Origin of the sequence: Vibrio sp. V04_P4A5T148, from assembly GCF_963875605.1 — a bacterium.
GTDB classification, from domain to species: Bacteria; Pseudomonadota; Gammaproteobacteria; order Enterobacterales; family Vibrionaceae; genus Vibrio; species Vibrio anguillarum.
The window spans coordinates 1-49,849 of record NZ_CAWNMS010000033.1 but is presented as its reverse complement, the minus strand read 5'-3'; the positions used below and the strand labels follow the sequence as shown (position 1 = coordinate 49,849).

Here is a 49,849-nt window from a genome sequence, read left to right as displayed (position 1 = left end):
ATGAGCGATTTGGAGATTTGAAGTTCAAGTACAGGAATCGAGAATTTTGGTGTCGAGGGTATTATGTAGATACGGTAGGAAAAAATACCGAGAAGATACAAAGTTACATAAAGCACCAACTAGAGCAGGATAAAATGGGAGAGCAATTATCGCTCCCGTACTCAGGTAGCCCGTTTACGGGCCGCAGGAAATAGTCATATGCAAATGTCAGATCACTATGCGCCTGCTAGGGCGCTGCCAGTAGGAAAGCCTTATAGGCGCATATGAAAAACCACCGGCTATGCCGGTGGATACTTTTTTTTTGATCTCAGCCATTCACCGATGGCGAGTATCAACCCGACCAACATGCCTGCTAAATGCGCTTCGATAGCCACGCGTGCATTAATAAGCTCACTGGTGTTACTTGAAGCGCCGAAAATTTGCTCCCAGACAACTTTGACAATAACACCAACCACCAACAGCCAACTGCTGCGACGCCCTTGCAGTGCTTCTTGTAGAGCCAAATAGGCAAACATTCCATGGAGCGCGCCTGAAAGGCCGACATAGACTTGCATACGGCTCAAAAAAAGGCTGACGCCTACCATCAGGCTGGTTGCCAGAAGGCTGATTAACCATTTTTTACTGCTCGGCTGAAACACAAAATGGATAATCCACAGCCCTGCGAGGTTCATACCAAGGTGTGTAAAGTTGGTGTGTGTGAAATTTCCTGTTAGGATCCGCCACCATTGGCCCGCTTCAATGGCAGGCCGATTCCACGCACTGAGGGCGGCCAGTGGCGGCCATTGCAACCCCAAGCAGACCAAGCTGATAGCAAGTAGTGCAAAATAACGATTTTTTTGATGGTTTATGTTTAGTAAGCAAAGGCGAAAGTAATTCACGTTATGTCTCGATACTGTTCTCAATGTGGTAAAGCGCGAAAAGCCTGCATCTGTTCTTTGATCGTACCGCTTTCCTCGTCGGTCGAGCTTATCATTCTTCAACATCCGACAGAAGAACATCGCCCAATGGGCACAGCCCGAATTCTCGATTTATCTTTAGCGAATTGCAGGCGCTTTGTTGCCGAAGATTTTAGCCAGCACACTCAGCTGAATGAGTGCTTAGCTGAGCCGGATGTGCTCAACTATGTACTTTACCCGCATGAGACTGCGCAGCCCGTGTCGGCTATGAATATCAATGCTGATACCAGAAAAGTACGAGTTATTTTACTCGATGGTACTTGGAAGAAAGCGTATAAAATGTGGCAACTCTCGAGCAATTTACATTCGCTACCGTGTTTGCACTTGCCGACCGATCTCAAAGGCAATTATCGCATTCGTAAAGCACCGAGTGAAAACAGCTTATCGACCGTTGAAGCTGGTTTTCATATCTTGTCATTGCTTGAGCCTCGGCAAAATTTTCAACCGCTCCTTGATGCTTTTGATGCGATGGTTGCCTTTCAAATTAGCCAAATGCCAGATGGGGTTTTTAAGCAAAACTATATCAGTGAGTAACCGCTATATCAGTGAGTAACGGTGGCAGAAGCTACCACTCAACCAGCCATTAATAGTGATTATGAGCTGAGAACAGTTGTTGATGGAGCCTTTGCGCATAGCCATCGGTCATAGCCGAAATATAGTCACAGATGACGCGCATACCATCGTCTTCATTAGTTTGGGCTTGCCACTTACCGCGCGTTGTTTCTGGCAGTAAGCGTTCAGGATCGGCGCTCAGTGCTTCAAACAGATCCATGATGATCTGCTGGCCTTTGTATTCAAAACGCTGCACTTGTGGAATTTGAATCACATATTGGCTCACAAATGATTTCAGTACTTCCAGTGCGGCGGCCATATTGGGTTCTAAATAGGCGTTAAAGGCGAGTAGTTCATTCTTAAAATGCGCATCAACGGCTTGAATATGAATGCTAGTCAGTAGCGCATTAACCATCCCACCAATCGCATCTTTACGACGATAATGTTTGCCAGCAAACAGCATTTCACTGATGGATGCGATGTGTTCTTCAAACCACGCATCGCCACATTCGGCCAGTTTCGAGGCTGCGGCCTCTTGCCACTGTTGGCGAGTTACCATGCCAAGCACGATGGCATCTTCTAAATCGTGCACGCCGTAGGCAATGTCATCGGCCAGCTCCATGATTGAGCAATCGAGTGATTTAAAGCGAGTCTTGTGATGTTGATAAGGCGTTGTGGGCTGACCACGCATTTGACTGAGTAGAGCTTTATCTTGCGCAGAGAGCGGCTCCGTTACCCAAGAAAAAATCGCGTGATCGCAATCGTATATTCCCTTAGCAGGCGACCACTCTTTAGCTTTCAACTGACGCTGGTGAGCGACTGCATTGGGTTGCTGTACGGCGCGAGTTTGGCTCAGCAGCGCAGGGTATTTTAATAACCCCAGCACAGTGCGGCGTGACAGGTTCATACCATTGTGTTCGGTGTAAGGCTCTAAGCTGGTCACAATTCGGAAGGTTTGCGCGTTGCCTTCAAAGCCGCCGTGATCGCGCATCATATAATTGAGCGCCACTTCACCGCCATGACCATAAGGAGGGTGACCGATATCATGCGCTAGGCATAAGGAATCGATCAAACTATCCGAAGGCAGCAAATCACGAAACTCTGGTTGCTTGAGTTTAATTTGCGCCACTATACCAGTGCCGAGTTGCGCGGCTTCTAAGGAATGAGTGAGGCGAGTGCGATGGAAATCATTCAAGCTAGTGCCATGTACTTGAGTTTTGGCTTGCAAGCGACGAAATGCTGCCGAGTGAAGAATACGTGCCCGATCGCGTTGGAAAGGGCTGCGGTGATCATCGCGGCGGATTTTATGCTCATCATCTTGGCGTTCAAGCCATTTGGGGTCAATGGATATATCCATGCCATCTCCTGCAGTACATTTATGTTTTTCAAACACTTAACAAGTAACTTAGCGTGAGTTAGCTGATCTCGTCCAGCGTTAATTCGAAACTAGGGGCAAAGGTATTGAGAAAATACTCCATCTCAGGTGTATGGCGATCTCGCAAGGTGACGTCTAAACGTTTTTTGGCCAGCGCATATTCATGGTTGCCCGCGCTGAGTTCTTCTAAGCATTTGAGATAGGCGCAGAGTGAATCTGCCTGTTTGACTATCGCCACATCTTCAGGGTGCGCGGCGTCTGAAACGAGATATGGAGCAAAATCCTCACGCAGCTCTTCAGGCAACATCGAGAGCAGTTTTTGTTCGGCGGCGGCTTCTATCTTTTTGTATTCTTTCGCAATATCGGGGTTGTAGTATTTAACTGGTGTCGGAAGATCGCCCGTCAACACTTCACTGGTATCGTGGTACATACCTAAAATCGCAATCCGTTCAGGGTTGACCTTGCCGCCAAATTTTTTGTTTTTGATTACGGCTAAAGCGTGAGCGACAAATGCCACTTGTAGGCTGTGTTCAGAGATATTTTCACTGGAGATGGATCGCATTAAAGGCCAGCGTTGAATTAACTTCATTCGGGCTAAGTGAGCAAAAAAGTGACTCTCTTTCATTGCAATAAACATCCTTGCTGTGTCGGGGGCCAAGAGAAAAATTGGCGATTAAAAGAAAACGGGCGCACTTTTAGTATCGAAAAGTGCGCCCGTTTAGCATATGGAAGTTTACGTCAGAATGCTACTGACTGTAGGTCGATAAGAAACGTTCGAAGCGGCCAATGGCAATTTCCAAATCTTCAATATGCGGTAAGGTGACAATGCGGAAGTGGTCCGGTTTTGGCCAGTTAAAGCCCGTTCCTTGAACCAATAGCACTTTCTCTTGTTTTAAGAAGTCGAGCACCATTTTTTGGTCATCTTTAATGCTGTACATTTTCGTGTCGATTTTCGGGAACAGGTACATGGCTCCTTTAGGTTTGACACATGAGACGCCGGGGATCTGGTTGATCAATTCCCACGCGCGATCGCGCTGTTCGAGCAGTCGGCCGCCGGGCAAAATCAGCTCATTGATACTTTGATAGCCACCTAATGCGGTTTGAATCGCATGCTGCATGGGCACGTTGGCACACAAACGCATTGAGGCAAGCATTTCCAAACCAGCCACATAACCTTTGGCAATGTGTTTTGGCCCGGTAAGGAACATCCAACCACCACGGAACCCGCATACACGGTACGCTTTTGACAGGCCGTTAAAAGTGACCATTAAAACGTCATCAGCCAGTGTTGAAATGGGCGTATGGGTTGCACCATCGTATAAGATTTTGTCGTAGATTTCGTCGGCGAAAATGATCAATTTATGCTTTCGGGCAATCTCAACAATTTCCAGCAGGAAATCACGGCTATAGACAGCACCTGTTGGGTTGTTGGGGTTGATCAACACAATACCGCGTGTTTTGGGCGTGATTTTACTGTTGATGTCGTTGAGATCAGGATACCAATCGGCTTCTTCATCACACAAGTAATGCACAGCAGTGCCACCGGAGAGGGCGACCGAAGCGGTCCATAATGGATAATCAGGAGCAGGGACAAGCATTTCATCGCCATTATTAAGCAGCGCTTGCATCGCCATCACGATAAGCTCTGAAGCACCATTACCGATGTAAACATCTTCTACATCTAGGCTACGCAGCCCTTTTTTCTGGTAGTGCTGCACCACGGCTTTGCGCGCGGAATAGATCCCCTTTGAGTCGCAATAGCCTTGTGAAGTAGGCAGATTACGGATCACATCAACTAGGATTTCATCTGGGGCGTCAAAGCCAAATGGGGCGGGGTTACCAATGTTTAACTTCAGTATTTTATGCCCCTCTTCCTCCATGCGTTTAGCATGTTTGAGTACAGGACCCCTAATGTCATAGCAGACATTGTCGAGTTTTGACGACATCCCGATATTTTGCATTGTATAATTCCTGAAAAATAAATAATTTCTTTATTAAACTACACTAAATTGATGTTTGATAGAATAAAAATCTGCCACTGTCCGCTTTTAGGATACAGATGAGGATGCCCGTTATCACAGGAATCTGCAAAAGATAACTCGTAACCTTGATTTCGTTTCCCTCTCTAAATAGAGTAGCCGTCAGTAGAGCCCGTGTCTCAATGTTTTCGAGGTCGATTTGTCGCATTTTCATCAAGCTATTGCTCGGTTAATCGAGCAAATAAACGACGCGAAGGATGATGACGTTCGTTTTGTACAAATACTGCAAGAAGCTCCCCCTTTCGCGCCAATTGATTGGCTTGAAGCGCAACCCATTTTCCCTAAATTTTATTGGCAGTCACGTGATACGCGCGAAGAAGTAGTGGCATTAGGTCAACTGTATACTTTTTCTGAGGCTGAACCTGCCTACGCTATTCTTGGTCAGGAACAGCGAGTTTGGGGTGGACGTTCTTTTGATGGGCATACGGACAAAAATCGCCGTTGTCTATCCTCATTTTTCTTTTTACCGCAAATTGAGCTGATTTGCTGTGATGGTCAGTGGTCATTGGCGGCGAATATTACCGCTGAACGCCAACGAACCTTGGTCGCACTGCATAAACTGCAACTTGAAGTTAGTCCGTTACGTGGTATGACGTCACATATAAAACAGGTCACCCATCAACCTAATGAGGTGAAGTGGCAGCAGTTGGTCAATCAAGTGCTTGAGGGAATTGATCATCAAGCGTTTAAGAAAGTGGTGCTCGCGCGGCAAACGACACTCAGTTTAGATAAGCCGTTAAGCGCGGCGCAGTTGCTTAAGGCAAGTGCGGCGCACAATCATCACAGTTTTCATTTTTTATTAGCATTTGATCAAAAACACAGCTTTATGGGGTCGACACCTGAGCGTTTGTACGCTCGTCAAGGGCAGACTTTGTATACCGAAGCGCTGGCGGGAACTATAGGTAGGGGAGAAAATGCGAGCCAAGACATGGAGTTATCTCATTGGCTTACTCAAGACAGTAAAAATCTTAATGAAAATCAATATGTAGTGGATGACATTATTGAACGGTTAACGCCTCATTCTGAAAGGGTTGATGTTGAACAGGACGTCCGTTTAGTGCGTTTGCGCAAAGTGCAACATTTAAAACGGGGTATCCATGCGCAGCTGAAAAAGGGTGTGAATGGTGTACAACTGCTGAACGCGTTACAACCGACCGCAGCCGTGGCTGGCCTGCCGCGTAAAGCGGCGATGGATTTTATTCAGGCTAATGAGCCTTTTGCACGTGGTTGGTATGCCGGCTCAGTCGGTTATTTTAGCCATCAACAAGCGGAGTTTTGTGTGGCGATTCGCAGCGCTTTGCTGGTGGACAATCAGGTCCAACTGTTTGCCGGAGCGGGCATTGTTCCAGGTTCAGTTGCTGAGCATGAATGGCAAGAGTTAGACAAAAAAATGGCAACCTTACTGAGTTTGATCAGCGACCATTTTCCTCTAGGAGTGGCGTCATGAAGCATGACCAAGCAGTGCTGAACCGAATTTGGAGCCAAACGCTACTTGAGGAGCTTACTCGACTTGGGGTGCAAGAGATCTGTATTGCACCAGGTTCACGCTCGACACCTTTGACCTTAGAGGCGGCCGCCAATCACAAGCTCTCAATCCATACTCACTTTGATGAGCGTGGGCTGGGCTTTCTTGCTTTAGGTCTTGCTAAGGCGAGCCAAAAGCCAGTTGCGGTGATTGTCACTTCTGGCACGGCGGCGGCTAATTTACTGCCAGCGATTGCTGAGTCACACCTCACGGGTGAAAAACTCGTTGTACTCACGGCTGACCGGCCCGTTGAGCTCGTGGGATGCGGTGCGAATCAAGCAATCAATCAAGTAGGTATTTACTCATCACATGTCACGCAGGCGGTGAATCTACCCAGTCCATCGACGACTATTCCATTGACTTGGTTGTTAACCACAGTGGATGAGGCTATGGCCAACCAAGATTATATGGGTGGTGCAATACATATTAACTGTCCCTTTCCCGAACCACTTTATGCCGAACATGATGTAGATCTTTACGCGGACTATTTGGCTGTGATTGAAGCGTGGCGTCAGCGTGAGCAAGCATTCAGCTCTCGCCAGTACCAAACCGAAACCAAAACGTTAGATGATGGTGCATGGCTGAGTAAAAAAGGGCTGGTGATTCTTGGGTCGTTGACGTTAGCTGAAGCGAAGAAGGCCAAGCATTTTGCCAACAAACTTGGCTGGCCAGTCTTATGTGATCCACAATCAGGCGTGAGCAGCGAATGGGCGCATTTTGATTTATGGTTGCAAAATGCGCGAGCACGTGAGCTGCTTAGTGAAAGTGAGGTGGTGATCCAATTCGGTTCACGGCTGGTCTCAAAACGGCTTACTCAATGGCTAGCTAGCCATGCTCACACGGGTAACGTGCAGTATCTTTACGTTTCGCCCCAAATGGCACGTAATAATCAAAGCCATCTGATGCAACAGCAGTTTGTCACTGATATTGCGTGCTGGGTCGATCGGCATATTGGCAAATTAACGGCTTTAGGTGCGGCGCAAGCGGGTTGGTCGGATCGGATAAAAAGTGTGGCGCAAGAGATTGCCCAACTGGCTAAATTGCATTTGAACGGTGACTCTTCTATTACAGAGATTGGTTTAGCGCTCGATATGGCCGAGCGTAGCGAAGGGGCCGACCTATTTATCGGCAACAGTTTGTTCGTCCGTTTAGCCGATATGTTTGCTCAAATTGAGGGACGTTCGGTTTACTCCAATCGAGGCGCTTCGGGCATTGATGGCTTAGTGGCAACCGCCGCAGGAGTACAGCGAGCCAATCATAATCCAATGTTGGTATTTATTGGTGACACGTCATTGCTGTATGATCTGAATTCTCTAGCTCTGCTTAGCCAAGTCAGCACGCCTCTGGTGCTGGTGGTGGTGAATAATGATGGTGGCGCTATTTTTGATCTATTACCTGTTCCCAAAGCGCACAAAACCGCCTTGTACCAAATGCCCCATGGCTACCAATTTGAACACGCCGCACGGCAGTTTCGTTTAGGTTATGCTTGTCCGCAAACCTTATCTGCTTATCAAAGCTTGGTCCGTGAACATTTACAGCAGGGTACTGGCACCTTATTGGTTGAAGTGACCACGCCGTCTGGGCAAGCCGGTGAGCAAATCACACAATTTACCCAGCAAGTCTATGCTTTGTAGTCGTTTTTATTGCAGCACCAACACAGGTTCGACGTCGGTCGAGCCAGTGTTGGTTTTTCTACATGGTTTACTAGGCAGTGGGCGAGATTGGTCGAAAACGGCGCTTTTCCTTGCGCCATACTCGCAATTATGGATTGATCTTCCCGGTCATGGCGGTAGTCAGTCTCTCTTATGTGATGACTTTGATGAGTGCTGCGCTCACATTTCTGCAACCGTGCTTAAGCAGCTTGGCGAAAAAACACCTATCGTATTGGTGGGCTATTCACTTGGTGGAAGGCTGGCAATGTATGGCGTGGCGATGCAGCGTTTTTCGGCGTTGAATATTCAAGGTTTGATCGTTGAGGGTGGCAACTTCGGCTTGCAGAGTTCTTTTGAACGTGAGCAACGATTGAAAAATGATCACCATTGGGCACATCGTTTCCAAACTGAGCAGATTGAGCGAGTTTTGGTCGATTGGTATCATCAACCCGTTTTTTCTTCATTAAATCATGAGCAAAGACAAACTTTAGTCACTCAACGCAGTGCTAATCTTGGGGCTGCAGTGGCTCATATGCTACTTTCGACTTCATTGGCAAAGCAGCCTTATCTGCTCGCACAACTTGAGCAAGTCGCATTGCCAATGGTCTATGTTTGTGGGGAGAAGGACAGTAAGTTTGTTCATCTGGCACAACAAAGCGGTTTCGAATATCGCCAAGTGCAGGCTGCAGGGCATAATGTCCATTATGAGCAGCCCGAAGTATTTGCTCATCTTATTCAAGAATTTATCAGCCAATGCTAACGCGTTGGTTCAAAAACTATAATTAATAGAACAATGGAAAGCACCATGGCTAAAACAGTCGGTATTACTGAACAAGAATTGTATGCACCAGTCATCTGGAGTGACTGCAGCGCCGAATATGAAGATATTCACTATCACAAATCGCAAGATGGCATTGCCAAAATTACGATTGCCCGTCCTCAGGTGCGTAATGCCTTTCGCCCACAAACGGTTAAAGAGATGATCAGTGCGCTGGCTGATGCGCGTTATGATGAGCAAGTTGGCGTGATCATTCTAACTGGTCTTGGTGAAGCGGCATTTTGCTCTGGTGGCGATCAAAAAATTCGTGGCGACTACGGCGGCTATCGTGATGAGTCCGGTACGCATCATCTCAATGTGCTCGATTTCCAACGCCAAATTCGTACCTGTCCGAAACCTGTAATTGCGGCGGTTGCTGGTTGGGCTGTCGGTGGTGGCCATGTGCTGCATATGATGTGCGATTTAACTATAGCGGCAGAAAATGCCCAGTTTGGTCAAACAGGGCCCAAAGTGGGTTCATTCGATGGTGGATGGGGTGCGTCTTACATGGCCCGTATCGTTGGGCAGAAAAAAGCGCGTGAAATTTGGTTCCTTTGCCGTTTTTATGATGCTCAAGAAGCGTTGGACATGGGGCTGGTCAACACGGTTGTGCCAGTAGCTGATTTAGAAAAAGAGACGGTTCGCTGGTGTCGTGAAGTATTGCAGCATAGCCCTATGGCGCTGCGCTGTTTGAAAGCAGCGCTCAACGCAGATTGTGACGGCCAAGCAGGTTTGCAAGAACTAGCGGGTAACGCAACCATGATGTTCTATATGACAGAAGAGGGGCAAGAAGGGCGCAATGCCTTCAATGAAAAACGCCGCCCTGATTTCAATAAATTCCCTCGTAATCCTTAAGCGTAAAATCGGCTCAAATCATCCAATTCTCCGTGATGATTTGGGCTAGTGGTCTCAATGAACAAAGTCGAATATCGAACAAAAGGTTGAAATTATGCGCAGCGCAACACTGTATCGCTACTGTTTACCGATGGATAGCGGCGTTATTCTCCGCAATCAGAAGCTGGTAGAACGTGAAGGTCTGATTATTGAATTACAAGATGATCACGGTTCAGCGTTGGGTGAAGTTGCCCCATTACCCGGTTTTAGTTTAGAGTCACTTGAGCAAGCACAGCAGCAGTTAATAGCGCAGCTTCAGCTTTGGGTTAGTGGTGAGCTTATTACCTATGATGATCTTTTTCCTTCTGTTGCCTTTGGTTTGTCGATGGCGGAGTTAGAGCTGGATGGTGGGTTGCCTCAAGCCGGACACTATCACGCAGCACCTTTGTGCTCGGGAGACCCTGATGAACTGATCCCGCTTCTGAACGCGCTACCGGGCGATCATAGAGTTGCGAAGATTAAAGTTGGGCTGTACGAAGCGATTCGCGATGGGATGATCGTAAATCTGTTTTTAGAATCCATGCCTGATTTGCAATTGCGTCTTGATGCTAACCAAGCTTGGACACCCGCTAAAGCTGAAAAATTTGCCCAATATGTCTCTCCTTCGCTGCGTCAACGCATTGCGTTTTTGGAAGAGCCGTGTCCATCTCCCAGTGACAGCTTGGCTTTCGCTATCAATACGGGCATTGCGATTGCGTGGGATGAAACCTTACAGCAAGCCGTTCGCCGTGCAGATTTTCAGCTAGAAGATCTGACGGGAGCGAAAGCCATTGTGATTAAACCGACCTTGATTGGGTCGGTACAGCGCTGTATCACTTTGATTGAAAAAGCTAAAACATTAGGCATTCAAGCCGTTATTAGCTCTAGCATCGAATCGAGCTTAGGGCTTTGCCAATTAGCTCGTTTTGCGCAGTGGCAACTGCCTAATGAAATTCCGGGGCTAGATACGATTAGTTTGTTTAAAGCACAACTCGAAAGCGCATGGCCCAACAGCGCATTGCCGATACAAACGCTCGCACAGCAAACGGTGGTTTGGCAATCTCAATGCGAGTAGGCGTTTCCTTTTGCCAAAAGCCGTGGCAACAACATGCTTTGTATTCGCCGCACGCGATCGCATTGCGTACGGCGAATCAAACCTACACTTGGCAGCAGTTAGCGAACCGTATTGACGCTTATGCTTTTGCAATGCAGCAGCAAGGTTTGCAGAACCAAGATGTGCTGACGTTAGTGGGTAAGAACAGCCTTGAGTTAGTGTTAATCTACCTTGCGTCGTTAAAACTTGGCGTGATCTGCGCCATCACCATGCCACAACCTGTGATGCTGCTGAAACAGAAACTCAGTACCTTATACGGAGAGAATCAACCACATTGGTTATGGTTAGGTGAAGGAGCTAAGCTTGAGGAGAGTGAGCTAACTTCATTGCTCGCTGAGGCTAACATCCAGCTTTTTACTCATGAACATATTACTAACGAACATGTTTCGCCGCCCACGAGCGCTATGGTAAACAAGGCTGAGACACAGTTTGCCTCAATCATCTTTACTTCTGGCTCTACTGGGGTTCCTAAAGCCGTTATTCATACTTTTCAGCAGCATTGCTCGTCAGCCAGTGGCTTACTTGAGGTATTTTCATTTAGTTGCCATGATACGTGGCTGCTGAGTTTACCGATGTATCATGTGTCTGGGTTAGCCATTATTTATCGCTGGCTAGTCGCTGGTGCTTGCTTAAAAGTCGGCAGCGGCGATCTCACCCAAGATATAATTCATGTCACGCATGCTTCATTGGTTGCTACTCAACTGAAGCGTTTATTAGACAGTAAAACACCACTCGCATTAACGCACGTGCTGCTTGGCGGAGGCCATATCCCAAACTATCTCGCCCAGCAGGCGGCAAAGCATGGCATTGAAACTTGGGTGGGTTATGGCATGACGGAAGCGGCTTCCACGGTCACAGCAAAACGTGTTAACGCAAGCCAGAGTGTTGGCCACGTGCTACCTAAACGGCAAGTGAAACTACAAGGCCAGCGCATTTTCATTGGCGGTGAAACCATATCCAGTGGCTATTACCAACAAGGCTTAATCACGCCTCTTATCGATGAACAAGGATGGTTCGACAGCCAAGATCTTGGCTACTGGCAGAATGATGAGCTGTGCATTATTGGCCGCGTTGATAACCAATTCATCTCTGGAGGCGAAAACATTCATTGTGAAGAGATTGAAGCGGTATTATCTCACCACCCCGATATTATTTTAGCGATGGTGATCCCTGTTCATGATGATGAGTTTGGCGCGCGCAGCGTTGCTTTGTTGCAATGCCAAACTATGCCTAAAAAAGAGGCGTTAGAGCAGTGGCTCAATGGCAGGCTTGAAAAATTTAAATATCCCATCGATTATTTTTTAATACCAAATCACTTGAGCGAAACGGGTATTAAAATATCGCGCAAGACCTTAAAAACATGGCTCACCGAACATCAGCTGCGTTATCGACCACTCAATGAGCGATCACCATTTGATGGTCTGGTGCTGCCAATCCACAAAACAGACGGGCTTATCTAACATTTCCTTTTGCTGAAGTTGATAAAGTTGCTTAGCCACAAACTCCGGTTCAAAGAGCTTATCGCTAGACACATTATGCTGAAATGGTTTAGAAAGCGGGGTGTCGGTGGTTCCCGGATGAAACAGAATGGTTTGTGTGTTGGGATGAGTGCGAGCTAGCTCTATCGCAAAACTTTTCGTCGCCATATTTAGCGCCGCTTTACTCATCCGATAGCTGTACCAGCCGCCACTGTGGTTATCCTCTAAGCTACCTATCCGCGCGCTAAAAACCGTAATTTTTGCAAAAGATTGACGATCAATAAGTGATGGTAAATATTGAAACCAACGCACTTGGCTCAAAACGTTACATTGTAAAAGCCATTGAAAGTAAGACTCGTCAAACCTTGAGATACGCTTTTCCGGTGTATAGGTGCCGTTGTGTAGTTGCCCATTAAAAAACACAATTTGATCGAACTTATGCCCGATGTCGGCCAATGTTTTGGCAATCAAGGCCGTTGATTCGATACTGTAGTCGGTTGGAAAATGTTCGCTTGAGGATTGGGCGAGATATTTTTGTCTTGAGACGGTAACGATTGCTGGCGCGAAAGTCTGCGCTTTGAGCTCCTTTATAAAAGCTTGGGCGATGATGCTTGAGGCGCCAATAATGAGGTATTTCATTGTTATCACTCTCTGTTTTTACAAACGCCATTACGGCATTGAGCATGACTAAACCAGCGAGATATCGACATGCGATGTTTTGCAAAAAGGAGATAAATTTGGTCGCTAATCCATTTTAGGACGGGTAAGCGCGTAATGAATAACCAGCGATGTTTGTTGACTAAACGCCAAGCTAGAACGGTCACATCCAGCCCATAAAGCAGATTGCCTTGTTGATCTAAGCCATGCAGTATCGATAACGCCTTGCTTTTGTCGATAGAAGGAAAGCTACGCATAGCATCGCCGTCATTTATGTCGATAAGCTGAACCCGACCATGGTGATCGAAGGTTTTTAATGAACGCATTTCATTGCAGCATAAAGGACACTGCGCATCGAAAAAAATCACTAAAGATGGGGTACTCATATGTATGTCATCAGCCTAACAGCCCGTGAATAACATATTTGTACGTTCACTCTTCAGTATAAGATCAAGCTAGTGTTTGGTTTGCACTCAATCCCAATCTAACGCCAATCCCCCCTGAGTTCGGCGACTTTTTGTTGCATCACTTGTGTTGTTGCCTCTTTGGGGGGGACGGGCTCGCCAGCTTCAATTTCTATATGTGACCAAAAACGAGTCGGTAGCCCACAGCAGGCGCGCCCTTTGGCACGGCTAAAATAGCTTCCCCACAACCCCTTCAATGCCATGGGGATGACAGGCACAGAGCTGCGTTTTAAAATAATATCCATCCCGCGCATGAAATCGCTGATTTCGCCATCCGCGGTTAACCGTCCCTCTGGGAAAATGCAGACGATATGCCCCTCTGCCAATGCTTGTTCTACATCGTTAAAGGCTTGGCGGATAGAACCGCGACGCGTTGCGGAAATAGGTATCACGCCTGCACGTTTCAAAAAGCGACGAAGTGGCGGCAAATTGGCGTAATCCTCTTCCATCACAAAACGAATTAAGCGAGGACAAACCGCGCTCAGCAACAGTGCATCCATATAGCTAACATGATTGCACACCAGCAGTGCTCCGCCCTTTTCAGGTAAGTGATGAAGATTTTTGTGGCTGACTCGATACATGGTATGCGTCAGCATCCACATTAGAAATCGCACCAAGAAGACCGGGACTTGGTAGCCTAAATAGAGTGCAACAAAGCCATTAAGCAAAGCTAATATAATGAAGAACTGAGGGATCGTAAGCTCAAGAAAGCTCAAACAGATAATCCCTAATAGTGCGCTCGCCACCATAAACAGTGAGTTGTAGATATTTAAAGCGGCAATGACTTGTGCGCGTTGAGTGACTTTAGCACGCTGCTGCATTAGCGCATATAAAGGCACAATGAAGATGCCACCGCAGACGCCAATCAACAATAGGAAAAGAAACATCGGCCATAGTGATTGGTAGCTGATAAATTGATAAAAATCAGTAAATTGAGGCAGTTTTTCTGGTACGGAGGTTGCCATTAAATAGCCAAATAATGTAATGCCAAAACTGCCGATAGGCACGATGCCGATCTCTATTCTATGATGCGATAATTTGTCACAGGTCAATGAGCCAGTGGCAATACCAACAGAAAACAGTGCTAGCAAAAAAGAAACGGCGCTCTCTGTGCCATATAAATAGTGATGCGTGAAATTTGGAAATTGAGTTAAGTAGGCGGCACCTAAAAACCAGAACCAACTGATCGCCATTACGCATTGGAAAATAGTACGGTCTTGTTTGGCAATCGCAATGGTCTGCTTGGTTTGCTTAATGGGCTGCCAGCGAAAAACGAGATCGGGTGCGCAAGCAGGGGCTTTAGGAATATGACGGCTGGCTAAATAGCCTAATAACGCAAATAGCACCACCGCGCCAGCAGCCACGTATTTAGTGTAGGGCATCGAGGCAATGAGCCCAGCCCCCAATGTGCCTAATAAAATCGCTAAAAATGTGCCTGTTTCCACTAACGCATTGCCCGGAACCAATTCATTCGGCTTGAGTTGCTGCGGCAATAAAGCGTATTTGACTGGACCAAAAAAGGCCGATTGTGTCCCCATCAAAAACAGTAATAACAGCAAAATGGCGTAACTCTCGGTCATAAAACCGATCGCGCCAAGGCACATGATGCCAATTTCAGCCAATTTCACTTTACGAATGAAAGCGGATTTTTCGTACTTGTCAGCAAGCACGCCAGCAGAGGCAGAAAAAAGGAAAAAAGGAAGAATGAATAGCCCTGCGGCAAGGTTAATAAATAAATTACTGGAAACCGGTAACACGTTCGCTCCAGCAAACGCGACCAATAGCAGCAAGACATTTTTAAAGATGTTATCGTTAAATGCGCCAAAAAACTGGGTGATGAAATACGGAAGAAATCGTTGCTGAGTCAGCAATGAAGATTGAGATTGACTCATTGATGGTCCTTATCGCGCCCAGTGATTAAGATAGTTTGAGAGTAGGTTTTCAATCAGCTCTTTACCATCGATGGGTTCGGCGGCGAAAAATTTATCATCTACGCTTAATAAGGTAATACCATGTACGCCAGACCACAGGACTCGGCTTGCTTGCAGCACTTCTTGTTGCGAGTGTTGTGGAGCAAGGATGGTCAATAAACCTTCAAGCATGGCGGTCATGTTATCGATGCGCTCTGCTTGCCACTGGGGAAGTCGTTCACCATTCATATTATGTTCAAAAATAAGTTGCCAGCGATTGGGGTGCAACTGAGCAAAATCGTGGTAGCAATAGGCCAATTTATACAATGCTTCTTTTGGATCGCTACACTTACCCACCACTTTTTTCGCTTGTGAAGAGAGTTCATCCAAGGTTTGAGCGACCACATGCAGTAATAAAAGATTGTAACTGCCGAAGACATTGACCAAAGTGCTAGGTACGTAGCCAATCATGGTTGCGATTTTACGCAGGCTGAGCTCGTGATAAGTGTGATTTTGAAGAAAATGCTTCGCGGTCTTGAGTGTCAATGCAATCAGTTCTTCTCGGGTGTGATCGTTTCGTCTGGCCATGGTTACGTATCAATTATGAACAACGTTCGATATTCTAGTGGGGTGGTGTATAAGCGTCAACTTATGGACGGTTAATTTGCAATATTCTGATACATGTCTGCGAGAAGCAACGGTTTTCTTGTTTATCCGAAGTGGTTATGATGAGTAAGCCTCAATAATTATAACCCTAAGGAAAAACATGAAACGTTTTTTTTCCCTTGTAGCATTGCTGATGGTTGCTGTTGCGATCACACCGATAGCAGAAGCAAAGAAATTTGGCGGTGGTAAATCGTTTGGTAAAAGCTATAAAACGGCTCCAGCTCCCAAACAGCAGACTCAAAAAAATGACACCATTAAGCAAGATCAAGCAGGTAAAGCTGGTTCGACCAAAAAAGGTCTGATGGGCGGATTACTGGGTGGTTTACTCGCTGGTGGTCTACTAGCGGCTTTCTTTGGCGGCGCGTTTGAGGGTATCCAATTTATGGATATTCTGATCTTCGGCCTGATTGCTTTTGTGCTCTTTAAACTGATGCGCGGTATGCTTGGTGCGAAGCAGGGTAGCATGAATCGGCAGCAGCCTGCGTTTGGTGGCGTGAATAACCGGACGGAGTTTGAACAGCCTAACGTGCACAATTTTGAACAACAGCCTCAAGCCACAGGTGGTTTTGGAGCGAATGCACACAGCGATATCCCACATAACTATCCAGCCGGTTTTGATAAGGTAGCTTTCATTAATGGTGCGCGCGAACACTACCGTATTTTGCAAGGTGCTTGGAACCATAACCAACTTGAAACTGTTGAAGAATATGTATCGGCGAGCTTGTTTGAAGATTTAAAACAAGAGCGCGCAAAGCTAAACGGTGAACAGCACACAGATGTGATGTACGTAGACGCTGAAGTCGTTCGCGCCGATTACGATGCAATTAAAGCGCAGTTGAGTTTGCAGTTTACTGGCCGCTACCGCGATTCCGTGGAAGGCATTGAAGAAGATATTAATGATGTGTGGCATTTAGAGCGTGATTTAACCGTACCTAATGCACCTTGGTTGATTGTCGGCATTCAAGGCTAAGACTTTTCACGATGGATCCAAAACGCCCAAGTTTGTCTTGGGCGTTTTGCTAGGTCACTAAGCTAATTTAGCCGTTGTTTCAAAGGCTTCTAATTTTGAAAGATAAGGTGTTAAATCACCAATATTGCTTTTCACCCAATCGGCACAGTAATAGGTATCTAAATAACGTTCGCCGCTGTCGCATAACAGCGTCACGATGGAGCCTGTTTCACCTCGTTGTTTCATCTCACTGGCAATTTGCAAAACCCCATAAAGATTGGTGCCGGTAGAAGGGCCTGCTTTGCGGCCGAGTAGTTTTTCCAACCAATAGATCGTAGCGACACTGGCGGCATCCGCAACGGTGCGCATTTCATCGACTACGCCGGGAATAAAACTCGGTTCAACTCGTGGACGACCAATTCCTTCAATTTTGCTACCACACTGCAAGGTTAAGCTTGGGTCTCGGCTTTTGAAATAATCATGAAATACCGAGTTTTCAGGGTCGACGACGCACAGTTTGGTATTGTGTTTTTGGTAGCGAATAAAGCGGCCTATAGTTGCTGAGGTTCCGCCTGTGCCCGGGCTCATTACAATCCATGTCGGAACGGGGTGATCTTCCATTTGCATTTGGTTAAAAATACTGTCGGCAATATTGCTATTACCACGCCAGTCGGTTGCACGTTCAGCATAAGTGAACTGGTCCATATAATGACCATTCAGTTCTTTGGCTAAGCGGTGTGATTCGGCATAAATTTGATCAGAGCGATCGACTAAATGCGCTTGGCCGCCATAAAGCTCAATCTGCTCAATTTTTTTTCGTGCAGTACATTTGGGCATTACAGCAATAAAAGGCAAGCCTAGTAAACGGGCAAAATAAGCTTCTGATACCGCAGTACTGCCCGATGAAGATTCAATGATAGTCGTTTCAGGGCCAACCCAGCCGTTACAGATAGCATACAGAAAAAGAGAACGGGCGAGGCGGTGTTTCAGCGAACCCGTAGGATGCGTACTTTCATCTTTGAGATAAATATCGACCCCAGCGACACAAGGCAAATCGAGCTTGATCAGATGAGTATCGGCCGAACGTTGGTAGTCCGCTTCTATTTTTCGAATTGCGTTGTTAATCCATTGATGATCGGTGCACATGGTTCTCTCTCCATCGTTATTATGAGGGTAATTTACCCTTAATGTGAGAGAAAAGCTTTGCTATGTTGCCTGTCATTTTGTAGTTTTAGAGAAAATTATTCTCTTATTCTGGGGGAGCTATGGAGCTTGATAGAATTGATCGCATGATCCTCTCATTACTGCAACAAGACAGCACTTTGTCGCTAAATGATTTGGCTGAAGCAGTGAACTTAACCACCACACCTTGCTGGAAGCGGTTGAAAAAACTCGAAGAATCTGGCGTGATTGCACAGCGAGTTGCCCTGCTTGACCCAGAAAAATTAGATTTGAGTTTTACCGCGTTTGTGTTGATTAAGACCAGCGATCACTCTCACGAATGGTACAGCCATTTTGTCGTGACTGTGTCTGAGTACCCTGAGGTGATGGAGTTCTATCGTATGGCGGGTGAGTACGATTACATGATGAAAGTGTTGGTCAAAGACATGAAGTGTTTTGACCAGTTTTATAAAAAACTGGTCAATGGCGTGAAAGGGATTAATAACGTAACTTCAACTTTTGCAATGGAGTCATTGAAGTACACTACCCAATTGCCTCTGGCATAGCCTGCTCGTCCGAGTCTTGTTATTTGGTGAAGCGCATCACACCTTCTTGCACTGCTGTTGCGACTAAATCTCCTTGGCGGTTGTAAATCTCGCCACGCACTAAACCACGGGTATTGCTGGCCGTAGGGCTTTCTATTGCGTAGAGCAACCACTCATCCATTTTGAATGGGCGGTGGAACCAAATCGAATGATCAATCGTCGCGACTTGAAAGTTAGGTGTCATCAAAGAGACTTTATGAGGATGCAACGCTGTGACTAAAAACCCCCAATCAGACGCGTAACCGAGCAAATATTGATGGATGAGTTGGTTATTTGGCAACTCACCATTAGCGCGTATCCACAGGTACTGTTTTGGCTCCGCTTTTTGTGGTTTTAGCGGGTTAATTACGGTCACTGGACGCATCTCAATCGCTTTTTCGCCACAAAAAACCTTTTTTATTTTTTCAGGTAATAAGTGTGCAATCTGGGCTGCCAGTTCAGATTCAGAGGCAAAATTTTCAGGACCAGGGATGTCAGGCATGGTGTTTTGATGTTCAAAACCGGGCGCTTCACCGTGATAAGAAGCGGTGAGATAGAAAATCGGCCGACCATTCTGAATGGCTTTGACTCGTCTGGTACTGAAACTGCGTCCGTCCCTTAAATTCTCAACATCATAAATGATTGGTTTTTCAGGATCCCCGGGGTAAAGAAAATAGCTATGAAATGAGTGAACAGTGCGATCGGAATCAACCGTATAGCGAGCCGCCGAGAGTGCTTGGCCAATCACTTGCCCACCATACACTTGTGGCAGACCTAAGTTCTCGCTCTCACCTCGGTATAAACCTTCTTCTAGCTTTTCCAGTTGCAGCAAATCCAATAGTTCATTTAATGGTTTACTCATAGACCCTCACCGAGATTCTTAATGTAATTATTATCATTGTTGACTAAGTCAATATCTTGTTAATACCAAATGGACGACCATGACAGCAGATAAAACCGAACCTATAATCATCACCTATCTAACACCATAACTGAGGTTTTATCCTTATGAAAAAGGCACTGTTGCTGATTATGTCGTCTGTTTTGGGTCTAATGCTTGTGGGTTGCCAGTCAGCGCAAAAACCAACCTCTTCCGAGAGCAATATTCAATCTATCATGGGTACGGTTTCGTACCGTGAGCGTATTGCACTGCCGGATAAGGCGCTTGTCACTATCACTTTGCAAGATGTTTCATTGGCTGATGCACCCGCTAAAGTGATCGCAAAACACCGCTTTGAAACTAACGGAATGCAAGTGCCGCTTGAGTTTGACTTGGCATTCGACAACCGAAAAATTGATGCTCGCCACCGTTACAGCGTCAGTGCTCGCATCGAAGTAGATGGAAAACTGCGCTTCATTACGGATACCCATTACGCCGTGATTACTGATGAGAATAACACTAAACGGGTTGATTTGCGTTTGGTTGGTGTTAAACAGTAGTAAAAACAGAAGCAATAAAATAGACGCAATACTATAAAAAACAGTAAAACAAGAAATAGTAAAGCAGCCCTTTCCCGTGCTAGATAAGCGGGAAAGGCGCTTGACCGAAAGGGGCTTAGGGGCGCCACTGGTATGATCGAAGTTTTATTTTGCCATGCTCGTTCACTTCGACGCCTTCGGCGATCAATTTCTGTCGTTGACGTAATAAATCCTCTCCTTTTAGCGAAATCTCTCCTTTGCTGTTGATCACACGAAACCAAGGTAATCGGCTGTTTTGAGGTAGGTTACCTAATGCTTTTCCAACATGGCGTGCGTAGCTGGGGTATCCTGCTAAACGAGCAATTTCCCCATAGGTTGTCACTTTTCCTGCGGGAATTTGATGTATAACTGCAAAAATCTGCGCTAAAAATTGGTTCATGCTGACAATTCGTCCATACTAGCAGTGTCCTAGTTCGATAGTTACCAAGGAACGGTATAAGGAGAGGGCATGCTATTTTCTACCTTTCAATTTTTAATCACAACCTTGTTGGCTGTGGTTTGTGCAAGAGCCATAGGTTTAAGCGAAGGGGACATCCCCGTGCTGGCCATCGTGATCCCTGCGCTGTGGATTTTACCGCAAGGGGGCGTCGCGGGTGTGTTGTTATTGGCTGCAATGACCGCTTATGGTTTCACTTTATCTTATCAGCCAATCGCTCTTTCTGTCAGTGTTTGGGTGTTGCTGCCTTTGTTGACGGTGGCCTTTTCTAAACGCAGTAGCATGGGTGTTATCTTAGTGAGCACGTTGATCGTACTGACGTTGCAAGTCGGTATCATCGTTACTCAATCGGCTGGGAAATTGGGCGGTACAGGCTGGCTTACTGTTATTCAGACTCTTTCTGTTATCGTTGTTTGGTGGTCGGTTGCGCACTGGAAGCCATCCAATAAGCACCGTTGGTGGGCGTTAGGGTTACTGCTACCGCTATGGATGGCCGATTTCTCGTATGCGGTGTTAGTTGCGTTAAGCATTACTGGCATTATGGCGTCGATGGAAAGTTTAACCCAATCCAAACCAGTCGCAGTGAATTGGAATGGTTTGTTATGCTGGACACTTCCAACGGTAGGCTTTGCAAGCTTAGTCGTCTCGCCCACAAGTGATGTACCAAACCCAGTATTCGTGGTTTGGATCTGTTTACTGGCTACTGCTTGGATGACTGATTATCTACTCAAGAGCACCGAAGAGAATACCGAATGACCAGAACACAACTGAATGTAGATTAGAGCATGTTGTGGGTGAAGTTGTGACTTCATTCTTATGCATATATAGAGCATTAGTATATGATGCTCACCTCTCATTACAATAATATAAACGTCATGGTTCGTGCATTTCGGCTAATAGGTCTTTTATGGCTAGCAACAGCGGCACACAGCGTCATCAGTGCTCCCATAATCAACGCTAAAACATATCGAGTAGCGACAGAAGCGGACGATGTTGTCACGCGTATTTTGTTTGATGCCATTGCTTACCAATTTCGCCTTGAGATTGACTATGTTAATTACCCCAGCTTTGATGCGATCTTGACCGCTATCGAACAAGGGGAGAGCGATTTTGCAGCCAATGTGACTTACACCGAACAGCGTGCTCAACGCTTTGATTTCTCAAGTCCTACCAATATTGAATATACCTATGCATTTAGCCACAGCAACGTACAGTTAACCGATCTGGCGAGGGTCGGGGTTCCCAAAGGAACGATTTATGGTGAGCTGATTGCCGCTTATTTTCCTCATATTATACAGATTGAGTATGATGGTGCTCGGCGTGCCAAAGAACTTTTAAGCACGGCTGAAGTCGATGTGGTCGTAGACGCGATTAATCAATTAAAGCCGATGTTGATGGCAGGGCTCGATGCGCAATTGCTTAATGACCAACTGCCTATTCAGCCGGTTGCCATTATTACGCCAAAAGGGCACAACACTTTATTACTCAACAAAATTCAAGAATATGTACACTCAGCGTCGGTACAAAAACTGCTTAGAGAATCAGTACAAAAATACCAATTTGATATCCGCAAGCAGGCGTTGCGTCAATCAGTCATCGATAGCGGCTTAAACGTGCAGCGACCGTTAAAAGTAAAATTGGAGAACATCAGCCAATTTGCTCAGTATCAGCACGATGGTAAAGTGAAAGGAATAAACGCGGACATTGTTTTTAAAGCATGTGACATTCTGTTGCTCAAATGCGAACTGGCCAGCCAGCCAGACGAAACGTGGGAGAGTATGTATGCCGATTTGGTCAATAAACGCATTGATATCCTAGTACCAGTTACCGTCTCTCAACAACGAAAATCCGACGTTTATTTTAGTGACACGTATTACCAACCTGAAGCCGTCTTGATTAAGCGTGAAAATTACAAAGACAATGTTTACAGCAATGTGTCGGAATTAATTGTTGAGCGCATCGGCGTGATTAAAGAAGATTTCTTTGAAGAACTGTTAGGAAAAATGCTGCCCAATAAAGTGCTACATGTTTATAAAACTCAAAATGAATTGGTCAAAGCCTTGCTCGGTAAGGAGGTCGATTACATCGTTCTAAACCGTGCTAACTTTAACCAAATATTGCGCGAAGCGGATAACTTATTGCCGTTGGAGGAAGATCTATTTATCGGCAGTTTTTACTCGTCTGAGATTGCAATGGGCTTTCCCAAAAATAGCATGGGCGCTTCGCTGGCTCCTTTATTTACTCGTGCTATTAAGATGATTGATACGCAGAAAATCATCAACACCTATGATTATCAACCGAATTGGCGAGCAACGTTAGCGGCCGAGAAAACTTTTTCACGCCACACTCAATGGCTGTTTACGTTGGTATTTGGCTTCTTGTTAGTGGTCGCTTTCTATCTACACTCACAATCTGTTACCGATAATTTAACCAAGCTGCGTAATCGCCGAGCTTTATATCGCCGTTATTCGAGAGGCTTAAACAGCGATCTAACCTTGATTTATTTAGATGTGAATAACTTTAAGCCGATAAACGATAACTATGGTCATGAAGTGGGGGATGAAGTGTTGAAAGCACTTGCCAGCCGTATCGATTCTATTTGGCGTGGTCGTAGTTACCGAATCGGGGGTGATGAGTTTATCCTGATTGGGCAATATAGTGATGAGGAGCTTGAGCCTGTGTTAATGCAGTTAGAGTCCTTTACCTACAGCGATTCTGCTCGAAATTTAAACATAAAAGTCAATGTGGCGATTGGTGTGTCGAATTACAGAGATCATTTCATGAGCCTGGAAGAAGTATTGCACCAAACTGATATTGCCATGTACCAAAGTAAGCACCACGGTAGCGGTCAACGAGATAATACAAAGCCTCTTCTCAAGATAATCAGAAGTTCAAACAAGAGCTAAAATAGTCCACCTATTTTATTGAGTAGAAGAGAAAATAGAAGATTTGCTCAAATGGTGTTCACTTAAAACAAAAAGCTTCCATCCATTGGGATTTCGGCTTGCAATCATTACTATGATGCTTGATAATCGCCGCACTCTTTGGCTAGCAAGCCAAGAAAACAAATCAATGGAGGCTCTGGTCCTCCCGCAACACTAACTTGTGAACTCGGTCAGGCCCGGAAGGGAGCAGCCGCAGCAGGCGACGTGTGTGCCGGGATGTGGCTGGGGCCTCCACCCTTTTTGTCGCTGACAAACTTTATCCGTACACTCCCGATTTCTTCGTTTCAAAAGCTAATGCAATAATGTTTTATCATATTGCAATCTGAAACATACATTTTGTCCAAAGACATGCTGATTCATTTATAATCAATTATTATTGAAAGTTGATTTATTAATAACTATTGGTTTATGACTATGCTCAATCCTATTTGGTTAAACACTTTTAAAACATTAGTCGATATTGGGCACTTTACTAAAACGGCTGAGTTACTCCATATGACGCAACCTGGGGTAAGCCAGCACATAAATAAACTAGAAGCTGCTTGCGGTTATCCTTTGATAAAGAGATTTAACAAGAAATTTGAGTTAACAATCTATGGGCGGAAAGTTTACGATTATGCTGTCAAACACTTTGAAGAAGAGTTTGAGTTATTACAGAACCTGGCACACGACGAACCTTTCCGTGGTCGCTGTACTATAGGTTGTTCAGGGACTTTCGCGTGGCTGATTTATTCACAATTACTTTCTTTGCAAGTGAGTTATCCAGGCTTATCCATTGAGTTAGAAGCAACGCCAAACCATCGTATATTTGAGCAGATATTGCAGGGGAAACTGGATATAGGTCTAGTGACAAAAGAACCTAACCCTAAATATTTCGCGAGCCGTATTGTTGGTGCGGAGTGTCTTGCTCTTGTATTGCCACTGTCCGCAGACGAAAGCTTGCCTATAAATGACTTGTTAATAGAATTGGGAGTCGTTCGTCATCCAGATTTCGCTCACTACTTCCAAACATATGTCAATCAAGCGAATAATGATTTGCTTCGTCTAGTCGATTTGGAGGATGTTTCGACGCAAAGCTATATTAACCAAGTGCACCAAATATTAGTTCCTATAGCTAAAGGGATCGGTTTTACAGTGGTTCCTCGATGGTGCGTTAACTTGTTCGCGGATAAAGAGCAGCTAAAAATATTCAACATTACTGCAGATATACAAGAACCTGTTTACTTGGTTAGCAAACTTAATTCACCTCTTGCTAGGCGTTATGAGCAAGTCATTGATGTTATTGATCACTCTTTTAAGGTTGTTTGACTTGATTGAACTCCACATAAGCAGATGATATTGGCATTAAAGCTTCATAGCTGACCTTGCAATAGAAACCAAAAAGGGCTGGTTGTGCTACCTGCCCTTGAAATTTTATTAATGCATCACAGATCGACTATTCGTAATCAGAGGCATAAGTTTCTTCGTATGAGTGCGAGTAAAGCTCAAATAGGTTACCAAATGGGTCTTCTAGATAAACCATTTTAGCGAGCTTGTTATCATCTTCTGGGTGGTAACGCATGATATCCATACGCGCTTTACCGCCATATTGTTCAATGCGCTTAATCGCGCCTTCAAAGTCGTCGGTTTGTAGACAGAAGTGGAAGATACCAAGGCGAGAGAAGTCTACTTCGTGGCGCTCTTCGCGCTCTTTCATTTCAAACAGTTCAACGCCAATACCATCAGTTGTTACTAGATGTGCAATATTGAAACCTTTGAAACCCTCACCAAAAACAGCAATACACATGCGGCCAATCGCTGACTCTCGCTCTTCAATAACTTGTGTATTATTCATAACGATTTTTAAACCTAAAGCTTGAGTGTAGAACTCAACAGCTTTATCCATATCGCCAACCATAATACCGACGTGATTCATTTTCATAATTCGCTCCTAATACCTTTGATTTTTTGGCTTCGTTTCGATAGATGGGAGTATATGGAGATTGATGGATTAAATAAAATTATCAGTAATTATAAAAATGATAATTATAATTATAAGAGAAACGCAAGATGTCTCCGTGTTAGAACCAATACAAATGGCGATAGTAGAAAATGATAATTTTCCGTATCTAAGCCAATCCGTGACAGGCTAATTTAGAAAAATCGTTCAGTTCAGATTTGGCCACACATTTGTTAGTGAGCTAAGTGGTATCGGATATTCAACGGCTCCTGATTCATTGAGTTGAAGAAAAAATCTCTTATTAAGGGATTCTTAAGTTACGTCCGTTATTTTTGTTTACAGAGTAAGCAAAAAGGAAATGCCGATGAAAACCATACGCTCAGCATCTGATCTGCAATTGGCCGTAATTGATCCTTCTCATCCTCGCTGGTTGGAAGCCATACACCTTGTGCGCGAGCGTTATCAGCAAGCGTTTGATGCACGCCTTATTACTTTTATGCCGGCTTATTTAGCTTTGCTTGATCATGACGAAATGAAATCCGTATGCGGTTTTCGCGTAGCGCAGCAAGAGCCTCTATTTCTCGAACAATACCTTGACCAACCTGCCGATGAAATTTTATCGCAGCGTTTTGATTGCCGAGTATCCCGAAGTGCTTTGATTGAATTTGGCCAACTGGCCTCTTTTGGTCGTGGTTTATCGGCGCTGCACTTTACTTTGATCGCTCAACAGCTGGTTGATTTAGGGTATGAATGGTGCGTTTTTACAGCAACGGATCCACTGCATGCTTTGATGCGTCGATTTGGTTTACAACCGACATTGATCGCGAAAGCGTCAGCATCTTGCATTCCTAACGCCAACCAAATTTGGGGCAGTTATTACCAACACAGCCCTCGAATTTTAGCGGGAAATTTGGCGCAGGGGCTGGCGTTGCTCAACCGATTTCATTTAAACCAGAAACAAGCGTGAGGCCTTTGCTATGAACCGAATTTTATCGGCGCTTCATCAACATGCGCAGCAAAAGCCAGATAGCATTGCCTTCATTGGGCACAATGCCAAACAAGAAAAGATAGCGCTGAGCTATCAACAGCTCTTAGAAAAGGTGGAAGCCACAGCACGCACATTACGCCAGTGGCAGGTTCAGCGTATTGCATTAAAAGCTGAAAATAGTTTGGATTGGGTGATCATCGATCTTGCGGCCATGCACGCAAAAATAGTGCTCGTTCCTGTACCTACTTTCTTTAGCAAGGCACAGGTTGAACACTTACTGTATGAATCAGGGGTTGATGTTTGCTTAGGTGATTGGCCAACGCTAGGTGAACCTTTCTCAACGCTCAGCCATCTACCTGCTTTTGTCTATTTGGCGAATCCATCAGCACAGGTGTTGCCTTTGACGCAAAAAATCACCTTTACGTCTGGGTCCACCGGAACGCCGAAAGGGGTGTGTTTGAGTGACGAAAACATGCAAGCGGTCACGCTGGCGATCGCAGAGAAAATGTCCGCGCAAGTTGAGCGTCACCTCGTGATGCTGCCTCTCTCAACCTTGTTAGAAAACATCACGGGTGTGTATGTTCCTTTGGTTCTGGGTGTGACATCAACAGTCGTCTGTGGCAGCGAAGTAGGTTTGACCGGTTCTAGCCAGTTCTGTGGTGCAACGTTCGCACTCGCACTACAACAGTTTCAGCCGTCAAGCTTGGTGCTAACGCCTGCGCTATTGCTGGCATTAATTGAAGTCGTCAAGCAGAGCCCAGCTCTTGCGCTGCCTTTACGCTGGGTTGCCGTGGGCGGGGCGCGAGTGGCTCCCCAATTAATTGACGCAGCTCGCCAGCTCGGCATTCCCGCTTTTGAAGGGTATGGTTTGTCTGAAAGTGCTTCGGTCGTGAGTATGAATACACCCCAACAAAATAAGCCGGGGTCGTGCGGACAGGTGCTGTCTCATCTTCAGGTTTCGCTGGCACAAGATGGCGAATTGTTAGTTAAAGGCAACACGGCTTTGGGGTATTTAGGTGAGCCGTTTAGCCACGAGTGGTTGTCAACTGGCGATATGGCCACAATCGATGATGAGGGTTTTTTAACCATCATCGGGCGTAAAAAGAACCTCATCATCACCAGTTTTGGGCGTAACGTGGCCCCTGAATGGATTGAATCTCAAGCATTGGCTTTGATTGCACACCATCGATTTGTGGTGGTGGGCGACGGGCAGGCTGGCCTCACGGCCGTCAGTGACAGTCCTTTACCTGATCTCGTTACGCGCGTGCAACAGCTCAATAGCGTGTTGCCCGATTACGCACACATCACGCAGCTTTGGTTGGTGAGCGATACTCATTGCTGGCAAAAGTGGCTGACCGCTAATGGTCGCCCAAAACGCTTAGCTATTGAAAACGCACTGCAAGAGGCTCGCTTGGCGCACCACACCACTAATCCACAGACGGTTTTTATCTCTATTCCTTCCTTCTATTCAATGGCTGAGGAGCTTTAAAATGAGCAAATTTTTCCATATTTTAAAAACACAAACTGAGCCAGCACAGCAGCAGATGTTGCAAGCTCCGGTATTTGATGCCTGCGCAAGAGGAGAGATCAGCCTAGAGATGTATATTCGTTTTCTCACTCAAGCTTATCACCATGTTAAACATACGGTGCCACTGCTGATGGCATGCGGCAGCCGCTTAGGCGATGAATATGAGTGGGTACGAACGGCGATTGCCGAGTACATCGATGAAGAAAAAGGCCACCAAGAGTGGATCTTGAACGATATTAAAGCGTGCGGTGGTGATGTGGACGCAGTGCGTCATAATGAGGGTGCAGGGCGGGTCAGCGCTTCCATCGAACTCATGGTGGCGTATCTCTATCACCAGATTGATCGCTCCAACCCGTTGAGTTTATTTGGCATGGTGTGGGTACTTGAAGGAACCAGTGTGGGTGTCGGTGGGAATATCGCACGGTTAGTCAAACAGCGTTTGGAGCTTCCTGATGCGGCGATGACTTATCTCACTTCGCACAGCGAACTTGACCAAGGGCACATCCGTTTTTTTGAATCGTTAATGAACAACATTCAGTGTGTATCCGATCAAGAGGCCATCATCCGCTCTGCAAACATGGTGTTTGATCTGTATGGGCAGATGTTGCGAGAACTACCGCTTCCTTGCGAGTCAATGGTGCATGCAGGTTCGCAAGATTTAGCTTCGCAAGGTGTAAGGTCGCAATATGGATCTTAATCATCGACATGTTTTACTCACCGGCGCTTCCGGTGGTATCGGGCAACGCATCGCATTGCTGCTTGCTAAGCAAGGAGCCAGTCTAGTTCTGGTGGCTCGCGATGGTCAAAAACTCGAGCAACTTCGGCAAACGCTACCCATGCCTGAGAAGCATCTGATTTTGAGTGCAGATTTAAGCACAGAGTCAGGAATAGAGCAGATCAACACCTTCATTCAGCGCTTTTTTATGGGCCAGAAACGAATCAGTGTGGTGATCAATAATGCGGGCATTAACCAGTTTCGCTTATTAGCCAGACGAACCGCAGTTTCAGTGCAACAGGAGCTGCATTTGAATTTACTTGCTCCAATGCAACTGACTCAATCGGCGATACATTGGTTGAATAAACCGGGGATTATTTTAAATATTGGCTCAAGTTTAGGGGCTATTGGTTACCCGGGTTATGCCACGTACTGCGCTACCAAAGCAGGGTTGCACCGTTTTAGTGAAGCGATGCAGCGTGAGCTTGAGGGGACGGGTATCAAGGTACTTTACCTAGCGCCGCGAGCGACCAATACCGAGCTAAATAATGACACGGTGAACCAGTTCAACCAAGCCGTAGGCAATCACTGTGATGAGCCAGAGGTTGTTGCCCAACATGTGCTTAGTATGCTCGAAAGCGAATCAACAACTCGCTGGATTGGCTGGCCTGAAAAAGTGTTGGTGCGATTAAATCAACTATGGCCAGCAGTGATTTCGTCGGCAATTAAAAAGCAGCAAGCGACCATTCTTGCCTTTTTGAACCGTTAAAGCGTGATAATTCAAGGAGAACAACATATGAAAACTGTGTTTAAATGGGCCAGTGCATTGGTCATCTTTGCGGTAAGCACGACACCCGCTTTTGCGATCACCCCTTTAGCTCAGGTTCAATCTGATTGGGCCAAATGCCAATACAAAATGAAGTCGAGCGATGATCAAGAACGTTGTTTTGAACGTGTCATTATGCGTAACACATTAGAGATGAAATCAAGTAACAGTCCAGAACTCAAAGTGTGGCTTGCCATCAATAAATCCTCATTAGCGGGCGTAAAAGGTGGGTTGGGTGCGCTATCTTTAGTGAAAGAGGCGAAATTATTGTACGAAGAGGTTATCGATCAAGCGCCTAATACTTTAGATGGCTCGGCTTTTACAAGTTTAGGCACCTTATATTACAAAGTGCCCGGCTGGCCAGTGGCTTTTGGCGACGACGTTAAAGCGGAAGAGTTGCTGCAAAGAGCGCTGCTGATTAACCCGACAGGAATTGATGCCAACTATTTTTACGGTGATTTTCTTGCCGAGCAAGGCAGAACCGATGAAGCAAGAAAGTACCTGTTGCAAGCACAACAAGCACCAGCAAGGCCACAAAGAGCGATTGCCGATGCTGGGCGTCAGCAAGAAATTGCCCTTTTGTTGGAGAATTTAAAATAACGTATGCGTTTATTATTAGTCGAAGATGACAAACAACTGGGCGAGTCAATGCAGGTGGCGTTGACTCGCCAAGGCTATACGGTGGATTGGCTAGAAAAAGGTGGCGGCGTGGCGTGTGCGCTCAAAACTGAACAGTTTTCGGCGGTGATCTTGGATTTAACCTTACCGGATATGGATGGTCTTGAGGTGTTGCGCGGCATTAGAAACGCCGGTTATTCGCTGCCTGTGATGATCCTAACGGCGCGTGATGATATTAGCGATCGCGTCAAAGGGTTAGATGGTGGAGCCGATGAATACATAGGTAAACCCTTTGCGCTAGAAGAGCTACTGGCACGTCTACGGCTTATCATTCGTCGCAGCTCGGGCAGCGCCGAGGCTCTGATTTCGATTGGTGATCTGAGCCTCTCTCTTTCCAAACAGGAGATTGAATATCGTCAGCAACCCCTCAAACTGACGCGCAATGAATATAAAATTCTCGCCAGTTTGATCACTCAAGCAGGGCGAGTGATGAGCAAAGAGCTATTGCAACAAGCGCTTCATGGCTGGGACGAAGGCAGCAGTGACAACGCTATCGAAGTTCACATTCATAACTTGCGTAAAAAAATGCCAGAAAATGTCATCAAAAATATCCGTGGTGTGGGGTATATGATTGAAAAATAAAAAAGTCTTTTCGATTAAACGTCGTTTAACACAGTCGGCTGTATGGTTAAGCGGTAGTTTACTGCTCATTTCTCTTTATTTCAGTTTTTCTACTGCTCAACATGAAGTTGAGGAGGTGTACGATGCGCGCTTAGGTCAATCGGCAAAATTACTGTTGATGGCGACTTCTGTCTCTATAAAAGAAGGAGACAATGCCGATCTTCATCAACAGTTTGATCAGTGGATGCAAAGCATTGAACGTCTTTCGCAAGCCAACAAGGAGATGGCAACGCAGTATGGTCACCCTTATGAGCGGTACATTCTGTTTCAGTTTTATCGAGATGGTCAGTTGATGTACAGCTCTGATAGCCAGCAACCCGCTTTTAGCAGCAATGCCAGCAATAATGGATTTGGCAGCGTCACCATTGATGGCCAAACATGGCGTTATTTTCAATTGGCGCAACCTCATCCTGATCACGGTTCGGAATACATTCTGGTTGCGGAAAAACAGAGTATTCGTGATGAAATGGTCAATGAAATTGCACTGTCGACCGCGTTGCCGCAATTGATCTTGATCCCATGCGTTATCTTGGTGCTGGTGATGCTTATTGGACGAAGTTTTAAACCACTGCAAGAGCTAAAATCGGCGATTGCCATTCGCAGTGTTCACAAGTTGGATCGCATTTACGTTACAGAACAAACCACCGAACTTTCACCATTAGTGGAGACTCTCAACCAACTGTTGGCTCAATTAGAATTGGCTTGGCAGCGAGAGAAGCGCTTTACGCGTATGGCCGCTCATGAACTTAAAACACCACTGACGGTATTGAGATTAAATGCCGAAAACGCCATGCTCAGCCAGAATGAGCAGCAACTGAAATATGATCTGGACATGATTCTTAAGGGTATTGAGCGTACTGACCGCCTTATTCATCAGTTGTTGATGTTAGCCAAAGTCGAAAGCACTATGGAATTGTCATCACAAACGGTCGATCTCTCAGTCTCTATTAAGCAAGTTATCGCAGACCTTGCGCCGTTAGCCTTAAAGCACGACCAACAATTGAGCTTTGAAGGGCAGAGTTTGTCGGTTCAAGGCGATGAGCTATTACTCGGCGTGTTGTTTAAAAACTTAATCGATAATGCGATGCGCTATTCTGGCGTACACAGTCACATTGATATTACGTTGCATGGCGATGATCAGTTTATTCAAGTGAATGTGACTGATAGCGGCCCCAACATCACGAACGAAGCCCGAGAAAAAATATTTGATAACTTTTATCGAGCTAACAGTGAAAAAGGCGATGGGGCAGGGCTTGGAATGTCGATTTGCCGTGATATCGCCGCGCTGCATAATGCCACCGTCGAGTTGCTGCCGAGACACAACGACAGCAACATCTTCAGGGTTTGTTTTTATCTAAGTTAACGGGTCTCTTCTGTTTTTATCCACACTCTTTAGCGGCATGGCGCAAAAATATCTTGCGCTTTCTCGTATGCATTGGTTGATACATCCATAATGCCAAGTAAAGAGTGAAAGAGATTACTGTGAGCATAGGGCTGAGTGGCTGTTTGACGTAAACAGGTTTGATTCACGCCTTTCGTACGGGCGAATCCGTCAGATAACCAGACTAAAAGCGGTACTTGAGTTTGATCATCGGGTGCTAGGCTGTACGGCATGCCATGTAAGAACAGTCCATTTTCTCCCAGCGATTCCCCATGGTCGGAGACATAAATCAATGCGGTGTTGTATTGCGCTTGCAGTGATTTTAGCTTTTCAATCAGCTGCGCCAAAACAAAATCTGTGTAACGAATAGTGTTGTCGTAAGTATTCACTATCTGCTCAACGCTGCAATTTTCAATATCCGCTCTTGGGCAATCAGGTTGATATTTCGCCATGTCTTTAGGATAGCGCTTAAAGTAGGTTGGCCCGTGACTTCCAATAATGTGCATGAAAATCATTCGGTTACCAGTTTGGTTGGCAATTTCTTCATCTAAGTTGTCTAGCATTGTGACGTCATAACAAGTGCTGCCGTCACATCGGCCTTCTCGCGCAGTTTTATCCAGCTCTTTCTGCGGAATATTTTTCGCGACGCCTTTATCGCCTCCATCATTTTCTTTCCATAAGAGGTCGACGCCTGCGCGCTGCAAGATATCTAGGACGTTGTCTTGGTTATCCGCTTTGGTACGATCAAAATTATCACGATTCATATTGGAAAATAAACAAGGTACAGAGACCGCTGTCGCAGTACCACAAGAGGCGACATCACTGAAAAATATAGGCTGATAAGGCGCGGTATAAGCATTGGTATCACGTGTGTAGCCATAGTATTGGTAATTTTGTGCGCGAGCCGTTTCTCCTAGCACAAATAAGACTAAGGTTGGTTTTTCTGCATCACGGCTATGGGTAATTTTCGGTTGCTGCTGCGCATCAGCGCCGATAATTTGATACACCACGGGCTCGGTAAAATAGCGATCTTTCACAAGACCATAAGCGCTATAGACAAAGTGAGTGGGGATGATCATTTTCTTGAGGTAACTATTGTTGCGTCCAACCGACGAATAGTTCTGATAATACAGCGCCGCAATAATGACGATGCCGAGTAAAGAGAGCAATATTGATAGCGCTTTATAGCCTAAAAAGCGGGAAATGGATTTTTCTACTTTAAGTGGCGAAAGCAGTAATAGAGCAGCAGGGAGGATGCCCAACGCTGAGATCCAGACAATGGAATAGAGACTGACATAAGAGCCTGCCTCACTGCTATTGGTTTCAACGACATTGAGCAACATGTCTCGGTCGACAATCGTGCCGTAATTGTAACTCGCATAACTCACCACAGCAGAAAGGATGAGTAAGACCGCAAAAAAAGGTTTTAGAAAATAAGGCCACGAAAACAGTTGGAAAATAAGGTTCAGCGCCAAAAAGAAAAAAATCGGTATTGAGAACGCAAACCCCCAATTGAACTGCTCAGTAGCCGAAAAAATCTGTGCCAATTTGGCATAAATAGGGATGTTGAGTACCAAGCTGAAATAGAGAGCAAGCAACAAGGTAATACTTGCGTATGAGAAGCGAGGATTTTTCATTGTGGGTTCCATAACATACCGTGTGATGAGAAGACGTTATGGAACTTATAAAGATCTTTTCTTAATAAAGGCTTAAGAAATTCAATCGTTAGAATGAGATGAGTTTTTGGTAGTTACTTATCTTAGTACCTTGCGCACCTTGCCGAATGCTAAAAGTGATGGCGTAAATACTATTGCCGTTCGTCTTTAGGAGAGTCCATGACCACCATGGTGGTGATCGATTTCACCGTTAAGCACTCACCAAGCACATCGGCGTGAAAACGTTTATAGGCGCTGAGATCTTTGGTTTCGACGCGCAGCAAATATTCGTTCATCCCGGTAATATTGTGGCATTCGACCACCTCCTTGGCGTAGCGCACATGTTCTTCGAAACTGAGCTGCGCTTTTTTCGTGTGGCTGTTTAAGCCAATTGCCACATAAGCGACAAACCCGACATCAAGTTGGGTTTTATTTAAGACCGCTCGATAGCCTTTAATGATCTGCTTACGCTCGAGATCCTGCACGCGGCGCAACGTGGCGGAGGGCGATAAGCCGATGCGTTCAGCCAGTTCTACATTCGCGACTCGGCCATCAAGTTGTAGCTCTTGCAATATTCTCTCGTCAAATCTGTCCATGGCTTATTTTTATTGCTCAATATTGGTGGTATTGACCAATATAAGCACAATATTGCCAGCCGATACCATTATTATTTGTTCATCATTATTAAATAGAGAAAGAAGATGGATTACACACAATGGTGGCCACTGGTGGCTTTTGCTTTTGTTTCGACCTTTTCACCGGGTCCAAACAACATCATGCTGATGACATCTGGTGCGAATGTGGGCTTTATGCGCACTATTCCGCATATGCTTGGTGTAACGTTTGGTTTTAGCATTATGGTGCTGTTGGTTGGTGTTGGGTTAACGGGTTTATTCCATCGTTATCCTATGTTGCAACAAGGCTTGCAAATTGCCTGCACCATTTATTTGGTCTATTTGGCGATAAAAATTGCGCTGAGTAATCCTTCGCAGGGAGAGAAGCAGTATCAACCGATGTCATTTGTTTCGGCTGTACTGTTTCAATGGGTCAACCCCAAAGGTTGGTCGATGGCGCTGACTGCGGTGAGTGTATTTAACCAAAGTGCGAGCTGGGCGCAGCTAATGCTGATTTCATTGGTGTTTGCTTTGGTGAACATTCCGTCGGTCAGTGTTTGGACTGCGGCGGGTAAACAGTTGAGCCACTGGATGAATCACCCAAGTTATGTCCGCTGGTTTAACGGCGCGATGGGCGCGTTGCTGCTACTGTCCGTTGTTCCTATGCTGTAGAGATTCGGTGAGACGTTGCTGTGTGGGAGCATTATCAACGCAGCAAAATAAAGTGGGTACTGAGCGACCCACTTTGTTTCTCTAGTTTGCTTGATATTAACCGTTCGCTATATTGCCCATAAAATTAACGCCAATATTTGCGGTGAGAGTATGCGTAGGCACATTACTAGCGGATAGACAGTGGCGTATGCTAACGCAGAAGCGCCGCTGCTTTCGTGCAGCGCATTTGCAAAAGCAAGAGCGGGTGGATCGGTCATCGAGCCTGCTAGCATGCCACAGATGGTGAGATAGTTAATATGGCCTAAAACACGAGCCAGTATTCCGACAGTGATCAATGGAATACCCGTGATTAACATGCCGTAGCCCATCCAACTGACGCCATCGCCTTGCACTAAGGTTTCAACAAAATTACCCCCAGATTTTAACCCGACTACGGCTAAAAACAGCACAATACCAATTTCTCGTAGAGCAAGGTTCGCGCTGGGCGGCATAAACCAATACATTTTGCCAATGCTGCCGATACGCGCCAAAACCAGTGCGACAATCAGCGGTCCTCCAGCTAAGCCGAGCTTAATGGCGGCGGGGAATCCCGGTAGATAAAACGGAATAGATCCGAGTAATACCCCAAGTCCAATCCCAACGAAGACTGGTAGCATCTGCACATGCTGTAATTTTTGGTGCGCGTTGCCGACCATGCCACTGACCGCTTCAATCGCTTCTTGACGCCCGACTAAATTGAGAATGTCGCCAAACTGTAAGGTAGATTGGCTGGTTGGGATAAGCTCAACCCCGGCACGGTTTAAACGCGAAACGACGACGTCGTATTTCTCTTTTAAATCCAGATCGCGCAGCTTTTTACCAAGCACAATCTCGTTGGTGACGACTAAGCGCTGTACTCGCAGCTCAGTGCCGCGTGTCGAAAGTGATGCATCGACCTCTTCGCCAATCACCAAGCGTGCTTTTTCTAACGCTTTTTTATCGCCGACCAGATGAAGCAAATCATTCACTTCAACTCGTGAATCGGGTTTGGGTACTGAAAGGTGTTCACCACGTTTGAGGCGCGAGCACACAATATCGCCATCACTGAGCGCGGGAATGTCTTTTAAGAGCAGGCCATTTAAGTTGGGGTTTTTAATCGCAACGTTGATGGTGTGTAAGCTCTCTTTTTTGTGGCCGTTGTGGATCTCAAAGTCTTCGGCTTCGGCGTCAACACTGACACGAAAGGCAATTCTGAGCAGCCACATGGTAAGCAAAATACCGCATATGCCAAAGGGGTAAGCAATCGCATAACCCATACCCGTCAGGTCAAGCATGTTCTCTTGGCCACCTAACTCAGTCAGGATTTGTTGCCCTGCGCCTAATGATGGCGTATTGGTGACTGCACCGGAGAATACACCAAGAATAACAGGTAAAGGCACATCAAACAGATAGTAAAGCGCGACCGTCACCACACAGCCCAGCAACACAATCAGTGCGGCAAAGGCGTTGAGTTTTAGTCCTGAGCTTCGAAGTGAAGAGAAAAAACCGGGTCCGACTTGTATACCAATGGTGTACACAAATAGGATAAGGCCGAACTCTTGAATAAAATGCAACGTATTGTAGTCAAGAACCACACCCCACATGCCTGTAAAGTGACCGACGAGAATGCCGCCAAACAGCACCCCGCCGATCCCTAAACCAACACCGTAGACGCGCCAATTCCCTATCCACAAACCCAGCACAGCTACCAGCGAGAGAATGCTGATAGAAAGTGCAATGTCACTCATGATGAGTCTCCTGAACAATTTAAAAACGGCTGGTGGGCAAGCTTAATGAACGGCAGGGGTAGGCGTAAGAACTCGGTTAGTGGTTATGTCTACAGCTGGAGGGTTCAAATACGGCATTGAGAAGTCACCTAGTGAAATGAACTCTCGATGTCGTTTTGTGGTTGCCCTGAACTTATGACCAGTAATACTGTAATGAACTACAAATGTTAACTATAGGTATGCAAATTTGTGCACCGGAACGAATATTAAATTTCTCAGATAACTAATTGTTAGATAAGAGTTAAATTTATCCATTTCCTGTGCGTTGCTCACCACTATTTTTATCGAGAAAATAGCCCATACCGCGTTTAGTTTTAATCAGTGCTGATGAGAAAGGGTCATCAATTTTTTTGCGTAGACGACGCATATACACATCGACTACGTTGGTTAGGGGATCTTGATGGAGGCCCCAAACATTAGCAAGAATCCGTTCTCGGCTAAAAATATGACCGGGTTTATGCATCAATAGCTCTAATATGGAGAGTTCTTTGGCGGTTAACTCAATGGCTTGCCCTGCCCGTGTTACGGTCATGGTTGATAAGCAGAGCGTTAAGTCTGCAATGTGCAGAGTGGGCATTGGCGCAGAGTCAGAATGTCGACGTTGCAGCGCATCTAGGCGAGCCAGTAACTCTTCAAAATGAAAAGGTTTTGCCAGATAATCATCCGCACCAATGCGTAGGCCCCGAACCCGTTCTTCAACTTCGCCCAGTGCAGAAAGCATCAAAATGCGCACATCAATACCGGCTTCACGTATTTGCTGACAAAGAGTTAATCCATCGGTGTGCGGAAGCATTCGATCTAAAATTAAAAGATCGGGCTCGCCGCTTATGAGTGTTTCAAGTGCGTATTGCCCATCATTTAGTCGCTGAATGTGGTGACCTTCTGCTTTGAGCCCTCGCTCAATAAAGTTGGCAATTCTGGCATCATCTTCAATTAAAAGAATTCTCATGATTCTTCCTCTTCCAGTTCAAAGGTAAGTGTAACGGTTGTGCCTTGAGCCAATTGGCTTTGGAATGCGATGGTTCCGCGTTGCTGTTGCACAATGTTATAAGCCAGCGTTAAACCAATCCCCAAGCCATCAGGGCGATAGCGTTTGCCGTTTTCGGACCGAAAATAGCGTTGGAAAATCTGTGCGAGGTCCTCTTGGTCAATGCCAATACCGTGATCTTGCAATTGAAGATGAAATTGCTGGGGCTCAACTAGCAGAGTGAGCGTAATAGGCTGGTGATGTGGATCATAGCGCAATGCATTATCGACGATAATTCGCACGGTCATCAGTAGCTTATCTAAATCAGTATGAAAGATCCGAGCTTGCCAGTTTGCCTGTTGTGGGTGAAGACATTCAAGTTGCACTTGATGCGCGTGAGTTAAAAGGGTGGCTTGTCTCGTCACCGACTGCCATAGACTCTCTAAGGTGATAGGGATAAGAGTCGGTTGGAACAGCTTTTCATCTTGACGGATAAGCAGCAATAAATCGTCGATCCGGTAGGAAAGGTGGGTTGCCGATTCATTGATACGCTGTAGCGTTTGTCGATACTCTTCATCACTATTTTGACGACTGCGAAGGGTAATTTGCGCTTCTCCTAAAATGGCCGTTGCGGGAGTACGCAATTCATGGCTGACGTTCGCAAAAAACTCTTTCTGCTGGCGTTTAGCTTGCTCCAATGTTTCGAGTGCATTGGCGAGTTCTTGGGTGCGTGCAGTAACTTCTCGCTCAATGAGTTGACGCGAAGCGATCTCTTTTTGCTGCGCATTTTCAAGGCTTTGTGCCATGTAATTAAAATGCTGGGCTAGGGTTCTGAGCTCACTTGGCCCGCTGACCGATACTCGATGGTTAAGATGGCCTTGTTCTAAAGCTGAAGTGCTTTTTAGCAGTTCAGCTAACGGTTTGGATAAGGTGCGCAGTAACCAGCCTCCGAGTAGCAAGCCCAAGACTACCCCTAGTAATGATAAGGTTACAATGACATTTTCTACATCAGATAATGATTTCATCGCTGCCGCTTCATAGCGTGCAGTACGTTGTTTCTGTAGAGAAATAGCTTGATTCAGCAGCTGGCGTAGGTCGGTGTTATCCACCTTATCAAAGGTGTCACTGAGTAAAAGCCAGCGATCATTATTGTCTGTGATTTTTGCGATTTCCCAGGATCGAAGCGCTGTTTTTAATCGTCCAAAGTTAGTTTCAAAGAGAGAAATGACTTTGATTTGCTGAGTGATCTCGGCAAAGTCTTGGTTGGTGATACCGTGTTGTTGTGCTTGCTCGGTTAGCAAATAGAGCTCGCTGAGCAAATCTTCAATCTTTGAAAAGCGCATGTCTCGTTTGAGCGTGCTGCCATCTTTGGTCAATAAATACTCGGCAAGCCAAATTTTCAACTGCTGTTTTTCCGTGCTCAACTGCATAAAGCTTTGCAAGATTTGATTGGAGATCTGTCCGCGCTGAATGTGCTCATTAGCGACGTTATTTGACCATAAAGCGGTGCCAGCTTGGGCTAAGATTAGGGTGAGTAACAGAGCCAGTACGAGAGATAATTGATAACGAAACATAATGATCGCCGCATAAATTCAATAGATGAGCAGAGTAAGCGATCCGTTGGTATTGGGTAAAGAATATTCATCTGAAGTTAATCTAAGCGCATGGTTTAGGTTCATCGAGAGGCCGTAAATTACTCCCATCAACCACATTACTCCCATCAACTAGATAATTAGATAAGGTCTTCATCATGCAACGTACACATAAAAGAATTTCTATTTCAGCATTATTACTTTGCGGGTTGTTACCGCTGTCCGCTCAGGCTTCTAATTTATTGGTTAATAACAATATTAGCCATCAAGAGGTGCTTGATGCCCAGCAAGCTTGGGGAGAAGCGTTAATCAAGATAAGCCAGACTTATGAACAAAAAGGTCATGCTGAAGCGAAGAAATTGGCACAGCAAGTGTTAGACCAAGCGTATGGCTACCAACAAGGTGCGGTGCTTTTCAAACCTACGCTTGCCAGTGGGGATCAAACCTTTCGTACAAAAGCGGACGGAGCGCTATCGTATTTTGTCGGCAGTGATAAGCAATACCCACAAGATTCTGGCTTTGCACTAAAAGGTTGGAAGGAGTACAGCTTTGATAATGCAGCAGTCTATATCAACGGCGATGTAGCCCTAACCATGGGGCATGTTAAGCTCATCGACAATAAAGGAAAGCAAACCGTGGTGGATAAAAGCTGGGCATTTAAGAAAGATGAACAGGGCCAACTGCGAATTGTTCTGCACCATTCATCACTGCCATTTCAGCCTTAACTGAGGGGAAAACTTTTAGATGTGGGTGATGGTAATACACCCACATCGCAGGTTTTGCAGTAGTGCCAGTTAAACGCCAGCACGCTTGAGCAGGCCAGCCATCAGTGGCGAGCTTGAACGAACCTGTTTTGATTTGTTCTGTAATGTTTTAGCCAACGTCGGGTTATTGATGCTTTTGGCAATGTAGGCCATTGAATGATAGAAATCTCCTGCAGATTTCATTTTATTGGCGTCATTTAATGGCGCTAACAGTTGCACCATGGTTGTGCCACTCATTGCTTGTTGGGTGGCGTACTCTTGTACTGCATCGAGTAGAAGATCGAGATCGACCATCGCTTCGGCACTTTCCACACCATGTTTTTTCATCTCTTTGCGGTTACGTTTACGCATTTGCTTAATGACAAAGGCCGGTTTGTTGAGCTTTTTAAAAGCAAAGTAACCAAGAACGACTGCAAGCACGACACCGCCCGCCACATAACCCCAAATAGAACCGGAAGATTCAACAACAGGCTTTAGGGTTTCAACGGTATATTCAACGGTAGTGGGTGTATCAGACATTATTATTTCCTTAGAATGCAGCTTCAAAATCAGAAGCTATTAATTAATCTGGCAGGGGGAAAAGCGCCTTGCGATGAATCAAAGATCCATGAAAAGGAGAGCTTCTGCCTCACATTACTCTCTTTTTGGGGTGAGGAGGCAAGAAAGCAAGCCCATTTTAGGGATTATTAATCAGTTTGTTGATAATTGTGCGACTTGGTCACACAAATTACGCCATTGCCTCTGTGTGTATGAGCTTAGCGAGGTGATATAAAGATTGAAATGCACAGTCGTCATGAGGTTTAATGTTACGGTAACATTCAGTTGGAAAACAGAATAAAAATGAGCAGTATGCAACGTAAAACTAGGCCTACCCTGCAAGATATCGCAGACCGCGTGGGGGTGACGAAAATGACCGTTTCCCGTTTTCTACGCGACCCCAATTCGGTCGCATTGGCAACCCAAGAAAAAATTGCCGCAGTGATTGAAGAATTAGGTTATATACAAAATCGCGCCCCGGCGATGTTGTCGAAATCGTCAAGTAAGGCGATTGGTATTCTTCTGCCTTCCTTGTCAAACCAAGTGTTTGCCAATTTAGTTCAAGGGATTGAGTCGGTAACCAAAGCAAGAGGTTACGATACACTTATTGCCCACTTTGGTTATAACGTGCAAGAAGAGGAGGAGAAAATTGCCTCGTTGCTGTCGTATCAAGTCGATGGTCTTATTTTGACCGAAACGCACCACTCCGAACGTACCATCCAAATGCTAAAAGCGGCGGGTGTGCCAGTGGTTGAAACGATGGAGCTGCCAGACAAGCCGATCAATATGGCGGTGGGGTTGGATCACGAGCAGGCCTCGTATCATGTGGTGACGCAGATGATTGATAGTGGCAAACAGCATATTGCCTATCTCGGTGCGCGTCTTGATACTCGAACGCAGTTGCGGATGAATGGCTATGATCGTGCAATGCAAGATGCAGGCTTAACCGCAGTTCATATCCTAACTCAAGAGCATTCAAGTTTTACTCTCGGCGGTGATTTACTCGAACAAGCCCTAGAAGAGAGGCCAGAGATCAACGGCATCTTCTGCACTAATGATGACATTGCAATTGGTGCCATGATGAAGTGTGCACATCGAGGGCTGAAGATTCCTCAAGATATTGCAATCGTGGGGTATAACGCGCTCGATATAGGTCAAGCGATTTCGCCAAAGCTAACCAGTGTAGAAACGCCTCGGTTTGAGATTGGCAAGAAAAGTGCTGAGCTATTATTGTCCGCACTGGCTGGTGAAGTGATTGAGCAGAAAGTGTTCGACTTAGGCTTTAGTGTCACCGATGGCGAGAGCCTGTAGTCAGCTTGTTATTCAGCCATTGAAGTGGTTGGGTTTGTCACTTCAATGGCTACATCAAGCTCATGTTGTATCAATTAGGGTAGAGGAACGAAGCCCCTTGATTGGCGGCAGAGACATTATCTCGGCACACTTTAAACAGATCGCGCCCCCAAGTTTGCTGTGTGAGCTCAGTATCACAGGTGGCGATATCGCGGCCTTCGGTTGGCGTTAAGTTCTCTAATCGGCCTGTCACCGCATCGACGCGGATCCTATCTCCCTCTTCAATAAGCGCAATTGCGCCGCCTCTTAATGCTTCCGGTGAGACGTGAATAGCCGCAGGAATTTTACCAGAAGCGCCGGACAAACGACCATCGGTCACTAACGCAACCTGATAGCCCGCTTTTTGTAAGTTGCCCAAAATCGGCATCAACTTATGCAGCTCAGGCATGCCATTGGCTGCTGGCCCATTGAAGCGGACTACAACTACGCAATCTTGATTGAGCTCGCCGCGTTGATACGCCTGCTCAACCTGATGCTGGCAAGCAAACACTTTGGCGGGCGCTTCAACAATGCGATGTTGCTCAGCCACGGCAGAGACTTTGATCACCGCTTGCCCAAGGTTACCCGATAACACTTTAATGCCACCAGAGCGCTGAAATACCTTATCAGGCAGGGCGATTACCGAGGGGTTTTTAGTTTGAGTACACGCTTGCCACTCTAACGTATGGCCCACTAATTGCGGTGATTTTAGCTGATCTGCAAATTCACCAAACACGGGTTTTACGTCGCTGTGAAGTAACTGCGCTTGATGCAGACGCGTCATCAACATGGGCACGCCGCCTGCGAGCTCAAATTCATTGATATCAGCCGAACCATTGGGGTAAACATTCACCACAAGAGGAACGACGTCAGACAGATCACTGATATCTTGCCAAGTCAGCACAATACCCGCCGCGCGAGCAACAGCCAGTAAATGAATGGTATGGTTTGAACTGCCACCAGAGGCGAGCAAAGCCACTAGGCCATTGACTACGCTTTTTTCTGTCACCACCTCATAAAGTGGACGGAAATGCGCCGTGCCATCGCTCATGGCGGCAAGGCGGATTGCGGCATGTTGCGTCAATGCAAGGCGCAATGGGGAAAAGGGAGCGACAAACGCTGACCCTGCCAGCATTAAACCCATCGCCTCAAACACTAATTGGTTGGTATTGGCGGTGCCGTAGAAAGTGCAAGTGCCCGGGGAGTGATACGAAGCGCACTCCATATTCAGCAGCGCGCTATCATCAACCAAACCCGCCGCGTGTTTTTGGCGAACATCGACTTTCTCATCATTAGTAATGCCAGTGGACATTGGCCCTGCGGGAATAAAAGCCGTTGGCAGGTGCGCAAACGCCAGCGCGCCCATCAGTTGCCCGGGCGCAATTTTATCGCAAATACCGAGCAGTAATGTGCCATCAAACATATTGTGGCTGAGTGAAAATGCCGTGGCTTGTGCAATCAAATCGCGTGAGAACAACGACATATCCATGCCCGCTTGGCCTTGCGTTACGCCATCACACATCGCCGGAACGCCGCCAGCAACTTGAGCCGTGTGGCCAAATGGGGCGAGCACTTTTTTGATTTGCTCAGGGTAATCTTTATACACTTGGTGCGCGCTAAGCATGTCGTTGTATGCTGTGATAATGGCTAAGTTAGAACGCGTTAAATCGAGAATGTGCGCTTTTTCTTGAGAGCAAGAGGCGGCGACGGCGTGAGCCAAATTACCACAAGAGAGTGATGCTTTACCCTTGCCACTGTGCTGCTGTGCCTTGGCGCGGTTGAGAAACTCATCACGCAAAGTACGGCTACGCTGAATAATTCGTTCGGTGACGGCTGTGATGGTTGGGTTTAAGGCTGTACTCATGCTGACACCTTTTGACCATCTAAAGTGAGCTCGCGCAATGCCACTAGGGCGCGCTCTACAACCTCATCAATATCCGTATCGATATCAACGATAGCGACTTTCACTTCGTTGTCGGGGCGCTCTAACGTATTGAACTGGCTTTCCACCATGTTCGCTTTCATAAAGTGGCCTTTACGCGCTTGCATGCGCTTCATGATTAAATCAAAACTGCCATCGAGAAAGAGAAAGGTCACATTTTGGTTACCGTCACGGATTTGATCGCGGTAGGTTTTTTTCAACGCAGAGCAAACAATCACGCCGTGCTCATTTTTACTCTCTAAGCTAAAAGCCGCGTCACGGATGCGCTCTAACCAAGGTTTGCGATCGTCATCATTTAGCGGCTCTCCGCCTGCCATTTTGAGAATATTGGCTTTTGGATGAAGGTCGTCACCGTCGATGAATTTCGCCCCTAATTTCTGGGCCAGTTTCGCGCCTACAGTGCTTTTTCCGCAGGCGCATACGCCCATTACAATAATGCTACTACCAGTCATACGGACTCCTTGAGTGGTATTCTGAGCTGGATCTCATTTTTTAAATTCACTTGGAAATATGACTTTATCTTATCCATGTTATCGGTAACATGTTACCCGTAACTTAGAGATTTGTGAACTGAAACACAAACAAAACAATACGTGATATAAGGTGAAGAACATGGAATTGATGACTCAAAGCAGTAACCCTGCTTACCTATTAGCAATCGCGGGATGTGCGATTGCAGCACTACTGATTTTAATCATGAAGTTGAAGATACACGCCTTCGCTTCATTAACCTTAGTCAGCCTTGGCACTGCAATTGCCACCGGCGTTGCGGCGGAAAAAGTGGTCCCAACCATGATGTCTGGTTTTGGTGGAACCCTAGCCTCCGTTGCTTTGCTGGTCGGCTTAGGTGCGATGATTGGCAAAATTTTAGAAGTGACGGGCGGTGCTAAAGTGCTGGCCGATACCTTGATAGGCCGCTTTGGTGAAGAAAAAGCGCCGTTTGCACTGGGTATTGCTTCATTACTGTTTGGTTTTCCCATCTTCTTTGATGCGGGATTGATCGTGATGATGCCGATCATCTTTAGTGTAGCGAAGCGCTTTGGTGGCTCACCATTGAAATACGCGCTGCCTTCAGCCGGTGCTTTTGCCGTGATGCATGCTTTTGTGCCGCCTCATCCTGGGCCAGTTGCGGCTTCAGAGCTTTTAGGTGCTGATCTTGGTCTGTTGCTGATTGTTGGTATCTTGGTCGCGATTCCTACTTGGTATTTTGGCGCTTACCTCTTTGGCCTGTATGCGGGTAAGAAATTTGATATTCCACTCTCTAAAGCGTTTTTTAATACCGAGCAAATTATTGATGAAAATAAATTGCCAAAATTTGCCACGGTATTAGCGATTTTAGTGATGCCTGTGCTGCTCATTTTTATGGATACAGGTCTTAATACCCTTGCGGTAGCAGGCGTGATTGACGGCAAAGCACCATTGGTTGAATTCTTGCGCATGTTGGGTAAAACCCCGGTGGCACTGTTGCTGACTCTGCTAACTTGTTTACTGGTGTTTGCCAAAGATTTTGGAATGAACAAGCTGGAAAAACTGTGCAGTGACTCGTTAGCGCCTATCTGTGCGGTAATTCTTGTGACAGGTGCGGGCGGCATGTTTGGTGGTGTGTTACGCGCCAGTGGCATTGGCCAAGCATTGGCTGACGTGTTATCCGATACAGGCATGCCTATCATAGTCGCGGCATTTGTGATCGCAACTTGCTTACGTGTGGCGCAAGGTTCTGCCACCGTGGCATTAACCACCACCGCCGCTTTGATTGCGCCAATTGTGGCACAAACCACCGGTTTGAGTGAGTTGGATTTATGTTTTATCGTGATTGCGATTGCTGGTGGTGCAACGGTACTATCTCACTTTAATGACTCAGGCTTCTGGCTGGTTTCTCGCTTGATGGAAATGGATGAGAAAACCACACTCAAAACTTGGACTGTGATGGAAACACTGCTTGGTAGCATCGCGTTTGTGATTGTCGCTGTCCTAAGCTTCTTATTATAAAAAGCGTTTTACTATAAGGTTATGAAATGAAAACTCTTGAACAACGATTGAAAGAAATCAAAATCGTCCCTGTGATTGCGATTAATGATGCTAGCCAAGCGCTCCCTTTGGCCAAAGTGTTGGTTGAAAATGGGTTGCCATGCGCGGAAGTGACCTTTAGAACAGAAGCGGCTGCAGAATCGATTCGTTTGATGCGTGCCGCCTACCCAGAGATGCTGATTGGCGCAGGGACAGTACTGACCACGGCGCAAGTAGACCAAGCCATTGAAGCGGGCGTGGATTTTGTAGTCAGCCCCGGTTTTAACCCAACCACGGTGAGATATTGTCAGCAACGTCATGTGGCAATTGTTCCGGGCGTCAACAACCCAAGTTTGGTTGAGCAAGCAATGGAAATGGGTTTGCGCACATTGAAATTCTTCCCAGCAGAGCCTTCAGGTGGCGTGGCAATGCTCAAAGCATTGACGGCGGTTTATCCGGTCAATTTCATGCCAACAGGTGGCGTTAGCCCAAGTAACGTTCAAAACTATTTGTCGATTAAATCCGTAGTGGCGTGTGGCGGTACGTGGATGGTACCGACAGATCTGATGGATAAAGGTGATTGGCAGGGAATTGCGGAATTGGTTAAAGCGCTATAACCCTTTCTATTTTTTTTAAGAACAACGGCTTGCTTCGGTAGGCCGTCTTTTTATTCCATGCGGATCTCTGACCATTAACGATAAAAGTAATCGAGAGTAACGTGCGATCAAAAATCTCGTTACAATCGTCCTCCTACTCATTTCACGATAAGCCAAGCTATGTACGCAAACCGACGCGCAGAATTAATTTTAGTTATCACGACCTTATTGGCCGCTGCGGGCTGGGTGTTTTCTAAACAAGCCATTCAAGGCCTACCGCCTTTTGGCTTTATTGGTGTGCGTTTTCTTTTAGCGTCGCTGTGCCTACTGCCATTTTGTCTTAAAGCGCTGCGCCAAGCTTCACTGCACGATTGTTTAAAATCGATGAGTGTGGGCGTGTTGCTAGGTGGCTCGATTTTTTGCTGGATCCACGCGATTTCCATTAGCGATACGCTAGGCGAGGGCGCATTCATCATGAGCCTCTCTATGCTGTTTGTTCCATTATTAGCATGGCCGCTGTTTGGCACTAAACCGGCGCGCGCATTTTGGTTGTCGCTACCCATTGCACTGATTGGGCTTTTTTTACTGTCGTGGAATGGGGAGTGGGTCGTCGCGACCAGTCAGTTGTGGTTTATGGCTGCGGCCTTTAGCTTGGCATTGCATTTTAACTTTAACAGTCGTTTCTCGGCTAATCTGCCGCCGATGTTGCTCACTACATTACAACTGTTTGTTGGTGGCTGCCTTGGTGTATTACTCTCTTTACTGTTTGAGTCATGGCCAGATCAAATAAGTTTGATGACGTGGAAGTGGCTTGCTCTGAGCGTATTACTCGCCACCAGTTTGCGGTATTTGATGCAAACCGTAGGTCAAAAGCACGCCAACCCCACCAATGCGGCGATATTAATGCTGCTTGAGCCAATCTGGACACTGGTTCTGAGCGTGCTGATTTATGATGAATCGATGCCAGCGAATAAGATTTTCGGCTGCGGCTTGCTGCTCTGTTCGCTTCTTTTCTATCGAATGGGCCATTTTCGTCATCGCTAAAATCATTGCTAATCTTTCAAAACGGTTTTTGCATACTTTCTAGAGTCAAGGTGTGGGCTGGGCTGTAGGCATTGAATACGATGTGGCTCTATTGCACATCGCCTAAAGGTCGACAAATTAGCCCGCCTTTTATCGTCTCTGGGATTATTATTGAGTCATCGCTGTTTGGTAAATACAGTGACTGTAATGAAATAATGGTATTTTCCAAGTCTTGATGACTGGATGCGCCAAACCAAATCAGTTGTTCACCTTTCCCCTGTATAAGCGCGTTTGAGTACTGAGGTTGCTCACCCGAGGCGGGCATTTGAAGCAAATACTGCTTCCCTTCTTGAACTGAACCTAACGCCAATAGGTTGAGATTTGGGTGTTCAACCGGATTGACGACAAAAATGATCAACTGTTGAGATGAAACCTGAATAACAAAGGATTGAGTTTGCTTATTGATAATGGTCAGGTGATACCAGCCGCTGTTCATCACCGAATGGTAAATAAGCTGTTTGGGTAGGTGGTAAGCGCTACCATCTGCTGGCAGTTCTTTGCTTTCTAGCCCTTGGAAGTTTGTAGGCATACTCGTACTGATTAACCAACATTCGAGTTTGCCACCATTGCCTTGAGTGATAGAGATAGAAATGGTAGAGGTATCGCTGCCAGAGATGAGAATCAAAGAGGCATTACCTTCGCCTGCTGTGGTTCCGGGAACGATAAGCGTAGCCGGGGGCTGTTGGTTACTCCAAGTTATGGTCAGTTCAACATTTCTGTCGTGTTGAGATAAATTGTAGACAACCACGCAATACATTTGACCGGACACCAGTGAAGTACAACTGGCGGTTTGCCCTTCTTCCAATTGAATTAATCGGCCATCATCCCAATCGATGCGAGAACCAGACGCTGGATCACTAGAGCTTGGATCAAAAGTGGCGAATGCTGAAGAAGGTGAGAGTAAATGAAATACGCCCAGACAGGCGATTCCGACGGATGAACGTAAGAAACGCCTTCTGGGCAATGACGTGACAAGCGGAACTGGCTGGCCTGTTTTCGCCATGTACTTAATCTTCTATAGCATCATGGCTATTTATAGGTACTGAGCAACAATGGTCGAATTTGAAGAGTTTTGCTGACTATCCGCATTCATCCACACTTTTTGGCGGCCGCTACCTTGGTCATCATAGGTAATGGTTTGAGGTAAGTCTTTTGGTTTGATGATCTCGTAGTCGGCGCCTTCGGTCACTGTACCTGTCGGTATTATGACGTTACCTGGGTCACCTACTGGGTTATTGATAAAGACTTTCGCTTTGTTTTCAATAAACTGAACAGAAATAAACTGATTTTGTGGACTGCTAATGGTTAGTTGATACCAACGGCTTTCTGGCACGGCGTAGTAGCGATCACGCTTACCATACGAGTTGGTATCGCCATTGAAGGGTAATGGCATGTTATTGATACCTGAAGTATTGGTTGGCATCCCTACGCTGCCAATCCACGCATCAACCTTCCCTCCAGACTGCTGATCAGAGATCGAGATCGAAACGGTTTGAGTATTACTACCTGACACCAAGGCTAAGGCGGCTAAGCCTTTATTACCCGTTGTACCAGGCACTGTCACTGTTTTGGGTGGGTAGCCGTTACCAATGTTAACATTCACCGGAATATCATGATCCTCTCCAGATGCGTTATACAAAAAGATGGCATATAGCTGGCCAGCTTTAAGTGCTTCACAAGTTGCGGTATCACCTTTTGCTAGTGAAATGCTACGTCCATCATTCCAAACTGTAGTACTCATTGTCATTCCTTAAAATAAGTTAAAAGTAAATTTGAACACCATTTTGAGCGTTCACGGCTCAATACATCAGGTTCAAAAACTCTAGGTTAGCTTTTTTGTATATGCAAACAATTTCAATGCAACCAGTGTAAACTGGTTTTTACATAAGTAAGAATAATCTTCACTTATCAATGATGTGATCATTAATTAATTATGTGTATATCTTTGAAATGGTGAGTTAAAACGGTGGAGTAAGTT

General features: G+C 45.9%; 49 protein-coding genes and 1 other RNA gene. 28 read left to right on the top strand and 22 right to left on the bottom strand.

Annotated elements, in window-relative coordinates:
- Positions 1 to 194 (top strand): transposase (locus AACT18_RS06620; protein WP_176445984.1); only part of this gene is annotated, 194 nt, incomplete at its 5' end.
- An 84-nt stretch (positions 195 to 278) separates the two neighbouring features.
- Here AACT18_RS06620 and rrtA read toward each other — a convergent pair.
- Positions 279 to 878 (bottom strand): rhombosortase, encoded by a 600-nt coding sequence (rrtA, locus tag AACT18_RS06615; RefSeq protein ID WP_094125038.1) that lies wholly within the window; start codon positions 876 to 878, stop codon positions 279 to 281.
- Positions 879 to 881: 3 nt separating this feature from the next.
- On the opposite strand from rrtA, the gene AACT18_RS06610 reads away from it, so the two are divergent.
- A complete protein-coding gene (locus tag AACT18_RS06610; protein WP_094125037.1) occupies positions 882 to 1,490 on the top strand; it encodes a tRNA-uridine aminocarboxypropyltransferase in 609 nt (202 codons plus the stop codon).
- A 49-nt stretch (positions 1,491 to 1,539) separates the two neighbouring features.
- Here AACT18_RS06610 and AACT18_RS06605 read toward each other — a convergent pair whose 3' ends face one another.
- The 3 genes from AACT18_RS06605 to AACT18_RS06595 form a co-directional block, all read right to left on the bottom strand.
- Entirely contained in the window at positions 1,540 to 2,865 is a 1,326-nt protein-coding gene (locus AACT18_RS06605; protein WP_094125036.1) for an anti-phage deoxyguanosine triphosphatase, read from the bottom strand.
- Positions 2,866 to 2,923: 58 nt separating this feature from the next.
- Entirely contained in the window at positions 2,924 to 3,508 is a 585-nt protein-coding gene (yfbR, locus tag AACT18_RS06600) for a 5'-deoxynucleotidase (protein WP_026028390.1), read from the bottom strand.
- 121 nt (positions 3,509 to 3,629) lie between these two features.
- Complete coding sequence (locus AACT18_RS06595; protein ID WP_013856428.1) at positions 3,630 to 4,844, bottom strand: pyridoxal phosphate-dependent aminotransferase; 1,215 nt, start codon at positions 4,842 to 4,844, stop codon at positions 3,630 to 3,632.
- Positions 4,845 to 5,061: 217 nt separating this feature from the next.
- Between AACT18_RS06595 and AACT18_RS06590 the strand changes: the two genes are divergently transcribed.
- The 6 genes from AACT18_RS06590 to menE all read left to right on the top strand — a co-directional run bounded on the left by AACT18_RS06590 (position 5,062) and on the right by menE (position 12,363).
- Positions 5,062 to 6,369 carry an isochorismate synthase gene (locus AACT18_RS06590; protein WP_013856429.1) on the top strand — a complete coding sequence of 436 codons (1,308 nt, stop codon included), beginning with the start codon at positions 5,062 to 5,064 and terminating at the stop codon, positions 6,367 to 6,369.
- Positions 6,366 to 8,081 carry a 2-succinyl-5-enolpyruvyl-6-hydroxy-3-cyclohexene-1-carboxylic-acid synthase gene (gene menD / locus AACT18_RS06585; protein ID WP_088732713.1) on the top strand — a complete coding sequence of 572 codons (1,716 nt, stop codon included), beginning with the start codon at positions 6,366 to 6,368 and terminating at the stop codon, positions 8,079 to 8,081. Before AACT18_RS06590 ends, menD begins: the two co-directional genes overlap by 4 nt.
- Entirely contained in the window at positions 8,071 to 8,859 is a 789-nt protein-coding gene (gene menH / locus AACT18_RS06580; RefSeq protein WP_094125693.1) for a 2-succinyl-6-hydroxy-2,4-cyclohexadiene-1-carboxylate synthase, read from the top strand. The genes menD and menH overlap by 11 nt, the downstream gene beginning before the upstream one ends.
- Positions 8,860 to 8,904: 45 nt before the next feature.
- Positions 8,905 to 9,771, top strand: coding sequence for a 1,4-dihydroxy-2-naphthoyl-CoA synthase (gene menB / locus AACT18_RS06575; RefSeq protein ID WP_026027256.1), 867 nt, complete (start codon positions 8,905 to 8,907; stop codon positions 9,769 to 9,771).
- Positions 9,772 to 9,865: 94 nt separating this feature from the next.
- Positions 9,866 to 10,864, top strand: a complete 999-nt coding sequence (gene menC / locus AACT18_RS06570; RefSeq protein ID WP_019281543.1) for an o-succinylbenzoate synthase — start codon at positions 9,866 to 9,868, stop codon at positions 10,862 to 10,864.
- Entirely contained in the window at positions 10,855 to 12,363 is a 1,509-nt protein-coding gene (gene menE / locus AACT18_RS06565) for an o-succinylbenzoate--CoA ligase (RefSeq protein WP_094143294.1), read from the top strand. Before menC ends, menE begins: the two co-directional genes overlap by 10 nt.
- Here the strand turns inward: menE and AACT18_RS06560 are convergent.
- The 4 genes from AACT18_RS06560 to AACT18_RS06545 form a co-directional block, all read right to left on the bottom strand.
- Positions 12,310 to 13,020, bottom strand: coding sequence for an SDR family NAD(P)-dependent oxidoreductase (locus AACT18_RS06560; RefSeq protein WP_094125662.1), 711 nt, complete (start codon positions 13,018 to 13,020; stop codon positions 12,310 to 12,312). The two genes, menE and AACT18_RS06560, sit on opposite strands and share 54 nt — an antisense overlap.
- Positions 13,021 to 13,025: 5 nt before the next feature.
- Entirely contained in the window at positions 13,026 to 13,424 is a 399-nt protein-coding gene (locus tag AACT18_RS06555; RefSeq protein ID WP_017044399.1) for a thiol-disulfide oxidoreductase DCC family protein, read from the bottom strand.
- A 98-nt stretch (positions 13,425 to 13,522) separates the two neighbouring features.
- Entirely contained in the window at positions 13,523 to 15,394 is a 1,872-nt protein-coding gene (locus AACT18_RS06550; RefSeq protein WP_094125661.1) for an MFS transporter, read from the bottom strand.
- Positions 15,395 to 15,403: 9 nt separating this feature from the next.
- Positions 15,404 to 16,000 (bottom strand): TetR/AcrR family transcriptional regulator, encoded by a 597-nt coding sequence (locus AACT18_RS06545; protein WP_017048569.1) that lies wholly within the window; start codon positions 15,998 to 16,000, stop codon positions 15,404 to 15,406.
- Positions 16,001 to 16,178: 178 nt separating this feature from the next.
- On the opposite strand from AACT18_RS06545, the gene AACT18_RS06540 reads away from it, so the two are divergent.
- Positions 16,179 to 17,048, top strand: coding sequence for a Tim44 domain-containing protein (locus AACT18_RS06540; RefSeq protein ID WP_094125660.1), 870 nt, complete (start codon positions 16,179 to 16,181; stop codon positions 17,046 to 17,048).
- A gap of 57 nt (positions 17,049 to 17,105) precedes the next feature.
- Here the strand turns inward: AACT18_RS06540 and AACT18_RS06535 are convergent, their stop codons facing one another.
- Complete coding sequence (locus AACT18_RS06535; RefSeq protein WP_013856440.1) at positions 17,106 to 18,173, bottom strand: PLP-dependent cysteine synthase family protein; 1,068 nt, start codon at positions 18,171 to 18,173, stop codon at positions 17,106 to 17,108.
- Positions 18,174 to 18,292: 119 nt separating this feature from the next.
- On the opposite strand from AACT18_RS06535, the gene AACT18_RS06530 reads away from it, so the two are divergent.
- Positions 18,293 to 18,754 carry an Lrp/AsnC family transcriptional regulator gene (locus AACT18_RS06530; RefSeq protein WP_010319994.1) on the top strand — a complete coding sequence of 154 codons (462 nt, stop codon included), beginning with the start codon at positions 18,293 to 18,295 and terminating at the stop codon, positions 18,752 to 18,754.
- A gap of 19 nt (positions 18,755 to 18,773) precedes the next feature.
- Here the strand turns inward: AACT18_RS06530 and tesB are convergent, their stop codons facing one another.
- Positions 18,774 to 19,634: an acyl-CoA thioesterase II gene (tesB, locus tag AACT18_RS06525; RefSeq protein ID WP_013856442.1), complete on the bottom strand. Its 861-nt coding sequence runs from the start codon at positions 19,632 to 19,634 to the stop codon at positions 18,774 to 18,776.
- 146 nt (positions 19,635 to 19,780) lie between these two features.
- Between tesB and AACT18_RS06520 the strand changes: the two genes are divergently transcribed.
- Positions 19,781 to 20,212, top strand: coding sequence for a YbaY family lipoprotein (locus AACT18_RS06520; RefSeq protein WP_017044405.1), 432 nt, complete (start codon positions 19,781 to 19,783; stop codon positions 20,210 to 20,212).
- A 115-nt stretch (positions 20,213 to 20,327) separates the two neighbouring features.
- Here AACT18_RS06520 and AACT18_RS06515 read toward each other — a convergent pair whose 3' ends face one another.
- Positions 20,328 to 20,630, bottom strand: a complete 303-nt coding sequence (locus tag AACT18_RS06515) for an MGMT family protein (RefSeq protein WP_094125659.1) — start codon at positions 20,628 to 20,630, stop codon at positions 20,328 to 20,330.
- Between the two features lie 69 nt (positions 20,631 to 20,699).
- On the opposite strand from AACT18_RS06515, the gene AACT18_RS06510 reads away from it, so the two are divergent.
- The 4 genes from AACT18_RS06510 (at position 20,700) to AACT18_RS06495 (ending at position 24,940) form a co-directional block, all read left to right on the top strand.
- A complete protein-coding gene (locus AACT18_RS06510) occupies positions 20,700 to 21,443 on the top strand; it encodes a hypothetical protein (protein ID WP_017045285.1) in 744 nt (247 codons plus the stop codon).
- Between the two features lie 83 nt (positions 21,444 to 21,526).
- Positions 21,527 to 23,593 carry a GGDEF domain-containing protein gene (locus AACT18_RS06505; RefSeq protein WP_094123714.1) on the top strand — a complete coding sequence of 689 codons (2,067 nt, stop codon included), beginning with the start codon at positions 21,527 to 21,529 and terminating at the stop codon, positions 23,591 to 23,593.
- A 173-nt stretch (positions 23,594 to 23,766) separates the two neighbouring features.
- Positions 23,767 to 23,863, top strand: an RNA gene (gene ffs, locus AACT18_RS06500) — signal recognition particle sRNA small type.
- 177 nt (positions 23,864 to 24,040) lie between these two features.
- Positions 24,041 to 24,940 carry a LysR family transcriptional regulator gene (locus tag AACT18_RS06495; protein ID WP_094144244.1) on the top strand — a complete coding sequence of 300 codons (900 nt, stop codon included), beginning with the start codon at positions 24,041 to 24,043 and terminating at the stop codon, positions 24,938 to 24,940.
- Between the two features lie 127 nt (positions 24,941 to 25,067).
- Here the strand turns inward: AACT18_RS06495 and AACT18_RS06490 are convergent, their stop codons facing one another.
- Complete coding sequence (locus tag AACT18_RS06490) at positions 25,068 to 25,553, bottom strand: VOC family protein (RefSeq protein WP_047687889.1); 486 nt, start codon at positions 25,551 to 25,553, stop codon at positions 25,068 to 25,070.
- A gap of 376 nt (positions 25,554 to 25,929) precedes the next feature.
- On the opposite strand from AACT18_RS06490, the gene AACT18_RS06485 reads away from it, so the two are divergent.
- From AACT18_RS06485 to AACT18_RS06455, 7 genes are read left to right on the top strand one after another with little or no spacing between them, the layout of a single operon-like run.
- Complete coding sequence (locus AACT18_RS06485; protein ID WP_013856449.1) at positions 25,930 to 26,538, top strand: thermostable hemolysin; 609 nt, start codon at positions 25,930 to 25,932, stop codon at positions 26,536 to 26,538.
- Positions 26,539 to 26,548: 10 nt separating this feature from the next.
- Positions 26,549 to 28,048, top strand: a complete 1,500-nt coding sequence (locus tag AACT18_RS06480; protein WP_094125966.1) for an AMP-binding protein — start codon at positions 26,549 to 26,551, stop codon at positions 28,046 to 28,048.
- 1 nt (position 28,049) lies between these two features.
- On the top strand, positions 28,050 to 28,784 hold the full coding sequence (locus tag AACT18_RS06475; RefSeq protein WP_094125965.1) for a TenA family transcriptional regulator: 735 nt from the start codon (positions 28,050 to 28,052) through the stop codon (positions 28,782 to 28,784).
- Positions 28,774 to 29,571, top strand: coding sequence for an SDR family oxidoreductase (locus AACT18_RS06470; RefSeq protein ID WP_017047061.1), 798 nt, complete (start codon positions 28,774 to 28,776; stop codon positions 29,569 to 29,571). The genes AACT18_RS06475 and AACT18_RS06470 overlap by 11 nt, the downstream gene beginning before the upstream one ends.
- Positions 29,572 to 29,598: 27 nt before the next feature.
- On the top strand, positions 29,599 to 30,228 hold the full coding sequence (locus AACT18_RS06465) for a tetratricopeptide repeat protein (RefSeq protein ID WP_050990508.1): 630 nt from the start codon (positions 29,599 to 29,601) through the stop codon (positions 30,226 to 30,228).
- A gap of 3 nt (positions 30,229 to 30,231) precedes the next feature.
- Positions 30,232 to 30,888: a response regulator gene (locus AACT18_RS06460; protein WP_013856454.1), complete on the top strand. Its 657-nt coding sequence runs from the start codon at positions 30,232 to 30,234 to the stop codon at positions 30,886 to 30,888.
- Positions 30,878 to 32,290, top strand: coding sequence for a sensor histidine kinase (locus tag AACT18_RS06455; RefSeq protein WP_094125964.1), 1,413 nt, complete (start codon positions 30,878 to 30,880; stop codon positions 32,288 to 32,290). The genes AACT18_RS06460 and AACT18_RS06455 overlap by 11 nt, the downstream gene beginning before the upstream one ends.
- A gap of 29 nt (positions 32,291 to 32,319) precedes the next feature.
- Here the strand turns inward: AACT18_RS06455 and AACT18_RS06450 are convergent, their stop codons facing one another.
- Both AACT18_RS06450 and AACT18_RS06445 read right to left on the bottom strand, forming a co-directional pair.
- Positions 32,320 to 33,957 carry a phosphoethanolamine transferase gene (locus AACT18_RS06450; RefSeq protein ID WP_094125963.1) on the bottom strand — a complete coding sequence of 546 codons (1,638 nt, stop codon included), beginning with the start codon at positions 33,955 to 33,957 and terminating at the stop codon, positions 32,320 to 32,322.
- A 158-nt stretch (positions 33,958 to 34,115) separates the two neighbouring features.
- Positions 34,116 to 34,559, bottom strand: a complete 444-nt coding sequence (locus AACT18_RS06445; protein WP_094125280.1) for an Lrp/AsnC family transcriptional regulator — start codon at positions 34,557 to 34,559, stop codon at positions 34,116 to 34,118.
- A gap of 105 nt (positions 34,560 to 34,664) precedes the next feature.
- Here AACT18_RS06445 and AACT18_RS06440 point away from each other — a divergent pair, with 105 nt between their 5' ends.
- Entirely contained in the window at positions 34,665 to 35,249 is a 585-nt protein-coding gene (locus tag AACT18_RS06440; RefSeq protein WP_013856459.1) for a LysE family translocator, read from the top strand.
- A 107-nt stretch (positions 35,250 to 35,356) separates the two neighbouring features.
- Here AACT18_RS06440 and AACT18_RS06435 read toward each other — a convergent pair whose 3' ends face one another.
- From AACT18_RS06435 to AACT18_RS06425, 3 genes are all read right to left on the bottom strand, one after another.
- Positions 35,357 to 37,015: a putative transporter gene (locus tag AACT18_RS06435; RefSeq protein ID WP_094125281.1), complete on the bottom strand. Its 1,659-nt coding sequence runs from the start codon at positions 37,013 to 37,015 to the stop codon at positions 35,357 to 35,359.
- Positions 37,016 to 37,301: 286 nt separating this feature from the next.
- Positions 37,302 to 38,003, bottom strand: coding sequence for a response regulator transcription factor (locus tag AACT18_RS06430; protein WP_094143215.1), 702 nt, complete (start codon positions 38,001 to 38,003; stop codon positions 37,302 to 37,304).
- Entirely contained in the window at positions 38,000 to 39,595 is a 1,596-nt protein-coding gene (locus AACT18_RS06425) for a sensor histidine kinase (RefSeq protein ID WP_094125133.1), read from the bottom strand. The genes AACT18_RS06430 and AACT18_RS06425 overlap by 4 nt, the downstream gene beginning before the upstream one ends.
- Before the next feature lie 176 nt (positions 39,596 to 39,771).
- Here AACT18_RS06425 and AACT18_RS06420 point away from each other — a divergent pair, with 176 nt between their 5' ends.
- On the top strand, positions 39,772 to 40,338 hold the full coding sequence (locus tag AACT18_RS06420; RefSeq protein ID WP_088728990.1) for a phosphoribosyl-AMP cyclohydrolase: 567 nt from the start codon (positions 39,772 to 39,774) through the stop codon (positions 40,336 to 40,338).
- A gap of 69 nt (positions 40,339 to 40,407) precedes the next feature.
- On the opposite strand, the gene AACT18_RS06415 is transcribed toward AACT18_RS06420, so the two are convergent.
- The gene (locus tag AACT18_RS06415; protein ID WP_010319103.1) at positions 40,408 to 40,896 is read right to left on the bottom strand and encodes a hypothetical protein; all 489 of its coding nucleotides are present in this window, start codon (positions 40,894 to 40,896) and stop codon (positions 40,408 to 40,410) included.
- Positions 40,897 to 41,217: 321 nt separating this feature from the next.
- Here AACT18_RS06415 and AACT18_RS06410 point away from each other — a divergent pair, with 321 nt between their 5' ends.
- Complete coding sequence (locus tag AACT18_RS06410; RefSeq protein WP_026027817.1) at positions 41,218 to 42,225, top strand: substrate-binding domain-containing protein; 1,008 nt, start codon at positions 41,218 to 41,220, stop codon at positions 42,223 to 42,225.
- Between the two features lie 70 nt (positions 42,226 to 42,295).
- Here AACT18_RS06410 and edd read toward each other — a convergent pair whose 3' ends face one another.
- Both edd and AACT18_RS06400 read right to left on the bottom strand, forming a co-directional pair.
- Positions 42,296 to 44,107: a phosphogluconate dehydratase gene (edd, locus tag AACT18_RS06405; protein WP_094125134.1), complete on the bottom strand. Its 1,812-nt coding sequence runs from the start codon at positions 44,105 to 44,107 to the stop codon at positions 42,296 to 42,298.
- Complete coding sequence (locus tag AACT18_RS06400) at positions 44,104 to 44,637, bottom strand: gluconokinase (protein ID WP_013856467.1); 534 nt, start codon at positions 44,635 to 44,637, stop codon at positions 44,104 to 44,106. Before AACT18_RS06400 ends, edd begins: the two co-directional genes overlap by 4 nt.
- Before the next feature lie 160 nt (positions 44,638 to 44,797).
- On the opposite strand from AACT18_RS06400, the gene AACT18_RS06395 reads away from it, so the two are divergent.
- The 3 genes from AACT18_RS06395 (at position 44,798) to AACT18_RS06385 (ending at position 47,832) form a co-directional block, all read left to right on the top strand.
- Positions 44,798 to 46,174 (top strand): GntP family permease, encoded by a 1,377-nt coding sequence (locus AACT18_RS06395; RefSeq protein ID WP_094142984.1) that lies wholly within the window; start codon positions 44,798 to 44,800, stop codon positions 46,172 to 46,174.
- Positions 46,175 to 46,200: 26 nt separating this feature from the next.
- On the top strand, positions 46,201 to 46,809 hold the full coding sequence (locus AACT18_RS06390; RefSeq protein ID WP_094125445.1) for a bifunctional 4-hydroxy-2-oxoglutarate aldolase/2-dehydro-3-deoxy-phosphogluconate aldolase: 609 nt from the start codon (positions 46,201 to 46,203) through the stop codon (positions 46,807 to 46,809).
- Positions 46,810 to 46,968: 159 nt separating this feature from the next.
- Positions 46,969 to 47,832 (top strand): DMT family transporter, encoded by an 864-nt coding sequence (locus AACT18_RS06385; RefSeq protein WP_017045125.1) that lies wholly within the window; start codon positions 46,969 to 46,971, stop codon positions 47,830 to 47,832.
- Between the two features lie 88 nt (positions 47,833 to 47,920).
- On the opposite strand, the gene AACT18_RS06380 is transcribed toward AACT18_RS06385, so the two are convergent.
- On the bottom strand, positions 47,921 to 48,874 hold the full coding sequence (locus AACT18_RS06380) for a hypothetical protein (RefSeq protein ID WP_017045126.1): 954 nt from the start codon (positions 48,872 to 48,874) through the stop codon (positions 47,921 to 47,923).
- A gap of 30 nt (positions 48,875 to 48,904) precedes the next feature.
- Positions 48,905 to 49,612: a hypothetical protein gene (locus AACT18_RS06375; protein WP_017045127.1), complete on the bottom strand. Its 708-nt coding sequence runs from the start codon at positions 49,610 to 49,612 to the stop codon at positions 48,905 to 48,907.
- Positions 49,613 to 49,849: the final 237 nt, after the last annotated feature.

Bases quoted from the DNA above. Each gene is read 5' to 3' on its own strand.
- AACT18_RS06595 (WP_013856428.1), bottom strand. From the start codon at position 4,844: ATGCAAAATATCGGGATGTCGTCAAAACTCGACAATGTCTGCTATGAC.
- AACT18_RS06560 (WP_094125662.1), bottom strand. From the start codon at position 13,020: ATGAAATACCTCATTATTGGCGCCTCAAGCATCATCGCCCAAGCTTTT.
- AACT18_RS06400 (WP_013856467.1), bottom strand. From the start codon at position 44,637: ATGACTGGTAGTAGCATTATTGTAATGGGCGTATGCGCCTGCGGAAAA.
- AACT18_RS06385 (WP_017045125.1), top strand. From the start codon at position 46,969: ATGTACGCAAACCGACGCGCAGAATTAATTTTAGTTATCACGACCTTA.
- AACT18_RS06550 (WP_094125661.1), bottom strand. From the start codon at position 15,394: ATGAGTCAATCTCAATCTTCATTGCTGACTCAGCAACGATTTCTTCCG.
- AACT18_RS06440 (WP_013856459.1), top strand. From the start codon at position 34,665: ATGGATTACACACAATGGTGGCCACTGGTGGCTTTTGCTTTTGTTTCG.
- AACT18_RS06465 (WP_050990508.1), top strand. From the start codon at position 29,599: ATGAAAACTGTGTTTAAATGGGCCAGTGCATTGGTCATCTTTGCGGTA.
- AACT18_RS06610 (WP_094125037.1), top strand. From the start codon at position 882: ATGTCTCGATACTGTTCTCAATGTGGTAAAGCGCGAAAAGCCTGCATC.
- AACT18_RS06470 (WP_017047061.1), top strand. From the start codon at position 28,774: ATGGATCTTAATCATCGACATGTTTTACTCACCGGCGCTTCCGGTGGT.
- menD (WP_088732713.1), top strand. From the start codon at position 6,366: ATGAAGCATGACCAAGCAGTGCTGAACCGAATTTGGAGCCAAACGCTA.
- AACT18_RS06545 (WP_017048569.1), bottom strand. From the start codon at position 16,000: ATGGCCAGACGAAACGATCACACCCGAGAAGAACTGATTGCATTGACA.
- AACT18_RS06380 (WP_017045126.1), bottom strand. From the start codon at position 48,874: ATGGCGAAAACAGGCCAGCCAGTTCCGCTTGTCACGTCATTGCCCAGA.
- AACT18_RS06485 (WP_013856449.1), top strand. From the start codon at position 25,930: ATGCCGATGAAAACCATACGCTCAGCATCTGATCTGCAATTGGCCGTA.
- AACT18_RS06450 (WP_094125963.1), bottom strand. From the start codon at position 33,957: ATGGAACCCACAATGAAAAATCCTCGCTTCTCATACGCAAGTATTACC.
- yfbR (WP_026028390.1), bottom strand. From the start codon at position 3,508: ATGAAAGAGAGTCACTTTTTTGCTCACTTAGCCCGAATGAAGTTAATT.
- AACT18_RS06395 (WP_094142984.1), top strand. From the start codon at position 44,798: ATGGAATTGATGACTCAAAGCAGTAACCCTGCTTACCTATTAGCAATC.
- AACT18_RS06390 (WP_094125445.1), top strand. From the start codon at position 46,201: ATGAAAACTCTTGAACAACGATTGAAAGAAATCAAAATCGTCCCTGTG.
- AACT18_RS06515 (WP_094125659.1), bottom strand. From the start codon at position 20,630: ATGAACCAATTTTTAGCGCAGATTTTTGCAGTTATACATCAAATTCCC.
- AACT18_RS06530 (WP_010319994.1), top strand. From the start codon at position 18,293: ATGGAGCTTGATAGAATTGATCGCATGATCCTCTCATTACTGCAACAA.
- AACT18_RS06475 (WP_094125965.1), top strand. From the start codon at position 28,050: ATGAGCAAATTTTTCCATATTTTAAAAACACAAACTGAGCCAGCACAG.
- menH (WP_094125693.1), top strand. From the start codon at position 8,071: ATGCTTTGTAGTCGTTTTTATTGCAGCACCAACACAGGTTCGACGTCG.
- tesB (WP_013856442.1), bottom strand. From the start codon at position 19,634: ATGAGTAAACCATTAAATGAACTATTGGATTTGCTGCAACTGGAAAAG.
- AACT18_RS06460 (WP_013856454.1), top strand. From the start codon at position 30,232: ATGCGTTTATTATTAGTCGAAGATGACAAACAACTGGGCGAGTCAATG.
- AACT18_RS06495 (WP_094144244.1), top strand. From the start codon at position 24,041: ATGACTATGCTCAATCCTATTTGGTTAAACACTTTTAAAACATTAGTC.
- AACT18_RS06605 (WP_094125036.1), bottom strand. From the start codon at position 2,865: ATGGATATATCCATTGACCCCAAATGGCTTGAACGCCAAGATGATGAG.
- AACT18_RS06435 (WP_094125281.1), bottom strand. From the start codon at position 37,015: ATGAGTGACATTGCACTTTCTATCAGCATTCTCTCGCTGGTAGCTGTG.
- AACT18_RS06480 (WP_094125966.1), top strand. From the start codon at position 26,549: ATGAACCGAATTTTATCGGCGCTTCATCAACATGCGCAGCAAAAGCCA.
- menB (WP_026027256.1), top strand. From the start codon at position 8,905: ATGGCTAAAACAGTCGGTATTACTGAACAAGAATTGTATGCACCAGTC.
- AACT18_RS06490 (WP_047687889.1), bottom strand. From the start codon at position 25,553: ATGAAAATGAATCACGTCGGTATTATGGTTGGCGATATGGATAAAGCT.
- AACT18_RS06555 (WP_017044399.1), bottom strand. From the start codon at position 13,424: ATGAGTACCCCATCTTTAGTGATTTTTTTCGATGCGCAGTGTCCTTTA.
- AACT18_RS06535 (WP_013856440.1), bottom strand. From the start codon at position 18,173: ATGTGCACCGATCATCAATGGATTAACAACGCAATTCGAAAAATAGAA.
- AACT18_RS06520 (WP_017044405.1), top strand. From the start codon at position 19,781: ATGAAAAAGGCACTGTTGCTGATTATGTCGTCTGTTTTGGGTCTAATG.
- AACT18_RS06415 (WP_010319103.1), bottom strand. From the start codon at position 40,896: ATGTCTGATACACCCACTACCGTTGAATATACCGTTGAAACCCTAAAG.
- AACT18_RS06420 (WP_088728990.1), top strand. From the start codon at position 39,772: ATGCAACGTACACATAAAAGAATTTCTATTTCAGCATTATTACTTTGC.
- AACT18_RS06510 (WP_017045285.1), top strand. From the start codon at position 20,700: ATGCTATTTTCTACCTTTCAATTTTTAATCACAACCTTGTTGGCTGTG.
- AACT18_RS06425 (WP_094125133.1), bottom strand. From the start codon at position 39,595: ATGTTTCGTTATCAATTATCTCTCGTACTGGCTCTGTTACTCACCCTA.
- AACT18_RS06410 (WP_026027817.1), top strand. From the start codon at position 41,218: ATGAGCAGTATGCAACGTAAAACTAGGCCTACCCTGCAAGATATCGCA.
- AACT18_RS06445 (WP_094125280.1), bottom strand. From the start codon at position 34,559: ATGGACAGATTTGACGAGAGAATATTGCAAGAGCTACAACTTGATGGC.
- AACT18_RS06540 (WP_094125660.1), top strand. From the start codon at position 16,179: ATGAAACGTTTTTTTTCCCTTGTAGCATTGCTGATGGTTGCTGTTGCG.
- AACT18_RS06505 (WP_094123714.1), top strand. From the start codon at position 21,527: ATGATGCTCACCTCTCATTACAATAATATAAACGTCATGGTTCGTGCA.
- edd (WP_094125134.1), bottom strand. From the start codon at position 44,107: ATGAGTACAGCCTTAAACCCAACCATCACAGCCGTCACCGAACGAATT.
- menE (WP_094143294.1), top strand. From the start codon at position 10,855: ATGCGAGTAGGCGTTTCCTTTTGCCAAAAGCCGTGGCAACAACATGCT.
- menC (WP_019281543.1), top strand. From the start codon at position 9,866: ATGCGCAGCGCAACACTGTATCGCTACTGTTTACCGATGGATAGCGGC.
- AACT18_RS06375 (WP_017045127.1), bottom strand. From the start codon at position 49,612: ATGAGTACTACAGTTTGGAATGATGGACGTAGCATTTCACTAGCAAAA.
- AACT18_RS06430 (WP_094143215.1), bottom strand. From the start codon at position 38,003: ATGAGAATTCTTTTAATTGAAGATGATGCCAGAATTGCCAACTTTATT.